The following is a 55,813-nucleotide window of genomic DNA, read 5'->3' as shown; positions in this document are numbered from 1 at the left end:
GTGTTGGCGACCAGGCCGTCCTGGCCGATCACGACCACCACGTCCTCGGGGGCGAACAGGAAGCGGTCCAGGTCCGCCCGCTCCACCCGCGAGCTGCGCCAGGTGAGCGGCACCGCCGCCGCCACCTGGCGCAGGGCCTGGTGGGTGCGCTCGTGGCGGCGGTGCACCTCGTCGATCGACCGGCCTCGACTGGAGAGGAAGAACGCGGCCTGCCCGTGGGTGCCGTGCCGGGCGAGCAGTTCCTCGTACTCGGTCCTGCGGTGCACGAGGACCGCCCGTGGGGCCAGGCTCACGCGTCCGTGCCGCCTTCCGGGCGTCCGAGCCTGGTGAGGAGCCCGGTGAGGACGTCGGGCGAGAGCGTGATGCTCTCGATCCGCGGCAGGTTCTCCGCCAGCCGGGTCGCCGCCAGGGCGTGCAGGGTGCCCGGGGCGGTTTCGTCGTGCACGCGGAGCCAGGCGGCCTGGACCTCGGCGCGCGCCGCGCCATTCTCGCGGGCCGCCTCGGCGTCCGCGCGGGCCAGTCGGACCTTGCGCGCCGCCTCGGTCTCGGTCCGGATGCCGTCCGCCGCCGCCTTCTCCTCGGCCTCGCGGCGGGCGTTGATGCCGCGCTGGTCGATCAACTGCTCCTCGCGTCGCGCGAGTTCGATCTGGCTGGCCAGCTCGTTCTCGGCGATGGCACGCTCACGTTCGACGGCGACGGCCCGCCGTTCGTAGGTGGCCCGGTCGGCCTCCTGCTGGATCTGCTCGCGGGCCGGGGTGCGCAGGGCGCGCTCCACCTCGGCCTCGGGGCGGATGGCCACGACCCGCACGGCCACCACGTCGATGCCGGTGGCCGGGAGTCTGGGCTCGGCGGCGAGGCCTGCGGTGACGCTGGTCCGCACGGAGGTGACGCCGTCGACCAGGGCGCCGGCCAGCGGAGTTCGGGCCAGTACGTCCAGCGCGTGCTGCTGTGCGGTCTCGGTGAGGAGCGTGGCGATCTGCTCCAAGGGGGCGCCGCGCCAGCTCCCGGTGTCCGGGTCGACGGAGAAGTCGAGTCGTTCCGCGGCTTCGGCCGGGTCGCTGATCCGGTAGGTGACGGTGGCCTGCACGGCGACGTCCTGGAAGTCGGACGTGCGGGCGTGGAACGCCATGGCCAGCTCCCGGTCGTCGACCGGTACTTCGGAGAGCGCCGCCGAGAGCGACCGGTACCAGAAGCTGAGCCCCCGCCCGTCGTGGACGAGTCGGCCGCGCTTGTGGTGGCGGATGTGGGCGGTGGGCGCGGAGCGCAGATGACGCCAGCCGAAGCGCCGGGTGATGTCGGCCATGGTGGGACCCCCTTTATTTCGTCAATGCGACGATAAAGGGGCGTGCCCATATCGTCAAGGGGACGAGAAGAGGGTGGGGCGAGGGCGTGCCGTGCAGCGGGGTGGGGTGGGGTGGGGTGGGTCAGCCCAGGACGAGGGGGAACCTCACCGCTGCGGCGCGCAGTTCGGTCCGCTGTGCGTCGGTGGGCGTGCTGCGGCCGGTGCCGACCAGGAGTGCGTCCCGGTCGGTGAACGACGCGGGGAACGCCGTTCCGGCGATCTCCTCCAGCATGGCGCGGGAGCGGGCCAGGCCCTCCTCGGGTGGCGAGGTCCGCGCGTCGGGGAGGTGTGCGATGAGGTCGAGGTGGTGCAGCGTCCACTCCAGGACGTACGCGCCGAGGTAGTCGCCCACGGTGAGGACCTCGTCGCGGGTGCCCACCCGGGCGCGCGGATCGGCGAGTTGGGCCGCGCGGCCGGCGGCGGAGCCGACGTCGTCGAGGTGGAACCGGAGCAGGTGCGGGTCCCCGTACGCGGCGGCCAGCCGGACGGTGAGGGCGTCGAGCGGGTCCTCGCCGGTCGGGGGACGGTCCTCGACGTGCCAGTAGGTCACCGCGTCGACGGTCGGCTCCGTCGCGGCGGGGGTGGCGAGGGTGATCAGGACGTCCTGGGCATCGATGACCAGGTGGCACACGAGGTCCCGTACGAGCCATCCGGCGCAGCCCGACGGCCGTGCGAAGTCCCGGTCCGGGATCGCGGCGACCGCCGTGCGCAACGCCGTCCAGGAACGGGAGAAGAGGTCCACACCGGCACCGTAGTGCGGCGCCGCCGCGGCGGGCACCTCCACGGGCTCGGGCCGCTCGGCCACCGCTCCGGTGGAATCACGGTGGGCCGGACGGCGTAGCGACAGCGCGCGGATCGGCTCCGCGACCAGCATCGTCAGGGTCAGGTACAGGAGTACCGCGAGCCAGAGGTACCCGGGCCACGCCACCGTCTGCTGGAGCCAGAAGGGGGCGCCCGCGCGACCCGTGGTGAGCGCGGCCACAGAGAGGAGGGGCAGGGCGATGGCCAAGGCCGTGCCGATGCGCCGGGTCCGACCGCCGGGGGTGGTGGTGTCGCGGACCAGGCGGATCCAGAGCCAGCGGTGGACCAGGACCAGCAGCGCGCAGACCGCCGACGCGACGAGGACGAAGACCAGGATCGTCATGCCGAGGTGTCCTTATCCGGACGGCCCGCACGGTCGGCCCCGTCGGCCCCGTCGGAACGTTCCGTACGTGATTCACGCCGCAGGGCGAGAACGCTGCGCAACCCGAGCACACCGACCGCCGTCCCCAGAAGGAAGGAGGTCACCGCGAGCGTCAGGTGCACCCAGAAGTAGGAAGTGGGGTCGCCCGCCGCATCGAAGGCAAGGCCACTGCCGTTCTTCCACAGGTTCCGGACGAAAGACACCCAGATGAACCAGCTCCACACCCCGAAGGCGAGCAGGAACCAGGAGGCGGTACGGCTGAGTCTCATGCCTTCAGTATCCGATTCGTCCCCAGGACGGACGCGCCGGGGTGGGCTGTCCCGGGGGTGGTTGCCTCGAATTGGCCGGTCCGATGCGTCCTCCAGGTCATCGGGATGTACTTTCACCTGCGTGTCTGCCAAGACGACCGCGCTGACGGTCCTTTCCGCCGCGTTGCTGGTCCCCACGATGTTGGTGGCCCCCGCGCACGCCGCGCCGACCCCGCCGGCCGACGCGAAGGGCCAACCGGCCAAGGCCCCGGCCCCCGCACCACCCGTCTCGATGTCCACGGTCGGCGGATCCCTGCTCGGCCAGCCGGGGACCCAGGTGAACCTGCTGCCGGGCGCGCCCGCGCTGCCGGCGAACCTCACCGGGCGGTCCTGGATCGTGGCGGACGCGGAGTCCGGCGAGGTGCTGGCCGCGCACAACGCGCACTGGCGGCTGCCCCCGGCCTCGACCATGAAGATGCTCTTCGCGGACACGGTGCTGCCGACCCTGCCCAAGGATCAGGTCCACAAGGTCACCGACAAGGACATGGAGGGCGTGGGCCCGGGCAGCAGCCTGGTCGGGGTCAAGGAGGACCACGAGTACTCCGTCCACGACCTGTGGCTCGGGGTGTTCCTGCGGTCGGGGAACGACGCCGTGCATGTACTTTCGGCCATGAACGGCGGCGTCGAGAAGACCGTCAAGGACATGCAGGCCCACGCCGAGGAGCTGCAGGCCCTGGACACGCACGTGGTGTCCCCCGACGGGTACGACGCCCCGGAGCAGGTGTCGAGCGCGTACGACCTGACGCTCGTGGCCCGCTCCGGACTGCAGAAGCAGGACTTCAGGGAGTACTGCGGCACGGTGAGCGCGAAGTTCCCCGGACTGCAGGAGCCCGGGAAGCCGCGGGACCACTTCGAGATCCAGAACACCAACCGGCTGATGACGGGCGCCGGCGGCATCTCCCCCTACAAGGGCATCGCCGGGGTGAAGAACGGCAACACCACCATGGCGGGCTCGACCTTCACCGGGGCCGCGCAGCAGGGCGACCGGAAGCTGCTGGTCACGGTGATGAACCCGGGAGCGGCCGGCGCGAACTCGGTCTACGAGGAGACCGCCGCGCTCTTCGACTGGGGTTTCGCGGCGACCGGCAAGGTCAAGCCGGTGGGTGAGCTGGTGCCGCCGAAGAGCGCGGACACCTCCTCGCACGGCTCCCCGGCCCAGTCGCACGAGAACGACCCGTCGGCGGCCGGCAAGGACGCGGGCGGCGGTGCGGGCACCGCGCTGGGTGTCGCGGGCGGTGCGCTGGCCGTACTGGCGGGCGGCGCCTTCGTGTTCAACCGCCGCCGACCCCGGGGCCGCCGCGGCCGGGGCGAAGAGCTGATCTGAGTCCGGCCTAGGCCGTCTCTTCCGGATCTTGTCGGGTGAAGCCCGGGTCGTCCGGTGCGGTGCCTCGCAAGGCGGAGGGGCGCCCGTGTACCGGACGTACTCGGGTGTCCCGACAACGCGGCGAGGTGCCGTGCCGGGCGGGCCGGGCCCGGCAAGATCCGGAAGAGACGACCTAGCCCGGTTCCGGTACCCGCACCACCTATCAACTCACAGGTTCACCACAGGACTTCGGCAGGGTTTGCTCGCTCCCGTCGGCATCGAGCCGGCGGGAAGGGGGTCCTGCCATGCGCAGGAGATGGTCGGCCGTCGTCGCGGTGGCCTGCGGCACGCTGCTCGCCGTGGCGGCCTGGACCGCGCTCCCGGCGGACGGCGCCGGGCAGCCGGCCCCGGCGCGCGCCCTGGAGACCGCCGAGCTGGACCTGCTCCACACCGCGGGGGAACTGCTCGTACAGGAGTGCATGCGGGCGCAGGGGTTCTCGTACTGGCCGGTCCCGCGCGTGGCGCACCCGGACCTCCGGGACTTCCCGTACGGCGTCGACGACGTGGACTGGGCCCGCGGCCACGGCTTCGGGCGCCGGATCGAACGCCGGCTGGACGAGGAGGCGGCGGCGGGCCCGCGCGCCCGGTACCGGAGCGGACTCCCCCCGGAGCGGCTGGAGGCTCTGGGGGTGGCACTCATGGGACCCGACGCGAAGGGGCTGGCCGTCGAGAACCCGGGCGGCGGCACGCTGAGCCACAGCGACCGGGGCTGCATCACCGCGTCCTGGCGGCAGCTCTACGGGGACGTACGCCTCTGGTTCGGCGCGAGCGAGACCGTGAAGCAGCTCGGCGCGGTGCGCACCGGCCGGGTCGGCCAGGACCCCGCGTTCCGGACGGCGCTGGCCGGCTGGAGCGAGTGCGTGGGCCGGCGCGGTTTCCCGGCCGAACACCCGGTCCGGCAGCGCGACGAGCAACTGGCACGGAAGGGCCCGGCCGCCGAGGCCGAGGACGTACCGATGGCCACCGCCCAGGCCGAGTGCGCCCGCTCGACCGGCCTCGCCGACACCGCACAGGACCTGCACCGGCGCTATTCGGACATGATCCGCGCCGAGCACGGGGCCGCCTTCGACGCCATGCGGCGGATGCAGGTGGCGGCCCTGCCCACAGCTCGCGATGTGGTCGCCCGGCACGCCGGGAGCTGACATCGCGTACCGCCGACCGGCGGTGAACCTCGCACGGCACTACTGGGAGGGACCCCACATGAACAAGCTCAGGACGCTCCTCGCGGGACTCGCGATCGCCGGTACGGCGGTGGTGGCCGTTCCGACCGCGGCGCAGGCCGACGGCGGCTGCGGTTACACGAACTTCTGTGCCTACTCGGACGATTACAACTACCTCTACCAGAACGCCGGAAACTCCAACGACTGGCCGTACCAGGTCAAGAACAAGGTCGACTGGGTCCGCAACAGCGGCAGCGCCGGCGGCCGCGACCACGTCAACATCTACTACAACGAGAACAACACCGGCGCCTACGCCTGCATCGGCTACGGCACCGAATGGAACCTGCGCAACAACGCGCAGACCTTCAACTGGACCCGCAACGGCGACGCGAGCGGTCAGTGGAAGGCGGTCCACGACAACGCCGCCTCGCACCGGTGGGTGTACGGCTGCGGCAACGGCACCTGGTAGAGCGTCCCGCCGACGGTACTCCGGTGGCGTGTCGGGCCCCACACCGATGCGCCACCGGTGCTCCACCGGTGCGTTCAGGCCGGGCGGGCGGCGGCCGGAGGGCCCGGGGGAGGGTCCTCCGCGCCGTCGCCGTCCGCGTCATCGCGGGTGGCCGTCCAGGAGGCGACGAACAGCAGCAGCTTCGCCGTGAAGTTGATCCAGAGCAGCAGGGCGATCGGCACGCCGAAGGCTCCGTACATGCTCTTCGCGGCGACCTCCCGCATATAGCCGCTGAGCAGCAGTTTCAGCAGTTCGAAGCCTGCCGCGCCGATGAGGGCCCCCTGGATCAGGCGGCCGCGCGGCGGGTCGACGCCCGGGAGCAGGGTCAGGACGTAGAGCAGCAGCAGGAAGGCGGCCACGACGCCGACGAGGAAGGCGAAGGTGCGCAGCAGCGCGCCGCCCGCGCCCTCGCGCGGGATGTCCAGCCAGTCGGCGGTCTTCCCGACGGCGCTGGATCCGAGGATGGAGGCGGCGGCGGAGGCCAGGCCCACCCCGCCGAGGCCGAGCAGGACGAGCCCGTCCTTGCCCTTGCGGGCGAACGGGTTCCCGTCGTCCTCGTCGTCCTTCTCCCACACAGCGCGCAGGCAGTCCCGCATGGAGCCCACCCAGCTGACACCGGTCAGCAGCAGGAGGGCACCGGCGACGAGACCGACCGTGCCGGCGTTGTCGACGAGCCCCTCGATGTCGAGCTGGTCCGAGATGCCCGGGACCTGTTCGGAGAGGTTCTTCTCCAGCCGGTCCAGCTGTTCGGGGCTGAGCAGCGCCGCGCCGACGGCGGCGGCCACGGTGATCAGCGGGAAGAGGGCGAGGAAGCTGATGAAGGTGATGGCGGCGGCGAGGCGGGTCCAGTGGACGCGGTCGAGGCGTTGGTACGAACGCCACGCGTGCGTCCGCATCAGACGGGACGCGAGCGGCCCGATCACCGGGAGTTTCGTCAGCCAGTCCATGGGGTCACCGTAATTCAGCCGCCGGAAATAGCCGGGATTGTCGGTTCTGGCGGCTACGGTCGTCGATTGTGACTTTTCCCGAAACGCGCCCTACGGGTCGCCCGTTCCACACCCTGGTCCTGCGAAGGCTGAGGTTCCGTGCCCGGCGCATCGCCCGGCTCACCCTGGCCCTGCGGCCCCTGGCCCCGCGCCCGCTCCGTCAGGAGGGCGGTACGGTCGCCCCGGCGCCCCCGGCGCCCCCGGCTGCGTGGTCGGCGGGTGAGCCCGCCTGCGCCGGGACACAGTTCGGTCCGCTCCCGAACGGGTACTCGCGCAGCTTGCGCCAGACCCCGTCCGAGCCCTGCTCGTAGAGGGCGAAGCCCGCGCAGACCCACTCGGCGGCGTAGTCGGCGAGGGTCGTGAACGCCAGGTCCATCGCCTCCTCGGAGATCCCGTGGGCGACCGTGACGTGCGGGTGGTACGGGAAGGCCAGCTCGCGGTCGAGCGGCCCCTGGGGGTCGCGGACCTCGCTCTGGAGGCGGGTGCAGCCCGCGGCCCCTTCGGCGATCCTGACGAAGACGACCGGCGAGAGGGGGCGGAAGGTTCCCGTGCCGGCCAGCCGCATCCGGAAGGCCCGGGAGGCGGCGGCGACCTCGACCAGGTGGGCCCTGATCGCGGGGAGCCGGTCCGCCTCCACCTCGGTGGGCGGGACGAGGGTGACATGCGTGGGGATGCCGTGCGCGGCGGCGTCCCCGAAGCCCGCGCGCAGCTCCTGGAGCTTGCTGCCGTACGGCTCCGGGACCGCGATCGAAACGCCGAGCGTTACGGTCCCCACGTATCTCTCCTCCGCTTGTCGCTGTGGACTGCTGCCGCCCCAGTGTGGCGGCAGCACCCCCGTTCGTGCCAGGGCTCTCTGTCCGTAGTTGCGTTCGTCAGTGCTTGGCGGGCAGCAGACCGAGGCGGTCGTAGGCCTGCGCGAGCGTCTCGGCGGCGACGGCGCGGGCCTTCTCCGCGCCCTTGGCCAGGATCGAGTCCAGCGTCTCCGGGTCGTCGAGGTATTCCTGGGTCCGCTTCTTGAACGGTGTGACGAAATCGACCATCACGCCGGCCAGGTCGGTCTTCAGCGCGCCGTAGCCCTTGCCCTCATACCTGGCCTCCAGCTCGGAGATCGTCTCGCCCGAGAGGGTGGAGTAGATCGTGAGCAGGTTGCTGACGCCGGGCTTCTTCTCGGAGTCGAAGCGGATCTCGGCCTCGGTGTCGGTGACCGCGCTCTTGATCTTCTTCTCGGTGACCTTGGGCTCGTCGAGGAGGTTGATCAGGCCCTTGGGGGACGACGCGGACTTCGACATCTTGATCGCCGGGTCCTGGAGGTCGTAGATCTTCGCGACCTCCTTGACGATGTGCGCGGCGGGGAGGGTGAAGGTGGAGCCGTAGCGCTGGTTGAAGCGCTCCGCCAGGTCGCGGGTCAGCTCGATGTGCTGGCGCTGGTCCTCGCCGACCGGGACCGCGTTCGCCTGGTACAGCAGGATGTCGGCGACCTGCAGGATCGGGTACGTGAAGAGGCCGACGCTGGCGCTGTTGACGCCGCCCTTGGCGGACTTGTCCTTGAACTGGGTCATCCGGCTGGCCTCGCCGAAGCCGGTGATGCAGTTCATGACCCAGCCGAGCTGCGCGTGCTCGGGCACGTGGCTCTGGACGAAGAGGGTGCAGCGCTCGGGGTCCAGGCCGGCGGCCAGCAGCTGCGCCGCGGAGAGCCGGGTGTTCGCGCGCAGGTCCTTGGGGTCCTGCGGCATGGTGATCGCGTGCAGGTCGACCACCATGTAGAAGGCGTCGTGCGTCTCCTGCAGGGCGACGTACTGGCGGATGGCTCCGAGGTAGTTCCCGAGGTGGAACGAGCCGGAGGTGGGCTGGATGCCGGAGAGCGCGCGAGGACGATCAGAAGCCATGGCTTCATTCTCTCAGGTGCGGGGGCGGGCTCGGGCCCGCCGTCGGCCGGATCCCTCCGGGTCGCGGCGACCCGGTCCCTACGGCTCCGGGGTACCGGGCGGTAGCGGATCGTCCGGATCCAACCCCGGCCGAGCGACCGCTTTCCGTTCCGGGACGGGGCGGGCCGACACCGCTGCGCGGGGCTCCGCGGGCCCCGCCCGCACCCGCGCCTCGAACGCCGGGCGGGGCTGGAAATCCAGCCCCGCCGGCGTTCGAGGCGTGGGGTCCGGGGCGGGGCCCCGGCAGCCGGGCCGCAGGTCAGGACAGCGGGAGCCCCGGGGCCGGGAAGGCCGCCATCAGGTCCGTCACCTCGGCCCGGATCGCTGCGAGGGCCTGCTCATCGCCCTTCGCGGCGGCGTCGACCGCGCGCGAGATCCAGTCGGCCACCAGCGGCATGTGCTCGGTGGACAGCCCCCGCGACGTCAGCGACGGCGTCCCGATGCGGATGCCCGAGGGATCGAACGGCTTGCGCGGGTCGAACGGCACCGTGTTGTAGTTCACGACGATGCCCGCCCGGTCCAGGGCCTTGGCCGCGATCTTGCCCGGCACGTCCTTGCCGGTCAGGTCGATCAGGATCAGGTGGTTGTCCGTACCGCCCGAGACCAGGTCGAAGCCCTTCTGCAGCAGCGCCGCGGCCAGCGCCTTGGCATTGGCGACGACCTGGTGCGCGTACGCCGTGAAGGACGGCTGGGCCGCCTCGTGCAGCGCCACCGCGATGCCGGCCGTCGTCTGGTTGTGCGGGCCGCCCTGCAGGCCCGGGAAGACCGCCTTGTCGATGGCCTTCGCGTGCTCCTCGCGGCACATCAGCATCGCGCCCCGCGGACCGCGCAGGGTCTTGTGCGTGGTGGTGGAGACGACGTCGACGTGGTCCGCCGGGGACGGGTGCGCGCCGCCCGCGATCAGGCCCGCGATGTGGGCCACGTCGGCGACCAGGATCGAGCCGGCCTCCCGCGCGATCTCCGCGAAGGCGGCGAAGTCGATGGTCCTCGGCAGGGCGGTACCGCCGCAGAAGATCAGCTTGGGCCGCTCGGCGAGGGCCAGGTCGCGCACCGCGTCGTAGTCGATGAGCCCGGTGTCGGCCCGGACGCCGTACTGCACGCCCCGGAACCAGGAGCCGGTCGCCGAGACGCCCCAGCCGTGGGTGAGGTGCCCGCCCATCGGCAGGGCCATGCCCATCACGGTGTCGCCCGGCTTCGCGAAGGCCAGGTACACGGCGAGGTTGGCGGGCGAGCCGGAGTACGGCTGCACGTTGGCGTGGTCCACCCCGAACAAGCCCTTGGCCCGCTCGATCGCCAGCGCCTCGACGCGGTCGATGTTCTGCTGGCCCTCGTAGTAGCGGCGGCCGGGGTAGCCCTCGCTGTACTTGTTCTGCAGCACGGTGCCGGAGGCTTCGAGGACGGCCGCGGACACGTAGTTCTCGCTGGGGATCAGACGCAGGGTCTGCGCCTGCAGCACTTCCTCCGCCGCGACGAAGGACGCCAGCTCGGGGTCGGTGGAGAGAAGGGCGGGATGGCGGCTCGCGGACATGGCGGGCTCCTCCGGGGTCGATGTGATCGGTACCCCGCGAGGCCCAGGCGAGCGGCCCTGTATGCGGTCGAGCGCGCACGACTCCCCCGGAGTTGGTTCCCCGTACGCCAGTCGCCGTGCGTACCTGACACCTTAGCGGGCGCGCCGGGAGAGAGGTTTCTGCGTCCGGGATACGAGCGACGATAAGAAGGTGACGCCACCCTCGTCACCGCTGCACCGGCGCTCACCGCGCCGGACGGACGATCGGAGACCCCGTGTCGACAACTGCTGATGCCATCCGCGCCGCGGACGCCCACAGTGCGCACAACTACCATCCGCTGCCCCTGGTCGTCGCGTCCGCGGAAGGCGCCTGGATGACCGACGTCGAGGGCCGCAGATACCTCGACATGCTCGCCGGGTACTCGGCCCTCAACTTCGGGCACGGCAACCGCCGTCTGATCGACGCCGCCCGCGCCCAGCTGGAACGGGTCACGCTCACCTCGCGCGCCTTCCACCACGACCGCTTCGCCGACTTCTGTACCGAGCTCGCCGCGCTGTGCGGCAAGGAGATGGTGCTCCCCATGAACACGGGGGCGGAGGCCGTGGAGACGGCGGTGAAGACCGCCCGCAAGTGGGGCTACGAGGTCAAGGGCGTCCCGGACGGGCACGCCAAGATCGTGGTCGCCGCGGACAACTTCCACGGGCGGACCACGACCATCGTCTCCTTCTCCACGGACCACGAGGCCCGTGACCACTTCGGCCCGTACACACCGGGCTTCGAGATCGTCCCGTACGGGGACCTGACCGCGCTGGCCCACGCCGTCACCGAGAACACCGTGGCCGTGCTGCTGGAGCCGATCCAGGGCGAGGCGGGGGTGCTGGTGCCGCCCGCCGGTTACCTGAGCGGCGTACGGGAGCTGACCCGCGAGCGGAACGTCCTCTTCATGGCGGACGAGATCCAGTCGGGGCTGGGGCGCACCGGCCGGACCTTCGCGTGCGAGCACGAGGGGGTCGTCCCGGACGTCTACATCCTCGGCAAGGCGCTCGGCGGCGGCGTGGTGCCGGTCTCCGCCGTCGTCGCCGACCGGGACGTGCTCGGGGTGTTCCGGCCCGGGGAGCACGGGTCCACCTTCGGCGGGAACCCGCTCGCGTGCGCCGTCGCCCTGGAGGTGATCGCGATGCTGCGGACCGGCGAGTTCCAGGGCCGCGCCACCGAGCTGGGCGAGCACCTGCACCGCGAACTCAACCTGCTGGTCGGCGGCGGCGCGGTGACCGCCGTACGCGGCCGCGGACTGTGGGCGGGCGTCGACGTCGACCCCTCGCGGGGCACCGGCCGGGAGATCTCCGAGAAGCTGATGGAACTCGGGGTGCTGGTGAAGGACACCCACGGGTCGACGATCCGGATCGCCCCGCCGCTGGTGATCAGCAAGGAGGACCTGGACTGGGGCCTCGCCCAGCTCCGGTCGGTGCTCGGCGCGTAGGTCCCGTCCGTATCGGTCAGAGGATGACGTGGGGCAGGAAGCGGGCGTACTCGTCCGTGACCGGCCCCGCCGATTCCCGGATGCCGAGCCCCGCCGCCTCGTCCTCGACGACCCACGCGCCGAGCACCACCCGGTTTCCGTCGAAGTCGGGCAGTGGGGCCAGGCCCTGGAAGCAGTACCGCTCCCCCTCCTCCGGTACGAACGGCTCCGCGCCCTCGCCCGCCTCGTGCAGGGTGACCCCCGCGCCCTCCCGGCCGAGGAGGGGCTTGGCCACGTAGCCGGTGGACCCGGCTTCGGCGAGCTCGCGCGGGCCGTCGAGGTAGGCGGGCAGCAGGTTGGGGTGCTCCGGGAAGAGCTCCCACAGGATCGCCAGCAGCGCCTTGTTGGACAGCAGCATCTTCCACAGCGGCTCGATCCAGCAGGTGGAACCGGAGCCGCCGCCGTGGTCGTACGTGCCGAGGACCTGCGGGCCGAACTCGTCCGTGGCCAGCCACTCCCACGGGTAGAGCTTGAAGCAGGAGCGGATGAAGCGGAGCTTCTCGTCCACGAACCGGCCGGACAGGCTGTCCCAACCGATCTGCTCGACGGAGAGCGCCTGGGTGTCCAGGCCGGCCTGCTCGGCGGTCTCCTGGAGGTAGGCGACCGTCATCAGGTCCTCGCCGAGCTCGTCGGTCTCGGAGTGCGCGAAGTGCAGCGGGCCGGGCGGGAGCAGCTCGGCCTGGCGCCGCCAGGCGTCGACGAGGCGCTCGTGGAGGGAGTTCCACTGGTCGGCGCCGGGGAAGCGCTCCTCCATCCAGAACCACTGCGGACTGGCCGCCTCCACCAGGGAGGTGGGGGTGTCGGCGTTGTACTCCAGCATCTTGGCCGGGCTGCCGCTGCCGTCGTAGCGCAGGTCGAAACGACCGTAGAGGGAGGGCTGTTCGGCGCGCCGCCGCCAGGACTCGGCGATCAGCGCGGCCAGCTTCGGGTCGGTGATACCGAGGTCGGCGAAGCGGTCGTGCTCGACGATGTGCGCGGCCGCGGCCAGGCACATGGCGTGCAGCTCCTCGACGACGTTCTCCAGGGCCTCGACCTCGGGGAGCGAGAAGGAGTAGTACGCGCTCTCGTCCCAGTAGGGGCGCAGCGAGTCGTCGGGGTAGCGGGTCAGGGGATAGATCAGACCCTGCTCCTCGACGGTCTTCTGCCAGTCGGGACGGGGCTCGATGGTGTGCCGCTGCATCGTCTCGGTCAGCCGCCGCTGGAGCCGGAGCTGGAGTGGCCGCCGATGCCGCCGCGGGTGACGGCGGACTTGTCGAAGCTGCCGCCGGAGACCTTGCCGGCGCTGACGTAGCCGCCGTAGTAGTAGGCGCCGGTGCCGCCGCTCTTGCACTCCTTGTTGTTCAAGTGCTGCAACGTGGAACGGGAGGCGCAGCGCTTGTCCGGATCGTCGCTGCTGCCGCAGGCCACGAGCGTGGCGGCGAGCAGGCCCATGCCTCCGAGGGCGACGGCTCCGGAGCGCATGCGGCGCTGATTGGTGCTGCTGCTGTCCATGTCTGCTGTTCCCCCTGGGGCCTCGCGTACTGCCGACAGAGTAGAGCGGGGTCACCGGCCGATGGAATCCGGCCGCTGTGAGATCCGTGACCTAGAGTCGCTTCGTGCTCATTGGGATGATTTGCGCGCTCGGTGCGGCGGTCTGCTTCGGTACGGCGTCGGTTCTGCAGGCGGTCGCGGCGCGGGCGGCGGAGCCGGGCACCGGGTCCGGGGTGGACACGGCGCTGTTCCTGCGGGCCGTCCGGCAGTGGCGGTATCTGGCGGGTCTGGGCCTCGACGGAGCCGGCTTCGTGCTCCAGATCATCGCCCTGCGGCACGTCCCGATCTACGCGGTGGGGGCGGCGCTGGCGGCCAGCCTGGCGGTGACGGCGGTGGTCGCGGCGCGGCTGCTGCGGGTGCGGCTGTCCCGGACCGAGTGGGCCGCGGTGGCGGTGGTGTGTGCGGGGCTGCTGATGCTCGGACTGTCCGCCGGGGAGGAGGGCACGGGGACCGGGTCGCTCGCGCTGAAGCTGGGGCTGCTGGCGGTGGCGGGGCTGGTGCTGCTGGTCGGCGTGGTCGCCGGCCGGCTCCCGGACGGGCCGCGGGCACTGGTCCTCGGCCTCGCGGCGGGCACGGGCTTCGGCGTGGTGGAGGTCTCGGTACGGCTCATCGACTCCCCCTGGGACCTGCGCAACCCCGCCCTGTACGCCCTCCTGCTGGGCGGCGGCGCGGCCTTCCTGCTCCTCACCTCGGCCCTGGCGCGCGGCTCGGTGACGGTGGCGACGGCGGGCATGGTCCTCGGCGAGACGATCGGCCCGGCGGTGGTGGGCGTGGTCTGGCTCGGCGACAGCACCCGCGAGGGCCTGGCCTGGCTGGCGGTGACGGGCTTCGTGGTAGCGGTAGCCGGCTCCCTGGCCCTGGCCCGCTTCGGCGAACCGTCGGCCCCGGCGGAGCGATGACCGGGGCCCGCCGTGCCGGGGCTCCGCCCCGAACCCCGCGCCGCCTTTCAGCCCCGCCGGCGTTTGAGGCGCGGGGGTCCGGGGGCAGCGCCCCCGCAACGGCGCCGCAGGTCACGGCAGCGCTGCGGCCAAGGCGGCCAGCGTCGGGGACCACGCGCTGTCCGACGGCGTCCCGTAGCCCACGACCACCGCATCCCGCGCGGGCAGCGCGACCGCCTCCGGATGCCGGAACCGCCCCAGCCCGTGCAGGGCCAGGTCCTGCCACGCCGCCGACTGCAGGACCGACCGCTCCGTCCCCCCGGGAAGGTCCAGCACGGCGTGCAGCCCCGCCGCGATCCCCGACACGCCGACCCGGTCCCCGACCGCCGCCACCAGCTCGTCCCGGCGCCGCCGGTACCGCAGCCGCATCCCGCGCACGTGCCGGTCGTACGCCCCGGAGGTGAGGAACTCCGCCAGCGTCAGCTGGTCCAGCGCGCCGCACGCCCACTCCGTGGGCCGCTTGGCGTCCAGCACCTCCTCCAGCAGCCCCGGCGGGACCACCATCCAGCCCATCCGCAGCCCGGGTGCCAGGGACTTGCTGGCCGTACCGAGGTACACCACCCGGTCCGGGTCCAGGCCCTGCAGCGCGCCGACCGGCTGGCGGTCGTAGCGGAACTCCCCGTCGTAGTCGTCCTCCAGGATCAGCCCGCCCGTGGTCCGGGCCCAGTCGACCGCGGCCGCCCGCCGCGCCGGGGTGAGGGCCACGCCCGTCGGGAACTGGTGCGCCGGGGTCAGCAGCACCGCGCCCGCCGTCGCGGTCAACTCCCCCGTCCGGGCGCCCTCCGCGTCCACGCCCAGCGGGCGCGTCCGCAACCCCGCCCGCACCAGGAGGTCCCGGTGGAAGTCGAGCCCGTACCCCTCCACCGCCACCTCCCGTACCCGCCGCGCCCGCAGTACGCCCGCCAGCAGCGTGAGCCCGTGCAGGAAGCCCGCGCACAGCACGATCCGTTCGGGGTCCGCGTACACCCCGCGCGCCCGCGCAAGGTAGCCCGCCAGCGCCTGCCGCAGCTCGATCCGGCCGCGCGGGTCGACCGCGTACCCGAACGCCTCGTTCGGCGCGTCGATCAGCGCCCGCCGGGCCGCCGACAGCCAGGCCGCGCGCGGGAATCCGCCCAGGTCCGGGGAGCCGGGGATCAGGCTGTACGCGGGCCCCTTGCGCGCGGGGCGCCGTACCGGGGCGGCGGCCGCGGGCCGGCGCGGCCGGGCCCGTTCGGCGACGCGGGTGCCGGAGCCCTGGCGGGCCGTCAGCCAGCCCTCGGCGACGAGCTCGGCGTACGCCTCGGCGACGGTGTTCCGGGCGATGCCCAGGTCCGCGGCGAGGGAGCGGGACGACGGCAGCCGGGTCCCGGCCGCCAGCCGGCCGCCGCGCGCGGCCTCGCGCAGGGCCTCGGTGAGTCCGGCCCGTAGGCCGCGTTTGGCGGTGAGGTCCAGTTGCAGGTGCAGGTCGGCGCCGAAAGTGGCCCACGATTCCGTCATGGATATGGACCATATCGGCGGGCCGCCCGACTCCTAGGGTCGATCACATGACGACCACACACGAACACGCCCCCGAGCACACCCCGCGCATGCACATGGCGAAGCTCGCCCCCGAGGTCTACAAGGCGGTCCTCGCCCTGGAGCTCGCCTCCAAGAAGGGTCTGGACCCCGCCCTGGTCGAGCTCGTCAAGATCCGGGCCTCCCAGATCAACCACTGCGCCTTCTGCCTCGACATGCACAGCAAGGACGCGATCGCCGCAGGTGAGAGCGTCGAGCGCATCGTCCAACTGGGCGCCTGGGAGGAGTCCCGGCACTTCTACACCGAGAAGGAGCTCGCCGCGATCGAGTTCACCGAGGCCGTCACCGTCCTGACGGACGGCTTCGTGCCCGACGAGGTCTACGAGAAGGCCGCCGAGCAGTTCGAGGAGCGCGAGCTCGCCCAGCTGATCGCCGTCATCGCGACGATCAACGTCTGGAACCGCATCGGCGTCACCACCCGCATGGTGCCGGGCCACTACAAGCCGGGCATGTACAAGTAGGACCGGTCGTCGCGGTCATCGCGGTCATTGCGGTCATTGCGGCCTGAACGACTCCACGGCCGCCGTCAGGTTCGCGCGCACCGTCGTGCCGTCGGTGGCCGGACCGGCCGCCAGCAGCGCCCACCGCCCGCCGTCCGGGGCGACGGTGATCCGCTCGATCGCGCGGCGGCGTCCGTGCGACTCCTGGTTGTCGTACTCGTACACCAGCTCGCAGGACTCACCGGGCGTCGGATCCAGGGAGACCTCCTGGTAGCCGGGCCGCCGCTTTCCGAGGTCCTGCGAGGAGATCCGCAGCAGCTCGCACGTTCCGACGCTGTCCGGCTCGTTGACGCGGAAGATCTGGATCAGCGCGCTGCGGTCCCCGGGCCGGCGGTAGAAGGAGCCGCTGCCGTCCTCGTCGAGGCTGCGCTCCCAGCCCGCGGGGACGGCGACCGAGAAGCCGCCGTCGTCGCGGACCACCGTGTACGGCGGCGGGACCGAGGGCGACGCGGAGGGCGGGGAGGACGACGTGGTGCCCGGGGCCGTGTTCGGCCGGGTACCGGACGGCGCGGCCGGGCTCCCCGAGGCCGACGGGGCCGCGGCGGGTGCCTTCGGCTCCTCGTCGCGCAGGACGAGCCAGCCCGCCACGGCGCAGCCGCCCACCACCGCCGCCCCGACGGCCACCAGCATTGGGACCTTCCACGGCCGGTGCCGACCCGGACCGCCCTGGCCGCCCCCTTGCGGGCGGGGCGGGTACGAGGGTGGGGCCGGGGGCGGGTACGAGGGCGGGGGCGGGGGCGGCTGGTCCGCCCACTCCCAGCGCTGCGACTGCGGGTTCCAGTGGGCGCCGCCGCCGGTGGCCACCGGTCAGCTCCCCAGCGAGGCGAGCAGCCCGCCGAGGGCGGCGGCCGCGTTCACCGAGTCCACCAGCGGGGCCCAGCGCTGCAGCGCGGCCCGCAGCCGGGCGGGCAGGCCGGGCCGGATCTCCCCGGCCTCCTCCAGCTCGCCGGCGGCCTCGTCCAGTTCGGCGTCGAGCGCCGAACGGTCGGCGCTGCGGGGCAGGTGGACGAGGGCGATGCGCAGCTCCCGTACGGCCTCGAGCAGTTCCGCCGCGCCCGGGGCGTCCGCCCCCGTACCGCCGTGGTTGACGGTCGTGTTGGTGATGTCGCTGCCGCCGATGCTGAAGGTGCTGCCTTCGATGCGGTTGATCCGCACCTCACCGGTTCCCCCGTCGTGCGTCACTGCCGATCTCCCCTGTCCGTGTGGTGGCTCGTCCTATTGTGGTGTCCGCTGCCGCCCACGCTGAACGCGCTGTGGCTCACCGACTGGATGTACACCCCGCCCTCCGCCACGGTGACCGCCCGCTGCGCGAACTCCTCCGTGTGCCAGCCCGCTTCGTGCAGGGCCAGGGTCACACCGCCGACGATCCGGTCCTGGATGGTCTTCAGGTACCGGTCCAGGTCCATCAGCTGGAACAGCGAGGCGTCCTCCTGCGCCGCCAGCTCGCGTACGGAGACGGCCGGGCCGGCCGGCAGCGCGCCGCCGTGGCCCTCCGTGGCGATCTGCCACGGCCCGCGGCTGCCGCCCGACAGGGTGGCGAGCGCCTTGGAGAGCGAGCGCGGGGCGTGCCGCAGCGCCCAGACGGCCTTGGCGAAGGGGTTGTTCCGCAGGTGTCGCCGGGCCACGTCGTCGGCTTCCTGGAACTCGGGCCGTACGGGCAGCAGCACGTGCGGCGCCACCTCCAGCATCAGCATCCCGCCCTGGGTGTGGACGCGTACGAAGACGGTGATGACGAGGTTCTCGTCCCAGCCGCCGACCCGTACCCGCAGGAAGTGGCGGCGGCGCTCCCCGCCCTCCTCCACGGCTCCGGCCCGGTGCGCGGCGAAGGCCTGGTCGGAGAGGTCCGGCTCGTGCGCCGCCGGCAGCCCGGAGGCCGGCAGGAACACGCACTCGTCGACGACCAGTTCCCGCAACCGGTCCAGTACGGCCTGCTCGGCCTCCGGGGAGCCGTGCGGCGACGGGACGCGCAGGGATTCCAGCCGCGGCCGGATCCGCGCCACGATCCGCTCGTTGTCCAGCGGTTCGGGCTCCACCCCGTCCGTGCGGGGTCGCAGCTCGACCGACAGGTGCCAGGGGCGGTAGGCCGCGCCGGCGCCGCAGAACGGGTCGTCGACGTTGTAGATGACCAGGCGGCTGTGCTGGGTCCGCAGGATCCGGTCGCGGGTCCGGGCGAACCGGCTGCCGGAGGCGGGGTCGGCGTTCGGGTCGGCGTACCGCGTCCGGCTGAGCGAGGTGCTGATGACGCGGGCGAAGTGGCCCCGCTGAAGGCCGACGACCAGGGTGAGCAGGGCGAAGACGATCAGGGCGGTCCAGGCGTACGCGCTCGCGAGCACGTAGCCGAGTTCGGGCAGCCCGAAGAAGAGGGTGAACGGCTCCCGCTCGATCCCCCGCAGGATGTGTTCGTAGAGACTGAGCGAGTCGTCGGCGCCGCCCACGTTCGTCTCGCCTTCCAGCGCGCCCTGCAGCACGCCCAGGCCGACGCCGACGAGCAGCACGTAGCCGCAGCCGCGCAGGAGGAGTTCGAGGAAGCGGCTGCCGCGTCCCGTCTTCTCCCGGCGGCGCGCGATCCGCCCGGCGCCGCTGAGGAAGCCGGCCGGGAGGAGCAGGAAGAGCAGGAGGGGTTGGGCCAGCAGCAGCCCGAGGCCCCACACCGCCAGGACGGCGAAGGCCCAGGCGACTTCGGCGCGGCGGGCCTGGAGCGCGTGGGCGAGGACGCGGGCGGCGTCGAAGCCGTAGGAGGGCGCCACGAAGCGCTCCTCGTGCACGTAGAGCTCCTGGATCACGCGGTCGCGGTACCCGGCGTCGAGATAGCTGCCGGCGCACAGCAGCCGGCCTGCTTCGCTGAGCGAAGGGTGCACGGGCGTTCTGTCGTCCGCGGTGCTTGTCACCGAATCCCCCTTTCGGTGTGCGGAGGGAAACGATAAGGCGATCATCGGGTGCGCGACAGGCCCGATCACGCCAAAAGGCCCCGGCGCATTGCGGAAGAGCGGATCGGGTCGGGCGACCGGATCAGATCAGGCCGAGCTCGCGAACCGCGTCGCGCTCCTCCGACAGCTCCTGGACGGAGGCGTCGATGCGGGTGCGGGAGAACTCGTTGATGTCCAGGCCCTGGACGATCTCGTACTTGCCGTCCTTGCAGGTGACGGGGAAGGAGGAGATCAGACCGGCCGGGACGCCGTAGGAGCCGTCCGACGGGATACCCATCGAGGTCCAGTCGCCCTCGGCGGTGCCGTTGACCCACGTGTGCACGTGGTCGATGGCGGCGTTGGCGGCCGAGGCGGCCGAGGACGCGCCACGGGCCTCGATGATCGCGGCGCCGCGCTTGGCGACGGTCGGGATGAAGGTGTCGGCCAGCCACAGCTCGTCGCCCACGACCTCGGCGGCGTTCTTGCCGGCGATCTCCGCGTGGAAGATGTCCGGGTACTGGGTCGCCGAGTGGTTGCCCCAGATGGTCAGGCGCTTGATGTCGGAGACGGCGCTGCCGGTCTTGGCGGCCAGCTGCGAGATCGCGCGGTTGTGGTCCAGGCGGGTCATCGCGGTGAAGCGCTCGGCCGGTACGTCCGGGGCGGCGGCCTGCGCGATGAGCGCGTTGGTGTTGGCCGGGTTGCCCACGACCAGGACCTTGATGTCGTCCGCGGCGTGCGCGTTGATGGCCTGGCCCTGCGGCTTGAAGATGCCGCCGTTGGCGGCGAGCAGGTCGCCGCGCTCCATGCCCTTGGTGCGCGGGCGGGCGCCCACGAGCAGCGCGACGTTCGCACCGTCGAAGCCCTGGTTCGGGTCGTCGAAGATGTCGATGCCGGCGAGCAGCGGGAAGGCGCAGTCGTCGAGCTCCATGGCGGTGCCCTCAGCGGCCTTCATGCCCTGGGGGATCTCCAGAAGACGGAGCTTGACCGGCACGTCCGCGCCGAGCAGGTGACCGGATGCGATGCGGAAGAGCAGCGCGTAGCCGATCTGGCCGGCGGCGCCGGTGACGGTGACATTCACGGGAGTGCGGGTCATGGCCTTCTCCGTTAGACAGCTGGCGGTGGGGCGTCCCTGCCCCATGTGCTGGAGGACGCCGCTCCCCAGTAAATCTTGACGTGAAGAGACATCCGCGGTCAGGCTATCCGACCCGGGACCGGGCTAATCCCCGGGTCCCTGTGGTGCGCGGCACACGGACCCCGATGTTCGAAGGTTCGACCAGCCTCCGGACCGCTATTCGACCAGGAAGATCTGGCCCGTCCGGTGCCCCTCGATCGACTTGACGTAGGCGTTCGCCGCGCGCGCCACGGGCACGGCGTCGAATCCCGCGAAGGTGTCCCCGTACGCGTCGAGGGACTCCTCGAAGACGGTGGGGCTGACGGCGTTGATCCGCTGGCGGCCGGGCAGTTCGACGGCGGCGGCGCGCACGAAGGCCTCGACGGCGCCGTTGACCAGGGCGGCCACCGATCCGGTGAGCAGGGGCTCGCGGGCGGGAGAGCGCCTGGGTCTCGGCCCCGGAGCCGAGCAGTTGCCGCGAGATGCTGCTGCACGCCTGCCGGAACGCCGGGTTCACCCCGCGCATCGCCCACGAGTGCGCGGACCTGCGGTCCGGGCTGTGGCTCGTCGCCACCGGGCAGGCCGTGTCGATCCTGCCGAAGCTGCTGTGCGACGCCCCGCCGCCCGGCGCGGCCGTACGGGTGCTGCCGGGCCCGGGGCGGACGCTGGACGTCGTGGTCCGCGCGGGCACGGAGACCCAGCCGGCCGTCGCCGCGACCCTGGCCGCGCTCACGTCGCTCGCCGCTGTCACGTCACCCGCGTCGCCCGCGTCACTCACCGCACGGTGAAGCGGACCGCACTCTCCATGAACGGGAGCACCAGCCACGGCTTGGGCGCCGCCATCACCAGCGCGAGCAGCGTGATCGCCACGCCCAGCAGCCCGTAGGTGATCATGTCCGTGAAGCGGGAGCGGACCGCGAGCATCCCCACCGAGGGCAGCACGCGCCGCATCACCGAGGCCGCGATCAGCGCCACGCCGATGGCCAGGCAGCCGACCCGCGGGTGCCCGAAGGCCGTGGCCAGCAGCCCGACCGCGGTCGCGGTGAGCACGCTGAGCATCGGCCACTGACGGGCCGGCGTGGACACGGCGCCGGGGACGGCGCGACCGCTGCCCTCGGGGCGGGCGGTGTCCCGGGTGATGGAGGGGAAGCGGCGGGACCTGGCCGCCGGCTCGGCCCCGGCGGCCGTGCCGGGAGCGGCCGGCGCACCGGGTGCGACGGGCGTGGCGGGTGCGCCGGGCGTGGCGGGTGCGCCGGGCACGACGGGCGTGGCGGGCACGACCGGGGCGACGGGGGTGCCGTTCGCCTTGGTCGCGCCGGCGCCCGCCGCGTTCTCCGCGTCCGATTCAGCCCGCACTGGTGGTCCGTTCCGCCGCCTCGACGACATTGACGAGCAGCTGGGCCCGGGTCATCGGGCCGACCCCGCCCGGGTTCGGCGAGATCCACGCGGCGACCTCGGCCACGCCGGGGTGCACATCGCCGACGATCTTCCCTTCCCCGTCCCGGCTGACGCCCACGTCGAGCACGGCCGCGCCCGGCTTCACGTCCTCCGGCTTGACCAGGTGCGGGACACCGGCCGCCGCGACGATGATGTCCGCCTGGCGCAGCTGCGCGGAGAGGTCGCGCGTACCGGTGTGGCAGAGCGTCACGGTGGCGTTCTCGGACTTGCGGGTCAGCAGCAGGCCGATGGAGCGCCCGACGGTGATCCCGCGGCCGAGGACGACGACGTGCGCGCCGTTGATGCCGACGTCGTGGTGACGCAGCAGTTCGACGATCCCGTACGGGGTGCAGGGCAGCGGTCCCGGCTCGTTGAGCACCAGCCGGCCGAGCGACATGGGGTGCAGGCCGTCGGCGTCCTTCAGCGGGTCCATCAGCTCCAGGACCCGGTTGGTGTCGATGCCCTTGGGGAGCGGGAGTTGGACGATGTAGCCGGTGCACTCCGGGTTGGCGTTGAGCTCGCGGACGACCGCCTCGATGTCCTCCTGGGAGGCCGTCCCGGGCAGTTCGCGCTGGATGGAGGCGATGCCGACCTCGGCGCAGTCCTTGTGCTTGCCGTTCACGTACCAGCGGCTGCCCGGATCGTCACCGACCAGGAGGGTGCCGAGGCCGGGGGTGATGCCCCGGGCCTTCAGGGCCGCCACGCGGGCGGTCAGTTCGGACTTGATCGCTGCGGCGGTGGCCTTGCCATCGAGAATCTGGGCGGTCATGCCCCCATCCTCCCGGATGAGGTGGCCCCGGTTCCAGTCAAGGCACTCGCAGGGGCTCAGGGTTCATTGCACTTGCACAACAAGTCACGGCCCGTAGCCCAACCGGCTGGACAAGTAACGGCCGCGCGGACCACGATGAAACGACTGAGTGCCGCGGGCAGTGCCGGGGGGCGGACCGCACCGTGCAGGATTCCTCCGCGCTCGTGCCGTGCGTCCCTGCACCACACGGAGGAACACCCCACCATGAGCTTCGGCGACCCGCACAACCCGTACGGACAGCAGCCCCAGGCCCCGCAGGGCCAGCCCGGCTACGGCTATCCCCAGCAGGCCCCCCAGGGCGTCCCGCCGCAGGGCGGCTACGCCTACCCGCAGCAGGCCCCGCAGGCCTACCCGGGTGGCTATCCGGGTGGTCCGGGCGGATACCCCGGGGCCCAGATGGAGATGCCGGGCGGGGCGAAGGCCGCGCGCGTCATCCTCTTCATCGTGGGTGCCCTGCAGGCGCTGGGCGGCCTGTTCTTCATCATCGGCGGTGCCGTGTTCGCCGCGGCGCTCTCGGACTCCTCCAGCTCCTCCACCGAGGACGTGGGTGCCGTCGCGGGCACCGCGGGCGTCGTCGTGGGCGTCCTGTTCATCGGCTTCGCCCTGTGGCCCATCCTGACCGCGGCCAAGCTGGGCAAGGGCCGTGGCGGCGTACGTGTCTCCGGCATCGTCTACGGCTCGCTCCAGACCCTCTTCGCCGTTCTCGGCGTGCTGGTGAACCTGGTCGCGCTCGGCGCGAGCGAGCACACCACGGGGTCCGGCGGCCTCACCGTCATCTCCGTGCTGCCGTCCGTGATCTCCCTCGCCCTCGGCCTCACGATCATCATCGGCCTCGCCAAGGCCGGGGACTACTTCCGCCGCCCCCAGTACTGAGTCGCCCCTTCCGCACACGGCGAAGGCCGCGACCCGCGGTGCGGGTCGCGGCCTTCGCCGTGTCGGGGTGAGCCGGACTCAGTGGAAGAAGTGCCGGGTCCCGGTGAAGTACATGGTCACGCCGGCCTTCTTCGCGGCCTCGACGACCAGCTCGTCACGGACCGAACCACCCGGCTGGACCACGGCCTTGATGCCCGCGGCCGTCAGGATCTCCAGCCCGTCCGGGAACGGGAAGAAGGCGTCGGACGCGGCGTACGAGCCCTGCGCGCGCTCGGCGCCCGCCCGCTCCACGGCGAGCTTCGCCGAGTCGACACGGTTGACCTGGCCCATGCCGACGCCGACCGAGGCGCCGTCCTTGGCGAGCAGGATCGCGTTGGACTTGACGGCCCGGCAGGCCTTCCACGCGAAGGCCAGCTCGGCGAGCTCCGCCGGGGACAGGGCGTCGCCGGTGGCCAGGGTCCAGTTGGCCGGGTCGTCGCCCTCGGCCTGGAAGACGTCGGACTGCTGGAGCAGCACGCCGCCGGAGACGGGCTTGAGGTCGCCCGGCTGGTGCGGGTGCCCGTCCACCTTCAGGACGCGGATGTTCTTCTTCTTGGCCAGGATCTCGACCGCGCCGTCCTCGTAGGCGGGGGCGGCGATGACCTCGGTGAAGATCTCCGCGACCTGCTCGGCGAGCTCGACCGTCACCGGGCGGTTGACGGCGATGACGCCACCGAAGGCCGACAGCGGGTCGCAGGCGTGCGCCTTGCGGTGGGCCGCGGCGACGTCCGTGTCGACCGCGATGCCGCACGGGTTGGCGTGCTTGATGATCGCGACGCAGGGCTCTTCGTGGTCGTAGGCGGCGCGGCGCGCGGCCTCGGTGTCCACGTAGTTGTTGAAGGACATCTCCTTGCCGTGCAGCTGCTCGGCATTGGCGAGTCCGCCCGGCTGACCGTCCGTGTAGAGGGCGGCGGCCTGGTGCGGGTTCTCGCCGTAGCGCAGGGTCGACTTGCGCTCCCAGGCGCCGGCCAGGAACTCGGGCAGGACCGCCTCGGGCTCCGGGGCGTACGCGTTCGTGAACCAGGAGGCCACGGCCACGTCGTAGGCGGCGGTGTGCTGGAAGGCCTCGGCCGCGAGCCGCTTGCGGGCGGTGAGGTCGAAGCCGCCGCCCTGGGCCGCCGCGATGACGTCGGCGTAGCGGGCCGGGCTGGTGACGACCGCGACCGAGGGGTGGTTCTTGGCGGCGGCGCGGACCATCGACGGGCCGCCGATGTCGATCTGTTCCACGCACTCGTCGGGGGTGGCACCCGACTGGACGGTCGCCAGGAAGGGGTAGAGGTTGACGATCACCAGGTCGAAGGGCTCGACGCCCAGCTCGGCGAGCTGGTTGCGGTGGTCCTCCAGGCGCAGGTCGGCGAGGATGCCGGCGTGCACGCGCGGGTGCAGGGTCTTGACCCGGCCGTCCAGGCACTCGGGGAAGCCGGTCAGCTCCTCCACCTTGGTGACGGGCACCCCGGTGGCGGCGATCTTCGAGGCGGTGGAACCGGTGGAGACGAGCGCGACGCCCGCCTCGTGCAGCCCGCGGGCCAGCTCTTCCAGTCCCGTCTTGTCGTAGACGCTGATGAGCGCACGCCGGATCGGCCGCTGGTTCGTGGTCGGGTCGTTGCTCGCTGCGGTGTCTGCGGCGGTCACTGGATTGTTACCTTTCGTCCCTCAATGCGGTAGCCGTGCCGGGCCAGGCGCCCCACGACATCGACGAGCAGCTGGCGCTCGACTTCCTTGATGCGCTCATGGAGAGCGGCTTCGTCCTCCCCGTCCCGGATCTCGACCACACCCTGGGCGATGATCGGACCGGTGTCCACGCCGCTGTCCACGAAGTGGACCGTGCAGCCGGTGACCTTCGCCCCGTAGGCGAGGGCGTCCCGTACCCCGTGCGCGCCGGGGAAGGCCGGGAGGAGGGCGGGGTGGGTGTTGATGAACCGGCCGCCGAAGCGGTCGATGAACACCTTGCCCACGATCTTCATGAATCCGGCGGACACGACGAGGTCCGGCGCGTAGGCGTCGGTCGCCTCGGTGAGGGCGACATCCCACTCCGCGCGGCTGCCGTAGCCCTTGACCGGGCAGACGAAGGTGGGAATCCCCGCCTTCTCCGCCCGCTCCAGGCCGGCGATGTTCTCGCGGTCGGCCCCCACGGCGACGACTTCGGCGCCGAAGCCCTCGGAACCGCCGGGGTGGGCGTCGATGGCGTCGAGCAGGGCCTGGAGGTTGGTGCCGGAACCGGAGACCAGCACGACCAGGCGGGAGGCGGCCATGGGAGGCCCTTTCTCGCGGGATTGCGGTGTTCGTCTTGTGTGGTCATACGAAACTTCGGGGTACCGGTATATGGGGAACCATACGAAGCCACCGACCGCCTGCAACGATACCGGTACACGGGACAGCCCCCGAGGGACGGGGGGACGGCCGGGCGGTAGCGTCTGGCGTACAAGCCACGAACTGGCCTCACCTCGCCACGACGTCCCGCGACGTCCATGACACAGGGGAAGAAACACACCCGATGCCGGACCGCCGCCAGCCCGACTCCCCCACCGACGACAACCCCTTCGCGGCTCCGCCGGAAGGCCGGCCCGACCAGCCGTGGCAGCCGCGCAGCGGTGGTGGTGGCGACAACGGCGACGGCGACGACCGGAAGGACTCGGACGGCGGGCGGGGTCCGGCGCGCTGGGACCCGACGGACCCGATCCAGCGCCGCGCCCGCTACGCGCTCCTGGCCGGCATGTGGGGCTTCTTCTTCGGGATCTTCGGGATCCCGTCGGTCGGGCTGCTGCTCGGGGCACTCGCCCTGTACTGGGGAATCAGCGCACTGCGCGGCAAGCCCGCACCGGCGACCGCCGAGGGCGCCCCCGCGGCACCGACCGGCCTGGACGCCCTGGGCCCCGCGGCCCGCCCGCAGCGCACCGCGGCGGTGAGCGGCCTGGTCACGGCCTCGCTGGCGATCCTGCTGGCGTTCAGCTCGTACGCCCTGCAGCTCGCCTACAAGGACTTCTACGTCTGCCGCGACGACGCCCTCACCAAGTCGGCGGAACTCCAGTGCAACACCCTCCTCCCGGACAACCTGGTGGGCGACGTCCTGAAGGTCCGCCAGTAACGCACCGACGAGGGGCGCTTCAGGCGCCGCCGCCCCGATTCAGCCTCGCCAGGGGGCACCTCCCAGCGGTAGCTGGGGGAGTTTGAGGCGCGGGGCCCGGGGCGGAGCCCCGGCAGCGGCGCTGCAGCCGGTCCCCCACCCGAACGGCCTACTCCGGTGGCGGCTTCCGCCGGGCCAGCACCCGTGCCCCGACCACCGGCGGAGCCAACGGCGCTGACACCGGCTCGGCCGGAGCGGCCGGAGCGACCGGCTCGGCCGGCTCGGCCGGCTTCGGCGCCAGCAGGCCCGGATCCAGATCCAGCCCGGACACCACGGTCACGGCCCGCCGCCCCGGCACCGCGGGCGGAGCCACCGGCACCGGCACCGGCACCGCAGGAACCGCAGGAACCGCCGGAGGCACAGGCACCGGCGCAGCCATCTCCGGAACCAGCGCCCCGGCAGCCTTCCGCAGCGCCGCCCACCGGATCTCCCGCACCCCGCTGTCGTGCCACCGGTCGTCCACGGCCATCGCGTCATCGGCATCCAGGGCGGACGGCCCGATGGCCGGGCGGTTCCGCCACGCGTGCACCGCCACCGCGACCGGCACGGCCAGTACCGCCGTCCAGGCGAAGGCCGCCACCCCGGTGGTCCACCACACCGGCCCGAATTCCGACAGCAGCCGCGAGCCCAGCGGCCCTGCCGAGGCCGCCGCGAGCCCGGCCATCGTCAGACCGCACACCACCGCGCCGAGGGCCGCCGTGAGCGCCGTCTCCCCGGACGAGACCTCGCGCGCCCGGCGTACCGCGAACCAGCCCACCGCGAGCCCGGCGACCACCGGTACTCCGGCGGCCGCCCAGGTCAGCGGGGTTCCGGCCCCCTCGGCCGGGAGCGCCGCCAACAGCGGGAAACGGGGCAGCCCGGGCGCGCCCGGGAAGCCCAGCGGGGTGGCCGTCACGTGGGAGCCCAGGGCGAAGCCGGGCCCGAGGGCGTAGGCCGCTCCCCAGACCATGGCGTTGGGGATGAGGGTGAGCGCGAGCAACAGGACGGCGAAGCGGCCCGACCACACCCCGGTCAGCGACAGGAAGGAGGCCTGGACCTCGGCGCCGTGCCACGCGAGCGAGGCTCCGACGACGAGCGCGCCGCCGCCCAGGAGCACCAGGGATCCGCCCGCACCCGCCCGGAGCGCGAGGGCGTATCGGGGGCGCACAACGGCCTTCCGCACGCCCCCTGGGATCCAGGACGGCAATGGCCCGAGCGGACGGCCTCGCGCTCCCCACACCCCGCCTGCGGCGGCGAGCACGGCCACGAGAGGGACGTGCCAGGCCGCGCTGATGGGGTCGGCCGGCATGGGGCCGCCGGCGGCGTACACCGTGGCGAGGGCCCCGACGGCGAGATATCCGCAGAGCACGGCCGAGAACACGGCTGCGGCGGGCAGCACTTCCTCGCCGTCCTCCTCGGCGGCGCTCCCCAGCCGGGCGGCCCGCCGCATGAGCAGCACGGGCAGCGCGACGAGGAGCAGGGGCGTCATTCCGACGGGTGCGGGGATGCCGGACAGGGTGTCGTAGCGCACCAGCTCCGTCCCGTGGGCGAGCAGCCACAGCCCGGCTGCCAGGTGCAGGGCCCCGCCGGGGCCGCTGTCGGGGTAGGGCGAACTGATCCACAGCACGATGACGAGCACGGCGAGGAAGCCGAGCCCGAGTCCGGCCGCCACGGCGCCGCCCACGACGCATGCGGCGGCGGCCGGTGAACGGCGCCGCACGCCGGCTCGCGGGGCCGCTGACAACGGGGTCCCGCGTTCGGTCACTTGGGTCACCCCGCCATGGTGCCAACGACACGCGCTATGGACGGGTAACAGGCGAATGCCCGTGGTGTCGCTCAATATACGTTTATGTACTTTTTCGCCCAGAGCTGTCGGTGTGCGGGGAGTGTGGCATGACACGAAGCGTCGAGACGACCTCCTCAGAGGACTCGGAGCTGAGCCTGCCCGCCCCCAAGGAGCGCCGCAGACTGCGCGAGGCGGCGGAACTGACGCACGATGAGGTCGCCGCGGCCGTGGGCGTCACCGCGGCGACCGTCCGCTCCTGGGAATCGGGCCGCACGGCCCCGCGCGGGCGCAAGCGCGAGCTGTACACACAGTTCCTGGCGCACCTGGCGACCCGGTCGCAGGACGGCGGTCCGGCCGGCGCGCCGGGGGAGGCGAAGACGGCCAGGGCGGCGGAGGAACCCGCCGCCGACCCACCTGTCCCGGACCCGCCGACCCCGGACCGCCCGGCCTCGGACACGCCGACACCCGACCGGCCGACCTCGGACACGCCGACCCCCGACCCGCCGACCTCGGACGCGCCGACCCCCGACGCGCGGACCGAGCCCGAGCAGCTCCCCGCCGAGCCCCCCGCGCGGGTCCCGGTGCCGGGCTCGGCCGAGGCCTTCGACGCCCTCTACGCCCTTGCCGCCCGTGACCTCGCCCGGCAGGCCTACCTGCTCACCGGCCGCCGGGCGCTCGCCCTGGAGGCCGTGGAGAAGGCCTTCGTCCAGGCCTGGGACCGGTGGCCCGAGGTGACCACCGACCCGGACCCGGTGGGTTGGGTGCGCGCGATCGCGTACGAGTACGCACTCTCCCCCTGGCACCGCTTCCGGCGCGCCCACCGGCATCTCGACAAGCCGCCCGCCGAGCCCGCCGACCGGATCCTGCTCGACGCCCTGCTCTCGCTGTCGCCCGCGAACCGCCGTACCGTCCTGCTCTACGACGGCGTCGGCCTCGACCTCCCCGACACCGCCGCCGAGACCGAGGCGACCACGCCCACCGCGGGCAACCGGCTCGTGCACGCGCACGCCGACCTCGCCGACCGGATCCCCGAACTGGCCGACGTACCGCTCGAAAAGCAGTCCGCGCTGCTGCGCGACCTGTTCACCGCGCTGCGACCGGCCGTCGACCTCGAACCGCGCCCGGCCGCCGTCGTCCGCGGCGGCGGCGAGCGGCGCACCCGGCTGTGGACCCGCGCGACCCTCAGCCTGACGGCGATGATCGCCGTCTCGACGTCCTACACGCTCATGACCGCGCCCACCCACTACGAGCCCCCGCCGGCACCCGGCGAGAGCGTCTCCGGGGTCCCCCCGCTCGCCGGCCCTCAACAGCTCACCGAACGCGGCAAGCAGCTCCACGACAAGCTGCGCGCCGACCCGGGGGCCGGACCGGCACGGATCGCCCCGCGGATCGAATGAGAAACGGGCGTGGCCCGCACCCCCCGAGGGGTGCGGGCCACGCCCGTGCTCACGTGCGCCCGTACGGGGATCCGTACGGCGACCGCTTACTTACCGGCGAGGATCTCGCGCGCCAGCTTGGCGGTCTCGGTCGGCGTCTTGCCGACCTTCACGCCGGCGGCCTCGAGGGCCTCCTTCTTGGCCTGCGCGGTACCGGAGGAGCCGGAGACGATGGCGCCCGCGTGGCCCATGGTCTTGCCCTCGGGGGCGGTGAAGCCCGCGACGTAACCGACGACCGGCTTGGTGACGTTCTTCGCGATGAAGTCCGCCGCACGCTCCTCGGCGTCGCCACCGATCTCACCGATCATGACGATCAGCTCGGTCTCCGGGTCGGCCTCGAAGGCCTCCAGGGCGTCGATGTGCGTGGTGCCGATGACCGGGTCGCCACCGATGCCGACGGCGGAGGTGAAGCCGATGTCACGGAGCTCGTACATCATCTGGTAGGTCAGCGTGCCCGACTTGGACACGAGACCGATCTTGCCGGGCTTGGTGATGTCGCCCGGGATGATGCCGGCGTTGGACTGGCCGGGGGTGATCAGACCCGGGCAGTTCGGGCCGATGATCCGGGTCTTGTTGCCCTTGGCGGTCGCGTACGCCCAGAAGGCGGCGGAGTCGTGCACCGCGATGCCCTCGGTGATGACGACGGCCAGCGGGATCTCGGCGTCGATCGCCTCGACCACGGCGGCCTTGGCGAAGGCCGGCGGGACGAAGAGGACGGAGACGTTGGCGCCCGTCTTCTCCATCGCCTCGGCGACGGAGCCGAAAACCGGGACCTCGGTGCCGTCGAAGTCGACGGTGGTGCCGGCCTTGCGCGGGTTCACGCCGCCGACGATGTTGGTGCCGTCAGCCAGCATCAGCTTGGTGTGCTTCATGCCCGTGGCACCGGTCATGCCCTGGACGATGACCTTGCTGTCCTTGTTGAGGAAGATAGCCATGTGAGTCTGTGACCTCTGCCCTTACTTCGCAGCCGCGAGCTCGGCGGCCTTGTCGGCCGCGCCGTCCATGGTGTCCACGCGCTGCACCAGCGGGTGGTTGGCGTCCGAGAGGATCTTGCGACCCAGCTCGGCGTTGTTGCCGTCGAGACGGACGACGAGCGGCTTGGTGACCGCCTCGCCCTTGTCCGCGAGCAGCTGCAGCGCCTGGACGATGCCGTTCGCGACCTCGTCGCACGCGGTGATGCCGCCGAAGACGTTGACGAAGACGGACTTGACGTCCGGGTCGCCGAGGATGATCTCGAGACCGTTGGCCATGACGGCGGCGGAGGCGCCCCCGCCGATGTCCAGGAAGTTGGCGGGCTTGACGCCGCCGTGGTTCTCGCCGGCGTAGGCGACGACGTCGAGGGTGCTCATGACGAGACCCGCGCCGTTGCCGATGATGCCGACCTCACCGTCGAGCTTGACGTAGTTGAGGTTCTTCGCCTTGGCGGCGGCCTCGAGCGGGTTCGCGGCAGCGTGGTCCACGAACTCCTCGTGACCCGGCTGGCGGAACTCGGCGTTCTCGTCGAGCGAGACCTTGCCGTCGAGCGCGATGACGTCGCCGTTGGCGACCTTCGCGAGCGGGTTGACCTCGACGAGGAGCGCGTCCTCGGCGATGAAGGTCGCCCACAGGGTCACGAGGACCTCGGCGACCTTCTCGGCGACCTCGGCCGGGAACTGCGCCAGCGCGACGATCTCGCGGGCCTTCTCGATGGTCACGCCCTCGTTGGCGTTCACCGGGACCTTGGCGAGCTTCTCCGGGGTCTCCTCGGCGACCTGCTCGATGTCCATGCCGCCCGCGACGGACGCCATGGCGAGGAAGGTGCGGTTGGTCCGGTCGAGGAGGTACGAGACGTAGTACTCCTCCAGGATCTCCGGAGCCGTCTCGGCGATCATCACCTTGTGGACCGTGTGGCCCTTGATGTCCATGCCGAGGATGTCCGTCGCCCGGGCGACGGCCTCGTCCGGGGTGGCGGCCAGCTTCACGCCACCGGCCTTGCCGCGGCCGCCGACCTTCACCTGCGCCTTGACGACCGACTTGCCGCCCAGCCGCTCGGTGGCCTCGCGAGCCGCCTCAGGCGTGTCGATGACTTCACCGGCCAGCACCGGTACACCGTGCTTGGCGAAGAGGTCCCTCGCCTGGTACTCGAACAGGTCCACGCGCGTCCGTCCCTTGTCTTTTTAAAGATTCGCAGTGATTCGCGGTTGTCTGCTATCTGCGTGGGCGTGCCGCGGAGGGCAACGTGACGGCGCTGTCACAAGGAAGGCGCACACGGTGACCGTGGACGCGGCATGTCCGTCCCGCAGGTTATCCCCGAGGGCCGTGGGTCCCTAAATCGCAGATCACACCTGAGCGGTGATACCTGTCACAGATCGCCTCACGGTTGAACTGGAAGTTCGTGGGATTCACCGATTCACAGCAGCGGACGGGACGGGCCGGCCGGCATTCCGTCAGGGGATCGGCAGGGGGCGCTTCTCCAGCGCCGCGGCCATCACCTCCGGGAACAGGTCGGGAGTGCAGGCGAAGGCCGGCGCCCCAAGTGCCGCAAGGGCTGCGGCATGCTCGCGGTCATAGGCCGGGGCGCCCTCGTCGGACAGGGCCAGCAGGGTCACGAACTCGACGCCCGCCCCCTTCATCGCGGCGACCCGCTTCAGCATTTCGTTGCGGATACCGCCCTCGTAGAGATCACTGATCAGGACCACGACGGTGTCGGCGGGCCGGGTGATCTTCGATTGGCAGTAGGCGAGAGCACGGTTGATGTCGGTGCCACCGCCCAATTGGGTGCCGAAGAGCACGTCGACCGGGTCGTCGAGCTGGTCGGTCAGGTCGACGATCGCGGTGTCGAAGACGACCAGACGGGTGGCGATCGAGCGCATGGAGGCGAGGACCGCACCGAAGACGGAGGCGTACACGACGGAGGCCGCCATCGAACCCGACTGGTCGATGCAGAGGATCACCTCCTTCTTCACCGATCGGGCCGCCCGGCCGTACCCGATCAGCCGCTCGGGGACGACGGTGCGGTACTCGGGCAGGTAGTTCTTGAGATTGGCCTGGATCGTGCGGTTCCAGTCGATGTCGTGGTGACGGGGCCGGCTGATCCGGGCGGAGCGGTCGAGGGCGCCGGTGAGGGTGGCCCGGGTGCGGTTCGCGAGCCGCTTCTCCAACTGCTCGACCACCTTGCGGACCACGGCCCGCGCCGTCTCCTTCGTCGTCTCGGGCATCGCCTTGTTCAGGGAGAGCAGGGTGCCGACCAGGTGCACGTCCGGTTCGACGGCCTCCAGCATCTCCGGTTCCAGCAGCAGGGCGGCCAGGCCCAGCCGCTCGATGGCATCGCGCTGCATGACCTGGACCACGGAGCTCGGGAAGTACGTACGGATGTCCCCGAGCCAGCGGGCCACATTCGGCGCGGACCCGCCGAGCCCGGCCGACCGCGCCCCCGACGTCCTACGGGACCCCGCCTCGCCGCCCCCGCCGTACAGGGCGCCGAGCGCGGCGTCCATCGCCGCGTCCCGCCCGGTCAGCGCACACCCGGTGCCATCGGCCTCGCCCCCGCCGAGCACCATCCGCCACCGCCGCAGCCGCTCGCCTCCGGAGGGGTCCGCGGTGTCCCGTGCCGCCGCCACGCTCATGTCCGTACCGCTCATCCGTCCGTCCCCCTGCACTCGTCGTACTCGTCGCTCTTCGATTCGGCCCCGCCCCATCCAGCCCCGCCGGCGTTCGAGGCGCGGGGGTCCGGCGGCAGCGCCCCCGGAAACGGCGCCGCGCCTCACCCGGCGAGCAGCATCCGCACCAGCCCCACCACCGCGTCCGCCCGCTCCGTGTCCAGCTCCGGGGCGAAGCCCTCGGGGGCCGCGGACGCCGAGGCGGCGGCGACCGCACCGCCGGGACCGCGTCGCACCAGCTCGCCCAAGGTCCGTTTCACGCCCGGCTCGTACGCCCCGAACGTCCGCCGCAGCAGCGGAAGTACGTCGGTGAACGCGCGCTCCGGCACCCCCACCAGCCAGGTGTCGATCAGGCCCAGCAGCCGGTCGTCGTGGACGAGCAGCGTGCCCCCGCCCGAGCCGCCGCCCGCGAAGCCCTCGATCCAGCCCGCCGCGTCGGCCGGGGAGGAGGCCGGGGACAGGGCGAGCCCCATCAGCCGGGCCGTCTCCTCGGCCGGCAGCCGCCCGTCGTCGAGGAGCAGGCGGGCCGCGCGCCCGCGGATCACGCCGGGCACGGTGTCCCGGTCGGCCAGCACGGCGAGCACCGCGGACCAGCGCTCCCGCAGCCCTTCGTCGGCGTCCGCCAGCAGCCCGATCGCCCCGTGCACCCCGTCCACGTGGCCGCGCATCTCGGCGGCCGCGTCGGCGTCCAGTCCGGCCGTGCAGGCCGAGGGGAGCGCCACGCATATCCGCTCGGCGAGCCCGGCCGCCACGGCGCCGAGCGCCGTCGCGTCGGTGCCGCGGACGTCCCCGTACCGCAGCGAACGGGCCAGGGCCGGCAGGGCCTTGGCGAGCCGCGCCACGTCGGTGTCCAGCGCGGCCCGGTCCGCGAGGGCCCGCAGTACGGCGGGCAGCGCCTGCGCGAGCCCGGCCAGCAGGCACTCCTCGGCCAGGGCCGTCACCTCGCCCAGTTCCTCGGCCGCGGCGGCGTCCGCCTCGGCCTTGGCGGTGGCCGCGCCGAGGACGGTGGTCCCCCATATGCCGGCCTCGGCGATCCGCACCGACAGCTCCGGCTCCCACCGCAGCCGCCAGGTCTCCCGGAAGGTTCCGGTGCCGGCCCGGGACGCGACGGGTGTGCCCCAGCCGATGCCGAGCAGCCGCAGCCGGTGCAGCAGCAGGGACTTCGCCGTGTCGGTGTCCTTGCGCAGGTCCAGTTCCAGCTCGCGGTCCTGCGCCTCGGCCTTCAGCCGCAGCGTGCGCTGCTGTCGTGTCAGGTCGCGCTGGAGGGGTACGACGGGTGCTCCGTCCGGGACCTCGCCGAGCACGTCGCCGACGACGAGCCGGTCCTCGATCAGTGCGAGCGGTATGTCGGAGCCGTCGCACATCACGGCCCGGACCGCTTCCAGGGTCTCCGTCAGGCCCGGCAGCGGCCGGCCCCGCATCGCGGCGAGGGTCTCGGCCAGCCGGACCGCCTCGATGACATGGGCCGAGGAGACCTGCCGGTCCTCCTCGCGCAGCAGTCCGGCGACCTTGGTCAGCCACCGCTCGACGGGCCGGTCCGCGGCGGTGAAGAGGTGGGCGTACCAGCCGGGGGAGGTGATCCCGGCGCCGTACCCGCCGGCCCGGGCGAGCCTGCGGTGGGTCCAGGGCACCCAGGTGGTCTCCACCTTGACCTTCGGCAGGCCGCTCAGCAGGGCCTTGTCGGCGGCCACGGTGGCCTTGGCCCGCAGCGCGGGGACGTGCCAGGCCCCGCACACCACGGCGTAGGCGTCGCCGAACTCCCGGCGGGCGGCCCGCATCCGCTGCCGCATGTACGCCTCGCGCACCAGGTCGCGCCGGTGGCCCCCGTCGCCGTACGCCTCGCGCAGGGCTCCCATGGCCTCCCCGAGCGCCTCGAAGGCGCCGAGCACGTCCTCCCCCGCGCCCCGGGCGCCGCGGTGCTCGACCACGTCCTCCCACCAGCGCTCGGGGTCGTCGTACCCGGCGGTCTCGGCCAGCACGGCCAGGGGGTCGAGTCGGACGGCGTCGGGCTCGGACTCGGCCCCGTCCGGCCCGTCCGCTCCGGTGGCGAGCGAGTGCGCCGCCGGGAGGTCGATGAACCGGACCGGGACGTCGTGCTCCTGGGCCCAGCGGATGGCCACCCACTCGGGTGAGAACCCGGCCAGCGGCCAGAACGCGGCCCGGCCCGGATCGTCCGCCGCGTGCGCGAGGAGCGCGACGGGCGGCCGCATCCCCTTCTCGGCGGCGAGCGGCAGCAGCGCGTCCCCCTCGGGCGGGCCCTCGATGAGCACCGCCTCGGGCCGGGCCGCCTCCAGGGCCGCCCGGACGGCACGGGCCGAGCCGGGCCCGTGGTGCCGTACGCCCAGCAGCAGCGGGCCCCGCGTCGGGCTCGGGCTCATACGGTCACCTCCCGGCAGGCCCGGTAGAAGTCCTTCCAGCCGTCGCGCTCGCGGACCACGGCCTCCAGGTACTCCTGCCAGACCACCTTGTCGGCCGCCGGGTCGCGGACCACGGCGCCGAGGATCCCGGCGGCCACGTCGGAGGGGCGCAGCACGCCGTCCCCGAAGTGGGCGGCCAGGGCCAGGCCGCCGGTGACGACGGAGATGGCCTCGGCGGTGGACAGGGTGCCGCTGGGCGACTTCACCTTCGTGCGGCCGTCGTCGGTGACGCCGTCGCGCAGCTCGCGGAAGACGGTGACGACGCGGCGGATCTCCTCCAGGCCCTCGGGCGCGGCGGGCAGGTCGAGGGCGCGGCCCATCTGGTCGACGCGGCGGGCGACGATGTCGACCTCGGCGTCGGCGGTGGCGGGCAGGGGCAGCACCACGGTGTTGAAGCGGCGGCGCAGGGCGCTGGAGAGCTCGTTCACGCCGCGGTCCCGGTCGTTGGCGGTGGCGATGAGGTTGAAGCCGCGCACGGCCTGCACCTCTTCGCCGAGCTCCGGTATCGGGAGGTTCTTCTCGGACAGGACGGTGATGAGGGTGTCCTGGACGTCGGCGGGGATGCGGGTGAGCTCCTCGACGCGGGCGGTCATGCCCTCGGCCATGGCCCGCATGACGGGGCTGGGGACGAGCGCCTCGCGGCTGGGCCCGTGAGCCAGCAGCCGGGCGTAGTTCCAGCCGTAGCGGATGGCTTCCTCGGGTGTGCCGGCGGTGCCTTGGACGAGGAGGGTGGAGTCTCCGCTGACGGCGGCCGCGAGGTGTTCGGACACCCAGGTCTTGGCGGTGCCGGGGACGCCCAGCAGGAGGAGGGCGCGGTCGGTGGCCAGGGTGGTGACGGCGACCTCGACGATGCGGCGCGGTCCCACGTACTTGGGTGTGATCACCGTGCCGTCGTCGAGGGTGCCGCCGAGCAGGTAGGTGGCGACGGCCCACGGGGAGAGCTTCCAGCGGGTCGGGCGGGGCCGGTCGTCGGCGGCTGCCAGGGCTTTCAGTTCGTGTGCGAAGGCGTCTTCGGCGTGCGGTCGCAGAGCCTCTGCTCGCTGCTCGTTCTCGGGCATGGTCATGGTCCCCCTCCAAAGCTCGGCAGCCGCTCCCGACTGCTGACCCCACGGTGCACCACGCCACTGACAACGGACGGCGCGGATAGCGTTGTTGCTGGTCAGAGCGATTGTCAGTGGGGGTCTCTACGGTGGTTCACATGACTGAGCAGGGGGACCGCTGGACAGCGGAACAGGTACTGGATCTGGCTCCTGACGACGCCTCACGCAAGGCGGGGGGCAGACTCGGCGGGGCAGGGCCGTGGTTGCAGATCGGAGGTTCCGCTTCCGGTTCGGTGTGGGGGTTGTGCAAGGGCAGCGGCAGCAACCCGTACCGCACGGTCGTGGACCTGACGGGCCCCGCGTACAAGTGCTCCTGTCCGAGCCGGAAGTTCCCCTGCAAGCACGCGCTGGGGCTGTTGCTGCTCTGGTCGGCGGAGGGGGTCGGAGAGCCGGGCGAGGCTCCGGAGTGGGCCGCGCAGTGGCTCGCGGACCGGGCGGCCAAGGCCGCGCGGCCCCCCGGAGGGAGGGCCGCGCCGGTCGACGAGGAGGGGGCTCGGAAACGGGCCGAGCGGCGCGCGGCGCGCGTCGGCGCGGGCGTCACCGAGCTGGAGCAGCGGCTGGCCGATCTGCTGCGTGGCGGCCTCGCGGGCCAGGAGCAGGCCGGATACGCGGGGTGGGAGGAGACGGCGGCCCGCATGGTCGACGCCCAGGCACCCGGACTGGCCGGGCGGGTGCGGGAGTTGGGGACGATACCCAGTTGCGGCCCCGGCTGGCCCGCCCGGATGCTGGAGGAGGCGGCGCTGCTGCACCTGCTCGACCGGGCGTGGCTGGGGGTGGCCGGGCTGCCGGAAGAGCTGGCGGCGACGGTGCGCAGCCGCGTGGGACTGCCGGTCTCCGGGGAGGGGGAGGCCGTACGGGACCGCTGGCTGGTGCTCGCCCAGTACGACACGGTGTCGCCGGACGGCCGGCTCACCACCCGCCGGATATGGCTGCGCGGGTTGGCAGGCGGGCGGCCCGCGCTGGTGCTGGACTTCGGACCGCCCGGGCGGCCACCGGGGCCGGCACTGCCGGTGGGGCTGGTGCTGGAGGCGGAGATGCGCTTCCGGCCCGGGTCGGCGGGGCTGCGTGCGGACCTCGGTGAGAGGTTCGCGGCGGCCGTGCCGGGCGCGGAGGTTCCGGCCGGGGTGAGCACGGGGGCGGCCCTGGAGGCGTACGGGGCGGCGCTGCGGGAGGACCCGTGGCTGGAGTCCTGGCCGGTGGTGCTCGGTCCGGTGGTTCCGATACCGGGAGAGCTCGGCTGGCAGCTGGCGGACGCGGAGGGCACCTCCGCCCTGCCGGTGCCCCTCACCGGGGGCGGCCGCTCGCGCGGGGGGCTCTGGCAGCTGGCCGCGTTGTCGGGCGGGGGCCCGGTGACGGTGTTCGGCGAGTGCGGCCACCGTGGCTTCACCCCTCTGACGGCCTGGCACCCGGACTCGACCGAGCCCGTCGCCCTGTCCTGATCAGGAGCGGAAAAGGGAAACACATCGCAGGGGGCCTGGGGGGTCCTGTGCCGTCACACGGGGGCGGCGGCAAGGAAGACGCACGGCGCCGGGGGGCGCCGCACGCGAAACGACGACGAGCCGGGGGGCTTGCATGAACGACAACCACGCCAGCTGAAGGCGAGCAGGCAGACGGGGACATCGACAGCTCCGGTCCCGTGGAGGGGGCGGGACCGGAGCCCATGACACGACGAGCGACCGACGACGAGCGACGAGGGAGGGGCCCGATGGACAAGGGTGACGAGGGGTACGGGGAGTGGGAGGGGCTGGTCGCCACCGCGCTGCTGGGCACCGAGCGGCGCCGGGACGGGGGCCCGGCGGGCTCGCCGGAGGCGCTGCTCGACGCGGCGGCCGTGCATGCCGTACGGCGCCGGGCCGGGCTGCGACCGGCCGAGGCGGGGCCGCGTCCGGATCCCGCGCCCCGCGATCCCCGGCCGGCGCCACCGGAGGCGGCCGGCCGCAGGCTGGCGCAGTTGCTGGCCGGGCGGAGCGGTCCGGTCAACGGCGGCGGGCGGCGCGGGTCCGCCCCGGACCTGACGGAGCTGCTGCCGCAGTGGCTGGCCGCGGCCGCGCGGCACGGCTACCGCTCGCCGGCCGCGCTCGTACCGGCGCTGCTGGACGCGGCCCGGGCCCGTACGGACCTACGGCCGCAGGCCCTGGCCCTGGCCGGGACGCGGGGGCTGTGGCTGGCGCGGATGAATCCGGACTGGCGGTTCGCCCTGCGCGGGGGTTCGGGCGGCGCCGGGGAACTGCCGGCGGTGACGGACCGGCCCGCGGTGGAACGGCTGTGGCAGGAGGGGCTGTTCGCGGAACGGGTGGCCCTGCTCGGGGCCGTCCGGGCCCACGAGGCGGCGGCCGCGCCGCGGCTGTTGATGACGACCTGGGCCACCGAACGGGCCGAGGACCGGCTGATGTTCCTCGATTCGCTGAGGGTGGGACTGTCGGGGGATGACGAGCCCTTCCTGGAGGCGGCGTTGGGCGATCGCAGCCGCAATGTCCGTGCCACGGCAGCCGAGTTGCTGTCGGCGCTGCCGACCTCGGCGCTGGCGGGACGGATGGCGGAGCGCGCGCTGGCCTGCGTGGGCCCCGAGGGGGTGACTCCGCCGGCCGAGTGCGACGCGGGGATGCTCCGCGACGGGGTGGTCAAGCGGCCGCCCGCCGGCCGCGGGGAGCGGGCCTGGTGGCTGGGCCAGTTGGTGGAGGCGGCGCCGCTGTCGTGCTGGCGGGAGCGGTTCGGGGGGCTCGGCCCGGCGGAGATAGTGGCGTTGCCGGTGGCCGTGGGCGACGGCTGGACGGAGGAGCTGCACGCGGCGTGGTGCCGGGCCGCCGTACGTCAGCGCGACGCGCCGTGGTCGCGGGCCCTGCTCGGCCCGGCGTCCGCGCCGCCCGCGGCGGGCCCGGGCACGGCCTCGCTCGCGGAACGGGCCAAGCTGCTGGAGACCCTCCCGCACGCGGAGCGGGCGGAGTGGGTCGCGGAGTTCATACGGGCCCACGGACTGTCGGAGGCGTTCCAGCTGCTCGGGGTGTGCGTGGTGCCGTGGGCGGGGGCGCTGGGCCGGGCGGTCGTGGACGCACTGGACACGGCCCGGGACGCGGGGAGCTACCCGTGGAGCTTCAGCGGGGTGATGGGACTGGCGGAGCGCTGCCTCGATCCCGCGGAGGCGAGCCGACTGGAGGCCCTGACCACGGCCGCGGAGGACCTGCCGGACGCGGCCCCCGGCGCGGCCGCGTACTGGGCCGAGGCATTCCGGCGACTCGTCTCGACCCTTCGCCTGCGCGCGACGATGCTGGCCGAACTGACCCCGGCCTGACCTCTGCGGGGACGCTCGGCCGGGTGCGGGCCGGGCCGCGCGCGGGTGCGGCGCGGCCTGCCCGATTCCTGCCGAACCGCCGGAGGTTACTGGCGGACGTGGGCGTTGACCCACTCCACGATGGCGGTCGTCGTCGCGCCCGGCGTGAAGATCTCGGCCACGCCCTTCTCCTTCAGAGGGGCGATGTCGTCCTCCGGGATGATGCCACCGCCGAAGACCTTGATGTCCTCCGCGTCGCGCTCCTTGAGGAGTTCCAGCACGCGCGCGAAGAGCGTGTTGTGGGCGCCGGAGAGGATCGAGAGGCCGATCGCGTCGGCGTCCTCCTGGATGGCGGTGTCCACGATCTGCTCGGGGGTCTGGTGGAGGCCGGTGTAGATGACCTCCATGCCCGCGTCCCGCAGCGCCCGCGCGATCACCTTGGCCCCGCGGTCGTGGCCGTCGAGACCCGGCTTGGCCACCACCACACGGATCGGACCGGTCACACCCATCGCACTGCCTCCCGAGTGAACGAACGTTAAGTACAGCATCGCGCACGCCGCCGTTTCGCGGTCAATCACGAGGGGGAAATCACACGTGGGACGGCATTGCGCCACCGTGCCGACAGCCGCACGGCACGGTGGTGCGACCGCCGCGGTCCCGCTGAGGCTCAGGGGAGGCCGTCGATGGGGCTGTCCGTACCCATGTCCATGCCCTTGTCCGGCGCCGCGCTGCGGGCCGGCGCACTCGAGGTGATGGTGTTCGGCGGGCACCTCCTGCTGTATCCCACCGGAGTGTGCCAGGAAAAGGTCGCCGCCCGCCCGCCCACGACACGGCCGCCGGTGCTCCTGCTCCACGGGTTCACCGACAACCGGTCCGTCTTCGTCCTGCTGCGCCGCGCGCTCGGAGCGGGAGGCCGGCACGTGGAGGCGTACAACTACTCCCCGTTCACCCTCGACCTGCGCGTCACCGCCCGCCATCTCGCCCGGCGTGTCGAGGAGCTGTGCGAGCGCACCGGGCAGGAGCGGGTGGATCTGGTCGGGCACAGCCTGGGCGGGCTGGTCGGCCGGTACTACGTGCAGCGACTCGGCGGAGACAGCCGCGTCCGGACGCTCGTCACCCTCGGCACCCCGCACTCCGGCACCCGGGTCGCCCCTTTCATGGACGCGCACCCGCTGATTCGCCAGATACGCCCGGACTCCGAGGTGATCACCGAGCTCGCCGCGCCCACGCCCGGCTGTGCCACCCGATGCGTCGCGTTCTGGAGCGAGTTCGACGCGATCATGATTCCGGTCGCGACCGCGCGGATCGAACACCCGGATCTGTGTGTGGAGAACGTGCAGGTCACCGGTATCGGACATCTTGCGCTGGCCGCTCATCCCGCCGTGATCGCGGCGGTCCGCCGCACCCTCGACGGGCCCGGCCTGGCCGCCGTCGCGGGCACCGACGCCGCCTCCGTCGCCTAGCCGACGAGCGACCAGGAGTCGAACTAATTTCGAACTCAAGGCCAAGGGTCCGCATTTCGACGACCGAAAGACGGCCGAATGCCCGGTTCCGGAGATCTGGGGACCCGGCGAAGATTGTCGTGGCGAGTAACCGCCGGGTACAGTCACGCCACTGCTCTCCTCCGGTGAACCTTGCGTTCCCGGCCACCCAGGCCCCCACTGCCGAGGCGAAAGAGAAGTTGGTGAACGACCGCCCCACGTCGGGCCAGTATCCGGATCCCGGGTACGACGGCCTTTCCACCACCGCTTTCGCTGGTGACTCGCCCTACGTTGCCTATGAAACGCAGGGCCAGGGCGTCAACTACGCCGCCTACGGTTCCTACGACACGGGCGCGTACGACGCCACCGCGTGGGCCTCGCAGGACAGTTACCTGTCCACGATCCCTACCCAGGTCGCCCCCGAGGACACCACCGGGAGCTGGGACGCGAGCGCCTGGAACACGCCGAGCACGGACTACTCCGGCTACCCGCAGTACCAGCAGCCCTCCTTCGGCTACGACACCTCCGGCGAGCAGACCGGGCACTGGGCGATGCCGGGCTACGGCACCACCGGCACCGAGACCGGCGCCTACGACGCCACCGCCTGGAACACCGTCGCCGAGACCCCGGCCCAGCCCGAGGCGGGCTACGCGTACGAGTACCGGCCCGCGCCCGAATCCGCGCAGCAGGAGTACGCGTACCAGGCGACCACCGTCGGCTACGCCTACGAGGCCACCCAGGCCGTCGTCGTCGACTCCGGTCACCGGAACGGCTTCGAGACCGGCTTCGAGACCGAGTCCGCCACGTACAGCGAGACCGCCGTCTTCGAGGTGCTCTCCGAGGAAACGCCGCAGGTCCACGAAGCGCACGAGGCACACGAGGCGTCCGAGGCGTTCGATCTGCCCGAGGCTCACGATCTGCCCGAGGTCCACGACCTCCCCACCCAGACCATGCCCGTGACCTCGACCCCGCGCTCCGCGCGCCGGACGGCCGCCAAGGGCAACGGCAAGACCGGCTCCGCCGCCAAGGCGAGCAGCGGCAGCGGTGGCAGCAGCCGTCGCCGCAATCCGGCGAAGCGTTCCGCCTTGCTGACCGTGGCCGTGCCCTCCGCCTGCGTGATGGGCGTCGCGGGCGTCGCGGCCGCCTCCGTCGGCGGCCTCACCGGCACGGACCGGCCCGCCGAGGAGCCCACCACGATGGCCGCGCCCGACCCGGCCTCGGTGAAACCGGTCGCGGCGAACACCAAGCTCGACACCCAACTGGTCGCGCTCAGCGCCGACGCGGGCGACTTCGCGGACCGCGCGAGCCGCACGCAGGAGCGCATCGACCTGCGCGAGCGCCAGGAAGAGGAAAAGAAGAAGAAGGCGGAGGAGGCCGCGGCCAAGGAGGCCGCCCGCCCCAAGTTCGCCATCCCCGTGAACCAGCACGGCCTCAGCGCCAACTTCGGCCAGGCCGGCGGCATGTGGATGTCGGTGCACACCGGCATCGACTTCCCGGTCTCCTACGGGACCCCGGTCATGGCGGCCACCGACGGCACCGTGCGCACCCAGTACAACAGCGCCTACGGGAACATGGCGATAGTGACCGCGCCCGACGGAACCGAGACCTGGTACTGCCACCTCAGCTCCACCAAGATCCGCGGTGGCAAGGTCAAGGCGGGCGACGTCATCGCCTACTCGGGCAACTCGGGCAACTCCACCGGCCCGCACCTCCACTTCGAGGTCCGGCCCGGCGGCGGATCCGCGATCGACCCCCTGCCGTGGCTGCGCAGCCACGGTCTGGACCCGACGTAACCCGCGGTCGACGTAACCCGCGGTCGACGTAACCCGCGGTCGACGTAACCCTCGGTCGACGTAACCCTCGGTCGACGACACCCGCGGTCGACGACACCTCGGCCGACACGACCCGGCCGACGCGACTCCCGCACCTGACAACCGATGTGAGCGCCGCGCGGCCCGAAGGCGCGTGGCCGACGATCGACGCGGCCGTCCGTCGTCCTACAGCTTCTGCACCGGCGCGTAACGCAGCAGCAGCCGCTTGGGCTTGTCGTCCCCGAAGTCGATGGTGGCCTGCGCGTCCGCGCCCGCTCCCTTGACCTCCATGACGGTGCCGAGCCCGAACTGGTCGTGCGTGACCCGGTCCCCGACCACCAGGGCGATGACCGGCTTGTCGGCGGCCCGCCGCGTCGCGAATCCGGACGGCCCCGACTTCGTGCGCGACGAGGACAGGAACGCCTCCGGCGAGGTGCCGAACGTCGCCTTGCCCGATCCGGACGACGACGACCCGTACCCCGAGCTGCGCATCGGACCCGCCGGCTTCTGCGTGGCGCCCGTCCGCTTCCACTGGAGGTACTCGGCCGGAATCTCCTCCAGGAACCGCGACGGCGGGTTGTACGAGGGCGTGCCCCACGCGCTGCGCATGCTGGAGCGGGTCAGGTACAGCCGCTCGCGCGCCCGTGTGATGCCCACGTAGGCGAGGCGGCGCTCCTCCTCCAGCTCCTTGGTCTGGCCCAGCGCCCGCATGTGCGGGAAGACCCCGTCCTCCATGCCGGTCACGAAGACCACGGGGAATTCGAGGCCCTTGGCGGTGTGCAGGGTCATCAGCGTGATGACGCCCGTGCCCTCGGTGTCCTCGTCCGGGATCTGGTCGGAGTCGGCGACGAGCGCGACCTGCTCCAGGAACTCGGCCAGGGTGCCGGACCCGGGAGCCGGGGCCCCGGTCTCGGCGGCCTCGGCCGCCGCGGCCTCGCGTGCCTGCTCGAACTCCAGGGCCACGGCCGCGAGCTCCTGCAGGTTCTCGATGCGCGTCTCGTCCTGCGGGTCGGTCGACGCCTGGAGTTCGGCGAGGTACCCCGTCCGCTCCAGCACCGCTTCCAGCACCACCGCCGGGCCCGCGCCCGAGTCGACGATCGTGCGCAGCTCCTCCATCAGCACGTTGAACCGCTTCACCGCGTTGGTGGAGCGCGCCGCCATGCCGAAGGCCTCGTCCACGCGGCGCAGGGCCTGCGGGAAGGTGATCTTCTCGCGCATCGCGAGGGCGTCGATCATCGCCTCGGCGCGTTCGCCGATGCCGCGCTTGGGCACGTTCAGGATGCGCCGCAGCGGGACGTTGTCCTCGGGGTTCGCCAGGACGCGCAGGTACGCGAGGACGTCGCGGACCTCCTTGCGCTCGTAGAAGCGCACGCCGCCGACGACCTTGTAGGGCAGTCCGACCCGGATGAAGATCTCCTCGAACACGCGGGACTGCGCGTTGGTCCGGTAGAAGATCGCGACGTCGCCCGCCTTGGCGTCGCCCGCGTCGGTGAGCCGGTCGATCTCGTCGGCGACGAACTGGGCCTCGTCGTGCTCGGTGTCCGCGACGTAGCCGGTGATGACGGCGCCGGTGCCGGCCTCGGTCCACAGGTTCTTCGCGCGGCGGTTCTCGTTGCGCTCGATGACCGCGTTGGCCGCGGAGAGGATCGTCTGCGTGGAGCGGTAGTTCTGCTCCAGCAGGATCGTCGTCGCGTCCTTGTAGTCCTCTTCGAACTGGAGGATGTTGCGGATGGTCGCCCCGCGGAAGGCGTAGATCGACTGGTCGGCGTCACCGACCACGCACAGCTCGGCCGGGGGCAGGTCGGGGTAGCCGGTGCCCACCAGCTCGCGCACCAGCGTGTACTGCGCGTGGTTGGTGTCCTGGTACTCGTCGACGAGGACGTGCCGGAAGCGGCGCCGGTAGTGCTCGGCGACGTCCGGGAACGCCTGGAGCAGGTGGACCGTGGTCATGATGATGTCGTCGAAGTCGAGCGCGTTGGCCTCGCGCAGCCGCCCCTGGTACATCGCGTACGCCTGGGCGAGGGTCTTCTCGAACCCGTCGACGGCCTGGTCGGCGAAGGCTTCCTCGTCGATCAGCTCGTTCTTCAGGTTCGAGATCTTGGCGTTGAAGGCCTTCGGCGGGAACTTCTTCGGATCCAGGTCCAGGTCGCGGCAGACGAGCGCCATCAGGCGCTTCGAGTCGGCCGCGTCGTAGATCGAGAACGAGGACGTGAAGCCGAGCCGCTTGGACTCGCGGCGCAGGATGCGCACGCACGCACTGTGGAAGGTGGAGACCCACATGGCGTTCGCGCGCGGGCCGACCAGGCCCTCGACGCGCTCCTTCATCTCACCGGCGGCCTTGTTGGTGAAGGTGATCGCCAGGATCTGGCCGGGGTGGACGTTGCGCGCGGACAGCAGGTGTCCGATGCGGTGGGTCAGTACCCGGGTCTTGCCGGAGCCGGCGCCGGCCACGATGAGCAGCGGGGTGCCCGCGTGCACCACGGCCGCGCGCTGCTCCTCGTTGAGCCCGTCCAGGAGCGTCGCCGGGTCGATGACGGGCCTGGGGGCGCCGTCCCGGTAGTACGCGTCCCCGCTCATGGGTACGTCGAACCGCCCCCCGAAGAGATCGTCCGCGCCCGCTTCGGGGGCGGCGTGGTCCTCGGGCGGCGGCGGGACCTCGTCGGAGGGGGTGAGGTCCGCCAGGAAACTGTCGTCAAAGAGGCTGCTCATCGCATTCCGAGTCTAGGGGGCGGGACCGACAGGCCAGCACGAGTTCGAGCAGACCGGGAAAACGGAGCTCCAGGTCCTCGCGGCGCAGCGCGAGGAAGAGCTTGCGGCCCTGGGGGCGCTGGCAGATGAGCCCGCTCTCGCGCAGCGTCTTGAGGTGGTGCGTGACGCTGGAGCGGGGCAGGTCGGGGACGACCTCGCCGCAGAACGCCTCCGCGCCGGAGGCCAGCTTGCGGACGATCTCCAGCCGGACGGGGTGTCCGAGCGCCGCCAGCACCTCGACCAGCTCGATGCGGTCGGCGGCGGGGTGGGTCGGCTCGGCGGCGGCAGCAGGCATGACCCCACTGTACGCAGACCTCGTACGGACATGGCGGGGCGGCCGGAGGCCGTGACGGCCGCACCGACCCGCTTCCTCGGCTGACCGGGCCGCCTCGTACGCTCGACGCCATGGACGTACTCATCAGTGTCTTCGTCGGCCTGCACATCATCGGGATCGCCGCGCTCCTCGGTGGCTTCCTGACCCAGATGAAGGCGATGAGCGCGGGTACCGCCCGTTTCACGCCCGCCATGCGGCACGGCGCGCTCACCATGCTCGTCACCGGCGTTCTCCTGGTCGGCTTCAACCAGATGGACGGGACCCCCGTCAACAACGTCAAGGTCGGCGTGAAGCTCGCCATCCTCTTCGTGATCCTCTGCCTCGTCTACGTCAAGCGCGACGAGGAGCACGTGGACAAGGCGCTGTTCGGGGCCGTCGGCGGGCTGACCGTGATCAACATCTTCATCGCCCTTCTCTGGCACTGACCCACACCGGAACGATCCGCTCCGGTCCTCGGCAGCCAGCTCCGATCGTATCGAGACACTTACGATCATCTCGTCATCCGCCCGTTACCTTCGGGTCTAGCGTCCTCCTCCAAGCACCGACAGAGGAAGGACGTGAGGCCCGCGTGGCCAGTCATCGAAAGCCCAGGCAGCGCCCGCTCTCCGGCGGCCCGGTACGGACGACCGCCGCCACCCTCGCCCTCGCGGGCGCTGCCACCGTCACCACCTTCGAAGGCACCTCCCAGGCCGACCCTCGGCCCACCCCCGCCCAGGTCAAGTCGGAGGTGGACCGGCTCTACCAGGAGGCCGAGGCGGCGACCGAGCAGTACAACGGGGCGAAGGAACAGGCGGACGAGGCCGAACGCGCGCTGACCGGGCTGCGCGAGGAGACCGCCCGCAAGACCGACCAGCTCAACACCGCCCGCAGCGCGCTCGGAACGCTCGCGGCCTCCCAGTACCGCAGCGGGTCCCTGGGTACCGCCGTCCAGCTCGCGCTGGCCTCCGACCCGCAGGAGTACCTCTCCCAGGCCGCGTTCATCGCCCGCGCCGGGGACCGCAACGCCGCCGGGATCACCACCGTGCGCCGGCGGCTCGACGAGGTCGGCAAGCTCCGCGAGCGGGCCTCCGGGCGGCTCGCCGACCTCCGCTCCCGGCAGCGGGAACTCGCCTCGCACAAGGCCGTGATCGAGGAGAAGCTCACCGCCGCCAAGAACATGCTGGCCCGGCTCACCGCCGAGGAGCGGGCCGCCTACGAGGCCGGATCGGCCGGCGGCTCGGTCGGCGGCTCGGCCGGCGCACCCGCCGGATCCGCCGCGTCCCAGGGCAACACGCCCCCGCCCCCGTCCGACGGTTCGCGCGCGGCCCGCGCCGTGGCCTTCGCGTACAGCGCGATCGGCAAGCCGTACGTCTGGGGCTCGACGGGCCCGGGGTCCTTCGACTGCTCCGGCCTGACCCAGGCGGCCTGGCGCTCGGCCGGGGTCTCCCTGCCCCGCACCACCTACACCCAGATCAACGCCGGCCGGCGCGTCTCCCGCGACCAGCTGGCCCCCGGCGACCTGGTGTTCTTCTACTCCGGGGTGACCCACGTCGGCCTCTACATCGGCAACGGCCAGATGATCCACGCCCCGCGCCCCGGATCCACGGTCCGGCTGGCGCCGATCGACTCGATGCCCTGGGCCGGCGCCTCCCGTCCCGCGTAGTCCCCTCAGCCGCGGGCGTCTACGGCGCCTTGACCACGCCGCTCAGCCAGCCGAAGGTCTGCGGCAGCTGCTTGGACCACGATTCGAGGTTGTGCCCGCCGACGACCTTCTCCGCGTGCACCGTGGTCGGGCTCTTGGCGATCGCCTTGAGGTCCAGGCCGGACAGGTAGCCGTCCTGCTCGGCCCCCGACATCCACAGCGCCACCGGCGGCGGGGTGGGCGCGGCCTGGAGCATGTTCTTCAGGTTGTGCGTGCGGCGCAGTTCGGGGTCCTTGGCGACCAGCGACGAGGGCTCCTGCCCCGGGTCGTTGTAGCCGGACAGGGAGACGGCCGCGCTGTAGCGGTCGGGGTGGGCGATGGCGAGCTTGGCGGCGCAGTACGCGCCGGCCGAGTAGCCGGCCACGCCCCAGGTGCGGGCCTCGTCCGAGGCCCGGAAGTTGTCGACGACCATCTTGCGGACGTCGACGCTGAACCAGCTGTCCGCGTTGACCTTGCCGGGGAGGTTGGCGCAGCCGGTGTCGCCGTTGCCGAGCAGCATGGCGCGCGGCGAGACCAGGATGAACGGCTGGACCTTGCCGCTCTTCATCAGCGGCTCCAGCACCTCGTGCGCCTTGAGTCCCTGGAACCAGGACTTCCCGGTCCCCGGTATGCCCGGTATCAGCTCGACCACCGGGAACTTCTTGTCCTTGTAGGCCGGGTCGTCGTACTGCGGCGGCAGCCACACCATGACGTCGCCCTTGACCCCGGAGATCTTGCCGTCGAGCTCGGTCTTCTTGACGCGGCCGCCCAGCCCCTCCACCGGCTGGAACTCCTGCTTGACCTTCGGGGCCTCTTCGACCTTCTTGCCGCCGAGTCCGTCCGGACCGAGGTCGGGGGCGGCCGTGACGTACTTGCCGGTACCGAGCAGGTCGCTCCAGGAGGCGTAGAAGTGCTCGGCCCGGTTGACCGCGACGAACACCACGGCGACGGCTGTGACCTGGGCGAACACCACCATCAGTGCGCGCAGGGCGGTGCGTACGGCGGCCGGACCGCGCACCTTGCTCCACACGGCCAGCGGAAGGACGACGGCGATCACCGTCAGGGCGATCACCGTCGCGAAGAAGGGTGTACCGGTCAAGCTCATCACGCCAGCCTAGAGGGCGGCGGGCGCGCTCCCGGTTGCCAGGTCGACCTGCGGCGTGGGTCACACCGCAGGTCAGACCCCGGACGCCGGACTCAGACCAGGCGGCGGGCCGTCGCCCAGCGGGTCAACTCGTGCCGGTTGGAGAGCTGGAGCTTGCGCAGGACGGCGGAGACGTGCGACTCCACGGTCTTCACCGAGATGAAGAGCTGCTTGGCGATCTCCTTGTACGCGTACCCGCGCGCGATCAGCCGCAGCACCTCGCGCTCGCGCTGCGTGAGCCGGTCCAGGTCCTCGTCGACCGGCGGCGCGTCCGTCGAGGCGAACGCGTCGAGCACGAAGCCCGCCAGCCGCGGCGAGAACACCGCGTCCCCGTCCTGCACCCGGAAGACCGAGTCCACCAGGTCGCTACCGGTGATGGTCTTGGTGACGTACCCGCGCGCACCGCCCCGGATGACCCCGATGACGTCCTCGGCCGCGTCCGACACCGACAGCGCCAGGAACCGCACCGGGTTCTCGGCCGCCGCCATCAGCGGGGCGCAGCGCCGCAGGACCTCGACGCCGCCCCCGCCGGGCAGGTGCACGTCGAGCAGGACCACCTCGGGCCGGGTGGCGGTGATGACGGTGACGGCCTGGTCGACGTCGGCCGCCTCGCCGACGACCTCGACGCCCGTCCGCTCGGTCTCGCCGATCTCGGCCTGCACTCCCGTACGGAACATCCTGTGGTCGTCGACGAGCACCACCCGGACACGCCTGGTCTCCCCCACGCCTGCGTTCTCTCCCGCCTCGGTCATGCTGTGTTCGCCGCCCTCTCCATCTCCAGCTCGACTTCCGTGCCGCCGTCGGGCGCGGACCGCAGCCGTGCGGTCCCGCCGTTGCGCTGCATCCGGCCGATGATCGATTCTCGTACGCCCATGCGGTCTCCGGGTACCGCGTCGATGTCGAAGCCCGGTCCCCGGTCCCGTACGGACACGAACACCGTCTGCCCCTCGACCTCCGCGTACACCTGTACGGGCCCGCCCTCGCCACCGTACTTGGCGGCGTTGACCATCGCCTCGCGCGCGGCCTGTATCTGTGCCGCCAGCCGCTCGTCGAGCGGGCAGTCCCCGACGACCACGACCTCGATCGGGACGCCGTGGTGGTCCTCCACCTCGGCGGCGGTCTTCTTCACGGCCTCCGCGAGGGTGGCCGGCTCCTCCGCCTCGTCCTTGCCGGTGCCCTCGGGCTTGTAGAGCCAGTTCCGCAGTTCTCGTTCCTGCGCCCGCGCGAGGCGGCGCACCTCGGAGACGTCCTCCGCGTTGCGCTGGATCAGGGTGAGGGTGTGCAGCACCGAGTCGTGCACGTGGGCGGCGACCTCGGCGCGCTCCTGGGCGCGGATGCGCATCAGGCGTTCCTCGGACAGGTCCTGGGTCATCCGGATCAGCCAGGGTCCGGCGAGCAGGGCCACGCCGACGAGGACGGCGAGGGTGGCGGTGAGGACGTTGCCGAGCTGTGCGGCGGAGCCCCGGACGACGATGAAGACGGTCAGGCCCACCCCGACCAGGGCGACGCCGGCCAGCGCCCGCGCCACCTGGAAGAGCCGTCCGTGCCGTCCGGCGGCCGTCGACCAGTGGGCGCGGCGGGCGTTGTCGGCCTGCCGCCACACGAGCACCACCCCGGCCCCGACCAGCAGCGTCGGCCACACGTACCGGCCGGACGCGCCGCCGAGCTGGACCTTGGAGATGAAGATGCCCGCGCCGATGAACAGGGCGATCAGCGCGGTGATCTGCCCGCGGTCGGGCTTGCGCAGTCGGCGGGTGCCGTCGGGGAGGGTCTCGAAGAAGGAGCGGTGCCCGGTCCGGCCGCCGACGCCGAGCGGTACGAAGACCCAGAACGCGGCGTACAGCAGCACGCCCAGCCCGTCGCCCCACATGAACAGCAGGAGGAACGCCAGGCGGACCCAGCCCACCGGAAGCCCGAGGTGCCCGGCGAGACCGCGCGCCACACCGCCGAGCATCCGGCCGTCGGCGCTGCGGTAGAGCTTGCGCTGCGGCACCTCGTCGGCGTCCGGTGCGTGCGGGGTACGGGGAGCGGCGGCTACGGGCATGTCACCAAGGGTCACACGCGCGGTGGTGGCCGGGCATCAGGGCATCCCCCCACTTGTACCGGGGGGATATCAGGGTTGCACCAGGGTAGGGCCGGATGCCGCGCGCTTCGTCGGGCCGTCACCATGGACCCATGACCGAAGTACACGACGCCCCGCCGGCCGGGCCCGGGGGCCTGCGGGCCGCCGACCCCAGGCCGCCCCTGCGCCGCAGCAAGCGCGACAAGGTCCTCGCGGGCGTGTGCGGCGGCCTCGGCCGGTACTTCGACCTGGACCCGGTGGTCTTCCGCATCGTCCTCGGTGTCCTCGCGGTCACCGGCGGCGTCGGTCTGATCTTCTACGGCTTCGCGTGGCTGCTCCTCCCCCAGGACGGCGAGGAGGACAGCGAGGCGAAGAAGCTGCTGACCGGCCGGGTGGAGGGGGCCACGCTGGCGGCCGTGTTCGCCGCGCTGGTGGGCTGCGCGCTGTTCCTGTCGATGCTGGACAACGGCGGGCTGGCGGCCTTCTCGGTGCTGGTCGTGCTGGCGCTGGGCGGGGCCTCGTACTGGTCGCAGCGCAAGCGCCACACCGGGCCCGAGGCGCAGGCGCCCGACCCGGCCGGCGGGGCCCCCCGCGCCGCGCACTCGCCGGCCCCGCCGGAGACACAGGCGCCGCCCACCCCCGGCGGGCCGTCCTGGTGGCGGGACCCGCTGGTCAAGGACGGTACGACCGGCCCGGTCGGCGGGACGGGATATCTGTGGGGGCCGGACGACACCGAGGATCCGGCGGTGGTCGGCCGCCGCACCCCGGAGGCGGCCGCGAAGGCGCCCGTCGCCCCGGCCCGCCCGCGCGGCGGCATCGGCGGCCGGGTCTTCGTGCTGGCGCTGCTGGCCGGGATCGCGGGGACCGCCGCCACCTGGGAGGGCAACCCGCTCGGCGAGGCACTGCAGACCGGGCTCGCCGCGGCGCTGATCGTCTTCGGTCTGGGCCTCGCGGTCAGCTCCCTGCTGGGACGTACCGGGTTCGGCACGATCGTGCTGGCCGTGTTCACCGCGGGTCTGCTCGCGGGCGCGGCCGTACTGCCCCGGGAGATCGGCACGGACTGGCAACGGGTGGAGTGGCGGCCGGCCGCGGTGGCCGACGTGCAACCCGTGTACGAGGCGGGCACCGGGCTCGCCACCTTGGACCTGAGCCGGCTGGACGTGCCGAAGGGCACCACGGTGGCCGTCGCGGCCTCGATCGAGGCGGGCCGGCTCAAGGTGGTCCTGCCGCGGGAGGTCACCGCGCAGGCCGATGTCACCATCCGGCGTGCGGGCGACGTGCGGATGCCCGGGGACCGCGCGGACCGGATCGAGCGGATCGGTGAGCAGAACCGCACGGAGACCCTCGCGCCGGCTGCCGGCACCGAGGCCGGCGGGACGATCGAGCTGCACCTCGGTGCGGACTTCGGACAGGTGGAGGTGGCCCGTGCGGCGTCATGAGTTCCAGCCGGGACGGCTGATCGCGGGGCTGGCCCTGGTGGTGGCGGGCGTGCTCTACCTGGTCGGCACCACCGGCGAGGCGGACCTGCCCTGGTTCGCGGTCATCCCGATCACCATGGGCGGGCTCACCCTCGCCGCGCTGGTCGGGCTGGTGACCTATGCCGTACGCCGGGACAGGCGCGACCGGATCACCGAGTCCAGCGACAGGTAGGGCGCTCCGGCGAGGATCAGCGGGGTCCACGCCATCATGTAGATCAGGTCGTTGCCGTAGTAGTACGGGGTCACGGCCCACGACACCGTGAGCCAGAGGCTGAGCGCGATCAGCGCCCCGCCGACGGCCGCGATACGGGTCAGCAGGCCGACCATGGCTCCGAGGCCGACCAGGATCTCCCCGATGGCCAGGGCCACGGCGAAGCCGACGGGCGAGCTCAGCGCCATGTCCACCATGGCGGGGATCGCGGAGGTGTCACGCACCCCGCGCATCAGGTCGCCGATGGAGCCGTCGCCGGAGGCGGAGAGGAACGCCGGGTCGGTCAGTTTGTCGATCCCCGCGTACACGAAGGTCACGCCGAGGAAGAGCCGCAAGGGCAGCAGCGCGTGCCGGGAGGCCAGCTCACGCGGGCCCACCGCGGTGCGAGGGGCGTCGGTTTCAAGAACATCGGTTCGGTTCACGGGACATGTGTACCCCGATCACTCGGCAACATCGATGGTGCAGCGGTTGGATTCCACCCCCGCGGCCGTGACCACCTGGATCTCGACGCGCCCCGGCTCCACCTCCGCCGGGACCGGCACGGTCAGCACGGCGTCGGAGGGGTTGGTGAATCCGCCCGCCACCGGGACCAGCGGTACGTGCACGTGCACCGCCCCGATCCGTACGACCAGACGGGCCAGCATCTCGGGCGTCTGCGCCCCCGGCGGCACGAAGCCCACACCCCGGATCTCGATGTCGTCCCCGGGGCGGACGGCCGCGTCCAGATCCCCGGGCTCCCGTCTGCGCACCACCGACAGCACCAGCGGACGGCTGCCCTCCGCGTACTTCGCCGCCAGGTACACCGCGGCCGACAGCGCCACCAGCAGGGCCAGCGCCCAGGGCAGCTGCGGCAGCCGGTCGGGGAAGCGCGCCAGCGAGACCGCCGCGTAGCAGAGCACCACGGTCGAGACGAGGACGTACTGGGCGTCGGGGAAGCTCCCGCGGCCGGCGTCGTCCGTCAGCAGGTCCACCCCGCGCGGCCGGTCGGCCGGCAGCTTCTGCAGCCGCTGACCCATGATCCGTACGGAGACCACCCGGCGCACCAGCACCGCCACGGCCGAGGTCAGCGAGACCACCGCCAGCAGCGGCAGCGCCCGGTCCAGCGCCAGGCCCGCGTACAGCGCCTGCCGCTGCGGCCCGGGCGCGGAGGTGGCCAGCCGCAGCGCGGGCAGCAGCGTGGCGAAGGCCGTCAGCACCACCCAGGCACTGGGCACCGCCTTGGAGGTGGACAGCCGGTTGTCCTCGCCGACCAGCGGGGCCAGCAGCCCGCCCCGTACCGACTGGGCGCGGGCCGCGACCGTGAGCAGCCCGGCCAGCACCAGGGCGGCCAGCAGCCCGGCGGTGCGCGCCGTGGACCAGCCGGTGCCGAGCGCGGCGGCGACCTGCACCAGCAGCAGGACCCCGGCGGCGATCCAGACGGCGAGGACGGCCCGCCGCGAGAACAGGTACAGCCAGGAGTTGCCGGCCTCCCGGCCCCGGTCGGCGACGGTACGGGCGGACAGGGTCAGCTCGTCGGAGACCCACTGGCGGGAGGCCCCGAGCGAGTGGGCCACGGCGGCCGGCACGCCCTGCCCGGAGGCGAACTCGTCGCGCTTCTCCAGGAACGCCGCGACCGCGCGTCGGTGGCCCTCGCGGGCGCACTCGTCGCAGGCGCAGGCGGTGGTATGGGTACCTCGGGACATCTCTTGGACAGCCACTACGTGCCGCCTCTCTGAACTCCGGTGCAATGCCAGCGAATTGTGCACCACTGCGGCAGTGCTCCGGATTGCGCACGATGTCAGAGCAGGTGATTAACGGTTCATGATGTTGACGCCACCAGCTCCCTGAGGGGCTGGTAGCTCACCCAGGCGGCCAGATCGGACCCGAACCGCTCGCGCGTCAGGGCCGCTGCCCGGTGGTCGATGGGCACCGGTTTCCCCGCGGCCCGGGCGATCAGCTGCACCTGCGCGGCCCGTTCCGCCTCGATGAACCACCAGACCGCGGCGTCCACGGAGTCCCCCACCGTCAGCAGCCCCCGGTTGCGCAGGACCAGTGCCTTGTACGGGCCCAGCGCGAGCGCGGTCCGTTCCGGCTCGTCGGCCCCGGCGTACTCGTCGAGGAGCGCGTGGTCCTCGTAGAAGGCGCAGGCCTCCTCGCTGATCGGGGCCAGCAGCTCGCCCAGGGCGGCGAGGGCCCGGCCGTACGGGGCCCGCGCGCGGACGACGGCGACCACCTCGGGGCGCCGGCGGTGGACGGCCGCGTGCACCGCGAAGGCCAGCTGGTTGACCCGGCGCCCGCCCGTGACCACCCGCCCGTCCCCGTCGACCAGCAGCAGGTCGTCGGCGGTGAGCGCGGTGAAGGCCCGGCCGAAGGGGTTCACCCAGTAGCAGTCCTCGAACTCCGGGTCCCGTGCGGTGATCTGCCCCGCCACCCCGTCCTCGTACCCGAGGCGCCCCAGCAGCCGCAGCGCCTCGGCGAGCCGCTCCTTGCGGTGGGCGCGCGCCGCTTCGGCGGTGTCGTGCACGGGCGGCATCTCGAAGCCCAGCCGCTCCACGGGCACGGGTACGGGCTGGTCCGGCATGGGCGCTCCTTCGAACGGCTCGGTTCGCCGCGCAAGGTACCCGGGCCCCTGCCAAGTGGCCAGAGGAACGGCGAAGGC

General features: G+C 72.6%; 52 protein-coding genes and 1 pseudogene (1 of these 53 running past the window's edge). 18 read left to right on the top strand and 35 right to left on the bottom strand.

Annotated features, from left to right (window positions below; genetic code table 11):
* From AB8A24_RS02590 to AB8A24_RS02575, 4 genes are all read right to left on the bottom strand, one after another.
* Positions 1-293 carry the 5' portion of a hypothetical protein gene (locus AB8A24_RS02590; protein WP_369474479.1) on the bottom strand. The gene continues 607 nt to the left of window position 1, outside the view, so the window shows 293 of its 900 coding nt (coding positions 1-293); it begins with the start codon at positions 291-293; the stop codon falls past the left edge of the window.
* Positions 290-1,303 carry an SPFH domain-containing protein gene (locus tag AB8A24_RS02585; RefSeq protein WP_369474477.1) on the bottom strand — a complete coding sequence of 338 codons (1,014 nt, stop codon included), beginning with the start codon at positions 1,301-1,303 and terminating at the stop codon, positions 290-292. Before AB8A24_RS02585 ends, AB8A24_RS02590 begins: the two co-directional genes overlap by 4 nt.
* Positions 1,304-1,424: 121 nt before the next feature.
* Positions 1,425-2,084 (bottom strand): maleylpyruvate isomerase N-terminal domain-containing protein, encoded by a 660-nt coding sequence (locus AB8A24_RS02580; RefSeq protein WP_369474614.1) that lies wholly within the window; start codon positions 2,082-2,084, stop codon positions 1,425-1,427.
* Between the two features lie 398 nt (positions 2,085-2,482).
* Positions 2,483-2,794: an SCO4848 family membrane protein gene (locus AB8A24_RS02575; RefSeq protein WP_369474475.1), complete on the bottom strand. Its 312-nt coding sequence runs from the start codon at positions 2,792-2,794 to the stop codon at positions 2,483-2,485.
* A gap of 121 nt (positions 2,795-2,915) precedes the next feature.
* On the opposite strand from AB8A24_RS02575, the gene AB8A24_RS02570 reads away from it, so the two are divergent.
* The 3 genes from AB8A24_RS02570 (at position 2,916) to AB8A24_RS02560 (ending at position 5,825) form a co-directional block, all read left to right on the top strand.
* Positions 2,916-4,157, top strand: a complete 1,242-nt coding sequence (locus AB8A24_RS02570; protein WP_328961992.1) for a D-alanyl-D-alanine carboxypeptidase — start codon at positions 2,916-2,918, stop codon at positions 4,155-4,157.
* 284 nt (positions 4,158-4,441) lie between these two features.
* On the top strand, positions 4,442-5,338 hold the full coding sequence (locus AB8A24_RS02565; protein ID WP_369474473.1) for a hypothetical protein: 897 nt from the start codon (positions 4,442-4,444) through the stop codon (positions 5,336-5,338).
* A gap of 58 nt (positions 5,339-5,396) precedes the next feature.
* Positions 5,397-5,825: a hypothetical protein gene (locus AB8A24_RS02560; protein ID WP_328961994.1), complete on the top strand. Its 429-nt coding sequence runs from the start codon at positions 5,397-5,399 to the stop codon at positions 5,823-5,825.
* A gap of 74 nt (positions 5,826-5,899) precedes the next feature.
* Here the strand turns inward: AB8A24_RS02560 and AB8A24_RS02555 are convergent, their stop codons facing one another.
* The 4 genes from AB8A24_RS02555 to glyA all read right to left on the bottom strand — a co-directional run bounded on the left by AB8A24_RS02555 (position 5,900) and on the right by glyA (position 10,303).
* The gene (locus AB8A24_RS02555; protein WP_328961995.1) at positions 5,900-6,811 is read right to left on the bottom strand and encodes a YihY/virulence factor BrkB family protein; all 912 of its coding nucleotides are present in this window, start codon (positions 6,809-6,811) and stop codon (positions 5,900-5,902) included.
* 199 nt (positions 6,812-7,010) lie between these two features.
* The gene (locus AB8A24_RS02550; protein ID WP_328961996.1) at positions 7,011-7,625 is read right to left on the bottom strand and encodes a 2'-5' RNA ligase family protein; all 615 of its coding nucleotides are present in this window, start codon (positions 7,623-7,625) and stop codon (positions 7,011-7,013) included.
* 97 nt (positions 7,626-7,722) lie between these two features.
* Positions 7,723-8,736: a tryptophan--tRNA ligase gene (gene trpS, locus AB8A24_RS02545; RefSeq protein ID WP_328961997.1), complete on the bottom strand. Its 1,014-nt coding sequence runs from the start codon at positions 8,734-8,736 to the stop codon at positions 7,723-7,725.
* Between the two features lie 298 nt (positions 8,737-9,034).
* Positions 9,035-10,303 carry a serine hydroxymethyltransferase gene (gene glyA, locus AB8A24_RS02540; RefSeq protein WP_369474470.1) on the bottom strand — a complete coding sequence of 423 codons (1,269 nt, stop codon included), beginning with the start codon at positions 10,301-10,303 and terminating at the stop codon, positions 9,035-9,037.
* A 254-nt stretch (positions 10,304-10,557) separates the two neighbouring features.
* Between glyA and rocD the strand changes: the two genes are divergently transcribed.
* A complete protein-coding gene (rocD, locus tag AB8A24_RS02535; RefSeq protein ID WP_266381022.1) occupies positions 10,558-11,763 on the top strand; it encodes an ornithine--oxo-acid transaminase in 1,206 nt (401 codons plus the stop codon).
* 16 nt (positions 11,764-11,779) lie between these two features.
* On the opposite strand, the gene AB8A24_RS02530 is transcribed toward rocD, so the two are convergent.
* Both AB8A24_RS02530 and AB8A24_RS02525 read right to left on the bottom strand, forming a co-directional pair.
* Positions 11,780-12,982, bottom strand: coding sequence for a glutathionylspermidine synthase family protein (locus AB8A24_RS02530; RefSeq protein ID WP_328961999.1), 1,203 nt, complete (start codon positions 12,980-12,982; stop codon positions 11,780-11,782).
* Positions 12,983-12,990: 8 nt separating this feature from the next.
* Positions 12,991-13,293 (bottom strand): hypothetical protein, encoded by a 303-nt coding sequence (locus AB8A24_RS02525; RefSeq protein ID WP_266381027.1) that lies wholly within the window; start codon positions 13,291-13,293, stop codon positions 12,991-12,993.
* 116 nt (positions 13,294-13,409) lie between these two features.
* Here AB8A24_RS02525 and AB8A24_RS02520 point away from each other — a divergent pair, with 116 nt between their 5' ends.
* Positions 13,410-14,231: a hypothetical protein gene (locus AB8A24_RS02520; RefSeq protein WP_369474612.1), complete on the top strand. Its 822-nt coding sequence runs from the start codon at positions 13,410-13,412 to the stop codon at positions 14,229-14,231.
* Positions 14,232-14,342: 111 nt separating this feature from the next.
* Here AB8A24_RS02520 and AB8A24_RS02515 read toward each other — a convergent pair whose 3' ends face one another.
* Positions 14,343-15,746, bottom strand: coding sequence for a PLP-dependent aminotransferase family protein (locus AB8A24_RS02515; RefSeq protein ID WP_369474467.1), 1,404 nt, complete (start codon positions 15,744-15,746; stop codon positions 14,343-14,345).
* A 47-nt stretch (positions 15,747-15,793) separates the two neighbouring features.
* Between AB8A24_RS02515 and AB8A24_RS02510 the strand changes: the two genes are divergently transcribed.
* Complete coding sequence (locus AB8A24_RS02510) at positions 15,794-16,285, top strand: carboxymuconolactone decarboxylase family protein (RefSeq protein WP_369474465.1); 492 nt, start codon at positions 15,794-15,796, stop codon at positions 16,283-16,285.
* A gap of 33 nt (positions 16,286-16,318) precedes the next feature.
* Here AB8A24_RS02510 and AB8A24_RS02505 read toward each other — a convergent pair whose 3' ends face one another.
* The 5 genes from AB8A24_RS02505 to AB8A24_RS02485 form a co-directional block, all read right to left on the bottom strand.
* A complete protein-coding gene (locus AB8A24_RS02505) occupies positions 16,319-17,128 on the bottom strand; it encodes a hypothetical protein (RefSeq protein ID WP_369474463.1) in 810 nt (269 codons plus the stop codon).
* A 3-nt stretch (positions 17,129-17,131) separates the two neighbouring features.
* Positions 17,132-17,506 carry a hypothetical protein gene (locus AB8A24_RS02500; RefSeq protein ID WP_051773466.1) on the bottom strand — a complete coding sequence of 125 codons (375 nt, stop codon included), beginning with the start codon at positions 17,504-17,506 and terminating at the stop codon, positions 17,132-17,134.
* Positions 17,503-19,212: a hypothetical protein gene (locus AB8A24_RS02495; protein WP_369474462.1), complete on the bottom strand. Its 1,710-nt coding sequence runs from the start codon at positions 19,210-19,212 to the stop codon at positions 17,503-17,505. The genes AB8A24_RS02500 and AB8A24_RS02495 overlap by 4 nt, the downstream gene beginning before the upstream one ends.
* Positions 19,213-19,333: 121 nt before the next feature.
* Positions 19,334-20,323, bottom strand: coding sequence for a malate dehydrogenase (locus AB8A24_RS02490; protein ID WP_328962004.1), 990 nt, complete (start codon positions 20,321-20,323; stop codon positions 19,334-19,336).
* Positions 20,324-20,518: 195 nt separating this feature from the next.
* Complete coding sequence (locus AB8A24_RS02485) at positions 20,519-20,749, bottom strand: hypothetical protein (RefSeq protein ID WP_328962005.1); 231 nt, start codon at positions 20,747-20,749, stop codon at positions 20,519-20,521.
* 41 nt (positions 20,750-20,790) lie between these two features.
* On the opposite strand from AB8A24_RS02485, the pseudogene AB8A24_RS02480 reads away from it, so the two are divergent.
* A pseudogene (locus AB8A24_RS02480) lies at positions 20,791-21,129 on the top strand (LysR substrate-binding domain-containing protein); the annotation flags it as partial.
* Here the strand turns inward: AB8A24_RS02480 and AB8A24_RS02475 are convergent.
* A complete protein-coding gene (locus AB8A24_RS02475; RefSeq protein WP_369474461.1) occupies positions 21,116-21,697 on the bottom strand; it encodes a DUF3017 domain-containing protein in 582 nt (193 codons plus the stop codon). The pseudogene AB8A24_RS02480 and the gene AB8A24_RS02475 sit on opposite strands and share 14 nt — an antisense overlap.
* Positions 21,687-22,547, bottom strand: a complete 861-nt coding sequence (locus AB8A24_RS02470; protein WP_030712694.1) for a bifunctional methylenetetrahydrofolate dehydrogenase/methenyltetrahydrofolate cyclohydrolase — start codon at positions 22,545-22,547, stop codon at positions 21,687-21,689. The genes AB8A24_RS02475 and AB8A24_RS02470 overlap by 11 nt, the downstream gene beginning before the upstream one ends.
* A gap of 243 nt (positions 22,548-22,790) precedes the next feature.
* Here AB8A24_RS02470 and AB8A24_RS02465 point away from each other — a divergent pair, with 243 nt between their 5' ends.
* On the top strand, positions 22,791-23,459 hold the full coding sequence (locus AB8A24_RS02465) for a hypothetical protein (RefSeq protein WP_369474460.1): 669 nt from the start codon (positions 22,791-22,793) through the stop codon (positions 23,457-23,459).
* A gap of 78 nt (positions 23,460-23,537) precedes the next feature.
* Here the strand turns inward: AB8A24_RS02465 and purH are convergent, their stop codons facing one another.
* Together purH and purN are read right to left on the bottom strand one after the other, a co-directional pair.
* Positions 23,538-25,130: a bifunctional phosphoribosylaminoimidazolecarboxamide formyltransferase/IMP cyclohydrolase gene (purH, locus tag AB8A24_RS02460; RefSeq protein ID WP_266381061.1), complete on the bottom strand. Its 1,593-nt coding sequence runs from the start codon at positions 25,128-25,130 to the stop codon at positions 23,538-23,540.
* Positions 25,127-25,750 (bottom strand): phosphoribosylglycinamide formyltransferase, encoded by a 624-nt coding sequence (gene purN / locus AB8A24_RS02455; RefSeq protein ID WP_033219522.1) that lies wholly within the window; start codon positions 25,748-25,750, stop codon positions 25,127-25,129. Before purN ends, purH begins: the two co-directional genes overlap by 4 nt.
* 242 nt (positions 25,751-25,992) lie before the next feature.
* On the opposite strand from purN, the gene AB8A24_RS02450 reads away from it, so the two are divergent.
* Positions 25,993-26,583, top strand: coding sequence for a hypothetical protein (locus AB8A24_RS02450; protein ID WP_033219520.1), 591 nt, complete (start codon positions 25,993-25,995; stop codon positions 26,581-26,583).
* Between the two features lie 148 nt (positions 26,584-26,731).
* Here AB8A24_RS02450 and AB8A24_RS02445 read toward each other — a convergent pair whose 3' ends face one another.
* On the bottom strand, positions 26,732-28,375 hold the full coding sequence (locus AB8A24_RS02445; RefSeq protein ID WP_369474458.1) for a DUF6350 family protein: 1,644 nt from the start codon (positions 28,373-28,375) through the stop codon (positions 26,732-26,734).
* Between the two features lie 119 nt (positions 28,376-28,494).
* On the opposite strand from AB8A24_RS02445, the gene AB8A24_RS02440 reads away from it, so the two are divergent.
* Positions 28,495-29,784 (top strand): helix-turn-helix domain-containing protein, encoded by a 1,290-nt coding sequence (locus AB8A24_RS02440; RefSeq protein ID WP_328962009.1) that lies wholly within the window; start codon positions 28,495-28,497, stop codon positions 29,782-29,784.
* Between the two features lie 86 nt (positions 29,785-29,870).
* Here the strand turns inward: AB8A24_RS02440 and sucD are convergent, their stop codons facing one another.
* The 5 genes from sucD to AB8A24_RS02415 all read right to left on the bottom strand — a co-directional run bounded on the left by sucD (position 29,871) and on the right by AB8A24_RS02415 (position 36,942).
* A complete protein-coding gene (sucD, locus tag AB8A24_RS02435) occupies positions 29,871-30,758 on the bottom strand; it encodes a succinate--CoA ligase subunit alpha (protein WP_030712716.1) in 888 nt (295 codons plus the stop codon).
* A 21-nt stretch (positions 30,759-30,779) separates the two neighbouring features.
* A complete protein-coding gene (sucC, locus tag AB8A24_RS02430) occupies positions 30,780-31,958 on the bottom strand; it encodes an ADP-forming succinate--CoA ligase subunit beta (protein ID WP_030389142.1) in 1,179 nt (392 codons plus the stop codon).
* 291 nt (positions 31,959-32,249) lie between these two features.
* A complete protein-coding gene (locus AB8A24_RS02425) occupies positions 32,250-33,443 on the bottom strand; it encodes a VWA domain-containing protein (RefSeq protein ID WP_369474455.1) in 1,194 nt (397 codons plus the stop codon).
* 122 nt (positions 33,444-33,565) lie between these two features.
* On the bottom strand, positions 33,566-35,839 hold the full coding sequence (locus tag AB8A24_RS02420; protein ID WP_369474453.1) for a DUF5682 family protein: 2,274 nt from the start codon (positions 35,837-35,839) through the stop codon (positions 33,566-33,568).
* On the bottom strand, positions 35,836-36,942 hold the full coding sequence (locus tag AB8A24_RS02415) for an AAA family ATPase (protein WP_328962012.1): 1,107 nt from the start codon (positions 36,940-36,942) through the stop codon (positions 35,836-35,838). The genes AB8A24_RS02420 and AB8A24_RS02415 overlap by 4 nt, the downstream gene beginning before the upstream one ends.
* 134 nt (positions 36,943-37,076) lie before the next feature.
* Between AB8A24_RS02415 and AB8A24_RS02410 the strand changes: the two genes are divergently transcribed.
* Positions 37,077-38,417, top strand: a complete 1,341-nt coding sequence (locus AB8A24_RS02410) for an SWIM zinc finger family protein (RefSeq protein WP_369474451.1) — start codon at positions 37,077-37,079, stop codon at positions 38,415-38,417.
* Between the two features lie 266 nt (positions 38,418-38,683).
* Positions 38,684-40,267, top strand: coding sequence for a DUF5691 domain-containing protein (locus tag AB8A24_RS02405; protein ID WP_369474449.1), 1,584 nt, complete (start codon positions 38,684-38,686; stop codon positions 40,265-40,267).
* Positions 40,268-40,353: 86 nt separating this feature from the next.
* Here the strand turns inward: AB8A24_RS02405 and AB8A24_RS02400 are convergent, their stop codons facing one another.
* Complete coding sequence (locus AB8A24_RS02400; protein ID WP_030712743.1) at positions 40,354-40,755, bottom strand: cobalamin B12-binding domain-containing protein; 402 nt, start codon at positions 40,753-40,755, stop codon at positions 40,354-40,356.
* Positions 40,756-40,947: 192 nt separating this feature from the next.
* Between AB8A24_RS02400 and AB8A24_RS02395 the strand changes: the two genes are divergently transcribed.
* Both AB8A24_RS02395 and AB8A24_RS02390 read left to right on the top strand, forming a co-directional pair.
* Complete coding sequence (locus AB8A24_RS02395; RefSeq protein WP_328962015.1) at positions 40,948-41,709, top strand: alpha/beta fold hydrolase; 762 nt, start codon at positions 40,948-40,950, stop codon at positions 41,707-41,709.
* Between the two features lie 221 nt (positions 41,710-41,930).
* Positions 41,931-43,520, top strand: a complete 1,590-nt coding sequence (locus tag AB8A24_RS02390) for a M23 family metallopeptidase (RefSeq protein ID WP_369474446.1) — start codon at positions 41,931-41,933, stop codon at positions 43,518-43,520.
* Between the two features lie 204 nt (positions 43,521-43,724).
* Here AB8A24_RS02390 and pcrA read toward each other — a convergent pair whose 3' ends face one another.
* Both pcrA and AB8A24_RS02380 read right to left on the bottom strand, forming a co-directional pair.
* The gene (pcrA, locus tag AB8A24_RS02385; protein WP_328962017.1) at positions 43,725-46,247 is read right to left on the bottom strand and encodes a DNA helicase PcrA; all 2,523 of its coding nucleotides are present in this window, start codon (positions 46,245-46,247) and stop codon (positions 43,725-43,727) included.
* Entirely contained in the window at positions 46,231-46,581 is a 351-nt protein-coding gene (locus AB8A24_RS02380; protein ID WP_328962018.1) for a helix-turn-helix domain-containing protein, read from the bottom strand. Before AB8A24_RS02380 ends, pcrA begins: the two co-directional genes overlap by 17 nt.
* A 110-nt stretch (positions 46,582-46,691) precedes the next feature.
* Here AB8A24_RS02380 and AB8A24_RS02375 point away from each other — a divergent pair, with 110 nt between their 5' ends.
* Both AB8A24_RS02375 and AB8A24_RS02370 read left to right on the top strand, forming a co-directional pair.
* Entirely contained in the window at positions 46,692-47,045 is a 354-nt protein-coding gene (locus tag AB8A24_RS02375) for a hypothetical protein (protein ID WP_369474445.1), read from the top strand.
* 143 nt (positions 47,046-47,188) lie between these two features.
* Positions 47,189-48,262, top strand: a complete 1,074-nt coding sequence (locus AB8A24_RS02370; RefSeq protein ID WP_328962019.1) for an NlpC/P60 family protein — start codon at positions 47,189-47,191, stop codon at positions 48,260-48,262.
* A 19-nt stretch (positions 48,263-48,281) separates the two neighbouring features.
* On the opposite strand, the gene AB8A24_RS02365 is transcribed toward AB8A24_RS02370, so the two are convergent.
* The 3 genes from AB8A24_RS02365 to AB8A24_RS02355 form a co-directional block, all read right to left on the bottom strand.
* Positions 48,282-49,385 (bottom strand): alpha/beta hydrolase, encoded by a 1,104-nt coding sequence (locus AB8A24_RS02365; RefSeq protein WP_369474444.1) that lies wholly within the window; start codon positions 49,383-49,385, stop codon positions 48,282-48,284.
* A 92-nt stretch (positions 49,386-49,477) separates the two neighbouring features.
* Entirely contained in the window at positions 49,478-50,176 is a 699-nt protein-coding gene (locus tag AB8A24_RS02360) for a response regulator transcription factor (protein ID WP_328962021.1), read from the bottom strand.
* Entirely contained in the window at positions 50,173-51,468 is a 1,296-nt protein-coding gene (locus AB8A24_RS02355) for a PspC domain-containing protein (protein WP_328962022.1), read from the bottom strand. The genes AB8A24_RS02360 and AB8A24_RS02355 overlap by 4 nt, the downstream gene beginning before the upstream one ends.
* A 131-nt stretch (positions 51,469-51,599) precedes the next feature.
* Between AB8A24_RS02355 and AB8A24_RS02350 the strand changes: the two genes are divergently transcribed.
* Together AB8A24_RS02350 and AB8A24_RS02345 are read left to right on the top strand one after the other, a co-directional pair.
* Complete coding sequence (locus tag AB8A24_RS02350; RefSeq protein WP_328962023.1) at positions 51,600-52,925, top strand: PspC domain-containing protein; 1,326 nt, start codon at positions 51,600-51,602, stop codon at positions 52,923-52,925.
* Entirely contained in the window at positions 52,912-53,136 is a 225-nt protein-coding gene (locus AB8A24_RS02345; RefSeq protein ID WP_328962024.1) for a hypothetical protein, read from the top strand. Before AB8A24_RS02350 ends, AB8A24_RS02345 begins: the two co-directional genes overlap by 14 nt.
* Here AB8A24_RS02345 and AB8A24_RS02340 read toward each other — a convergent pair.
* The 3 genes from AB8A24_RS02340 to AB8A24_RS02330 form a co-directional block, all read right to left on the bottom strand.
* Positions 53,082-53,597: a TQO small subunit DoxD gene (locus tag AB8A24_RS02340; RefSeq protein WP_369474442.1), complete on the bottom strand. Its 516-nt coding sequence runs from the start codon at positions 53,595-53,597 to the stop codon at positions 53,082-53,084. The genes AB8A24_RS02345 and AB8A24_RS02340 overlap by 55 nt on opposite strands.
* 18 nt (positions 53,598-53,615) lie before the next feature.
* Positions 53,616-54,872: a hypothetical protein gene (locus AB8A24_RS02335; protein WP_266381309.1), complete on the bottom strand. Its 1,257-nt coding sequence runs from the start codon at positions 54,870-54,872 to the stop codon at positions 53,616-53,618.
* Positions 54,873-54,973: 101 nt separating this feature from the next.
* Positions 54,974-55,735 carry a class II aldolase/adducin family protein gene (locus AB8A24_RS02330; RefSeq protein ID WP_328962026.1) on the bottom strand — a complete coding sequence of 254 codons (762 nt, stop codon included), beginning with the start codon at positions 55,733-55,735 and terminating at the stop codon, positions 54,974-54,976.
* Positions 55,736-55,813 lie beyond the last annotated feature (78 nt).

This window comes from Streptomyces sp. BF23-19, assembly GCF_041106355.1.
Lineage (GTDB): Bacteria > Actinomycetota > Actinomycetes > Streptomycetales > Streptomycetaceae > Streptomyces > Streptomyces virginiae_A.
The sequence above is the reverse complement of the archived record's forward strand: the minus strand, read 5'-3'. Positions and strand labels throughout refer to the sequence as shown.

Coding starts and splice junctions, on each gene's coding strand:
- AB8A24_RS02585 (WP_369474477.1), bottom strand. CDS start 1,303: ATGGCCGACATCACCCGGCGCTTCGGCTGGCGTCATCTGCGCTCCGCG.
- AB8A24_RS02575 (WP_369474475.1), bottom strand. CDS start 2,794: ATGAGACTCAGCCGTACCGCCTCCTGGTTCCTGCTCGCCTTCGGGGTG.
- AB8A24_RS02565 (WP_369474473.1), top strand. CDS start 4,442: ATGCGCAGGAGATGGTCGGCCGTCGTCGCGGTGGCCTGCGGCACGCTG.
- AB8A24_RS02560 (WP_328961994.1), top strand. CDS start 5,397: ATGAACAAGCTCAGGACGCTCCTCGCGGGACTCGCGATCGCCGGTACG.
- AB8A24_RS02555 (WP_328961995.1), bottom strand. CDS start 6,811: ATGGACTGGCTGACGAAACTCCCGGTGATCGGGCCGCTCGCGTCCCGT.
- trpS (WP_328961997.1), bottom strand. CDS start 8,736: ATGGCTTCTGATCGTCCTCGCGCGCTCTCCGGCATCCAGCCCACCTCC.
- glyA (WP_369474470.1), bottom strand. CDS start 10,303: ATGTCCGCGAGCCGCCATCCCGCCCTTCTCTCCACCGACCCCGAGCTG.
- AB8A24_RS02530 (WP_328961999.1), bottom strand. CDS start 12,982: ATGCAGCGGCACACCATCGAGCCCCGTCCCGACTGGCAGAAGACCGTC.
- AB8A24_RS02525 (WP_266381027.1), bottom strand. CDS start 13,293: ATGGACAGCAGCAGCACCAATCAGCGCCGCATGCGCTCCGGAGCCGTC.
- AB8A24_RS02520 (WP_369474612.1), top strand. CDS start 13,410: ATGATTTGCGCGCTCGGTGCGGCGGTCTGCTTCGGTACGGCGTCGGTT.
- AB8A24_RS02515 (WP_369474467.1), bottom strand. CDS start 15,746: ATGACGGAATCGTGGGCCACTTTCGGCGCCGACCTGCACCTGCAACTG.
- AB8A24_RS02510 (WP_369474465.1), top strand. CDS start 15,794: ATGACGACCACACACGAACACGCCCCCGAGCACACCCCGCGCATGCAC.
- AB8A24_RS02490 (WP_328962004.1), bottom strand. CDS start 20,323: ATGACCCGCACTCCCGTGAATGTCACCGTCACCGGCGCCGCCGGCCAG.
- AB8A24_RS02470 (WP_030712694.1), bottom strand. CDS start 22,547: ATGACCGCCCAGATTCTCGATGGCAAGGCCACCGCCGCAGCGATCAAG.
- AB8A24_RS02465 (WP_369474460.1), top strand. CDS start 22,791: ATGAGCTTCGGCGACCCGCACAACCCGTACGGACAGCAGCCCCAGGCC.
- purN (WP_033219522.1), bottom strand. CDS start 25,750: ATGGCCGCCTCCCGCCTGGTCGTGCTGGTCTCCGGTTCCGGCACCAAC.
- AB8A24_RS02450 (WP_033219520.1), top strand. CDS start 25,993: ATGCCGGACCGCCGCCAGCCCGACTCCCCCACCGACGACAACCCCTTC.
- AB8A24_RS02440 (WP_328962009.1), top strand. CDS start 28,495: ATGACACGAAGCGTCGAGACGACCTCCTCAGAGGACTCGGAGCTGAGC.
- sucD (WP_030712716.1), bottom strand. CDS start 30,758: ATGGCTATCTTCCTCAACAAGGACAGCAAGGTCATCGTCCAGGGCATG.
- AB8A24_RS02425 (WP_369474455.1), bottom strand. CDS start 33,443: ATGAGCGGTACGGACATGAGCGTGGCGGCGGCACGGGACACCGCGGAC.
- AB8A24_RS02420 (WP_369474453.1), bottom strand. CDS start 35,839: ATGAGCCCGAGCCCGACGCGGGGCCCGCTGCTGCTGGGCGTACGGCAC.
- AB8A24_RS02415 (WP_328962012.1), bottom strand. CDS start 36,942: ATGACCATGCCCGAGAACGAGCAGCGAGCAGAGGCTCTGCGACCGCAC.
- AB8A24_RS02410 (WP_369474451.1), top strand. CDS start 37,077: ATGACTGAGCAGGGGGACCGCTGGACAGCGGAACAGGTACTGGATCTG.
- AB8A24_RS02405 (WP_369474449.1), top strand. CDS start 38,684: ATGGACAAGGGTGACGAGGGGTACGGGGAGTGGGAGGGGCTGGTCGCC.
- AB8A24_RS02400 (WP_030712743.1), bottom strand. CDS start 40,755: ATGGGTGTGACCGGTCCGATCCGTGTGGTGGTGGCCAAGCCGGGTCTC.
- AB8A24_RS02395 (WP_328962015.1), top strand. CDS start 40,948: ATGTCCATGCCCTTGTCCGGCGCCGCGCTGCGGGCCGGCGCACTCGAG.
- pcrA (WP_328962017.1), bottom strand. CDS start 46,247: ATGAGCAGCCTCTTTGACGACAGTTTCCTGGCGGACCTCACCCCCTCC.
- AB8A24_RS02380 (WP_328962018.1), bottom strand. CDS start 46,581: ATGCCTGCTGCCGCCGCCGAGCCGACCCACCCCGCCGCCGACCGCATC.
- AB8A24_RS02375 (WP_369474445.1), top strand. CDS start 46,692: ATGGACGTACTCATCAGTGTCTTCGTCGGCCTGCACATCATCGGGATC.
- AB8A24_RS02365 (WP_369474444.1), bottom strand. CDS start 49,385: ATGAGCTTGACCGGTACACCCTTCTTCGCGACGGTGATCGCCCTGACG.
- AB8A24_RS02360 (WP_328962021.1), bottom strand. CDS start 50,176: ATGACCGAGGCGGGAGAGAACGCAGGCGTGGGGGAGACCAGGCGTGTC.
- AB8A24_RS02355 (WP_328962022.1), bottom strand. CDS start 51,468: ATGCCCGTAGCCGCCGCTCCCCGTACCCCGCACGCACCGGACGCCGAC.
- AB8A24_RS02350 (WP_328962023.1), top strand. CDS start 51,600: ATGACCGAAGTACACGACGCCCCGCCGGCCGGGCCCGGGGGCCTGCGG.
- AB8A24_RS02330 (WP_328962026.1), bottom strand. CDS start 55,735: ATGCCGGACCAGCCCGTACCCGTGCCCGTGGAGCGGCTGGGCTTCGAG.